Below are 57,671 nucleotides of genomic sequence, written 5' to 3' on the forward strand. Positions count from 1 at the left end.
TATTAGTAGTTATATAATTTAGCCGCGCATCAGCTTATTAAGGAACTTCCAGATCAAAAACATCCAAGATTTAAGGTGCATCAGTTTCTTAGAATTTAACTATACTCAGAAGTTATTTATACTGCTGCACCTTAACAAAACACCGATTTCAGATAATTTATTCATATCAAGTTTTAAGACAGTAATCGCTGCTGGAATTGCAAAGCTTTTTGAGCATCAGGAATTTCATCCGATACAATTTTAATAAATTCGGCACGAGAGGTTGTTGCACTAGCAGATTTCTTTGCTTTTTGAATCAGAAAAATAGCAATTGGGCCAATTAAGTCTAGTAATTCCCGTTCACACTCACGTACCAAAGTATCACTAATACCAGAGTTTGTAGTTGGTTGGTTTTTTTCTGGTACATTCTTAGAGATATTCTCGTATTGAATGGTTGGTTGCTCAAGGAGGGGTTTTACTTTTTTCTTAAACTCAGTTTGTTGATTGGCTGTTAAATGTAAAGCCAAACTATCGATCAATTCTTGATAACTAGAAGCTGATGCTGTCCTTCGTAATAACGTTGGTGCTATGGGGCCGACGAAAGTTGTGAGTATATTTTCTAGATAGTTATACTGTTCTACAGAAAGAATAGAACTATTGCTGCTATGTAACCCCAATCTTTGCTGTTGGGATAGAGTAAGCTGAGGCTGTTGTGTCAATGTTGATGGTGCAACAGTTATTTGAGTTTCTGCTTGAAGATGAAAATTTTGTTGTAGCGCCTCTAAAACTTCTGTAGCCGATTGGTAGCGGAGTTTAAAGTTATTTAGCACCATTTTAGATAACACAGATGCTAACACAGGGCTAACTTTTGCTCGATTTTGCCAGAGAATTTCTCCCGATAAGGGATCTTCTGCTAGTTCTCTGGGATGTACTCCTGTTAATGCTTGAATACAAACTATACCTAGAGAATAAATATCACTGTTGAGATGGGGTTTACCTCGGAACTGTTCTACAGACATATATCCTGGTGTGCCTATAGCAACAGTCATTTCTGTTTGTCCGCTAATTGCGCTTATTTGCGTTTGGACTTCTTTAACTGCTCCAAAATCTATCAGCACTAACTTACCATCATGTAGCCTTCTGAGTATATTTTCCGGCTTGATATCTCGATGAATCACTTTGTGAAGATGAATGAATTGCAAGATATCTAAGGCTTGCTGTAGAAGTGTTATGACTTTTTTTTCTGTCCAAGGTTGATTAGGTGGCATTTCTGCTTTTAATGAATGCCCATCAATAAATTCTTGTACCAAAAAAAATTCTTGATGCTCTTCAAAGTATGCTAAAAGACGAGGAATTTGATCATGATGCCCCAGTCTTTCTAGTGTTTCTGCTTCGCTGGTGAATAGCCGTCTGGCCGTTTCCATAAACTCTGGGTTATGAGTTACAGGTTGAAAGTGCTTGACTACACATTTAGGTTGACCAGGGCGTTGAGTATCAAGTGCGATATAAGTTTTACCAAATCCACCCCCGCCTAACATTTGACGGATTAGATAACGACCGACTAGTAAAGTGCCTAACATTGCATGACTTTTTTAAGTCTTACATTCATCTTGACATAATTAGGGCTTACGTAGCCAGGTTGTCTGTTGAGACCGGGTGTAAAGGTATAGGGGTGTAAGGATTTCAAACATTTATACCCTTGCTTATACCCTTACACTCTTGTCCAAACCCTTGGTCTTTCGTTTTCATGAGTAAGTCCTAATAATTACTAATACTAGCGAATAAAATCTCATGAAGGAGTTAGGTAACTATTTTAACTTATAAATATTTGTTACGTAAGGGCTGGTTAATCTTGTCTACGCAGGGAACGTAGACAATAATCGCACAAAAATTCGATATGGCAGACTAAGTTTTACTTAGTCTGTGAATCTAAGCTGACAAATACTATTGAAGCTAACCTTCTTGAACTCGGTGTTCAAATTCCTCACGGGTTTTTTCAACTATGACCAGAGAAGAAGCATATATTTCTTGGTGTTCCTGTTTCAACCAATTTAAAAGACGGGACAGTTGGGCATTTCTTAAATCTAGGTCTGTTTGAAAAATAACGGAAGTTGCCATTGATTGAGCATATTGGACTGGATGACCTTGATTGATGAAATGAGCAATTAAACCTGCGAAGGCTTCTTGGCGTACTGGATCAGAAGTAGCTTCCATAGACATTGTTTTTGTTCCAAGATAATTATTGAAGATATCCTATGTTATTTCCTAAAGGCTTAAGTAATAGCAATACTACCTAATTTAAAAAACAGATTTAAAAAAAACGACTGTGTATTTACTGATTCAATTACCCATTAAAAGGAGGTGACACTACTAACTGCTATTTTTCCGGAAAAAAATTGTAAAGACTGACTAATTTTTAAAGTTTACATTAAAGTATACAAAGCAAACAATGTTGTAATTTAAAACTTACATTTGCATAAAAACCCATGCAAAGCAAACATATAATCAACATCAAAGCTCTCATTTATTGTTAAAATGTTTTCATCTTTACATTTCTTAAAACTTTTTATACCTGCAAAGTATTTACATCCGAAAAACCTGTGTCTAATATTAATTCAGTAGCGAGTAAAGCGAACGCCGAGCTTAATACTAAAAAATCAACAATGAGTTAAGGTCTAAAAACATGGCAGTCGAAAAAACTAATTCTTCTTCAAGCTTGGCAGAAGTTATTGACCGTATCTTAGATAAAGGTATCGTTGTAGATGCTTGGGTACGTGTTTCTCTAGTTGGTATTGAACTACTTGCAATCGAAGCTCGTATCGTGGTTGCTTCTGTTGAAACTTACCTGAAATATGCAGAAGCTGTAGGTCTAACACAATCCGCCGCTATGCCTGCTTAATTATTAAGTAGATTCTAGAATATCTTAATTCCTAATAGGAAGTTAAGATATTCTACTCCCGACTAGATAAATGTAAACACAACTATAGCTTAAGGTACAAAATCATGGCAGTCGAAAAAACCAATTCTTCTTCAAGCTTGGCAGAAGTTATTGACCGTATCTTAGATAAAGGTATCGTCGTAGATGCTTGGGTACGCGTTTCCCTAGTTGGTATTGAACTACTTGCAATCGAAGCTCGTATCGTAATTGCTTCCGTTGAAACCTACCTGAAATATGCAGAAGCTGTAGGTCTAACACAATCCGCCGCTATGCCTGCTTAATTATTAAGTAGGTGTAATAAAATCAGAATTATTGCTTAAATAATTCTGATTTGTAATCTGTTTTTGTGAAGTAGTTTGATACTTTTCAGTCAGATTTATCAAGGGACAAAGCGTAAGCATAAGTATTGTTTTAGCTACATTTATTGGATATCAATTATCCAGTAAATGTAGTTAATTGACGATTGTCATAATATTGCGGAGAACCTCATGACGGCTTTAATGGTAAGAATCCGGCAAGAGCATCGGTCGATAGCTGAGGAAGTAACTCAACTATTTAAAGAGACTCATGAATTCTTGTCCGCTACAACAGCACACAGACAAGAGCAAGCCAAAAAGCAGGCGCAACAGCTACATCAGTTCCACTACAACCTGGAGCAAACAACCCACGAGTTTTTAACAGAAACCACAAAACAAAGGGTTGCTCAAGCTGAAGCACAGGCAAAGTTTTTGCATAAGTTTCACCAAAATCTAGAGCAGTCTACCCACGAGTTTCTAGCAGAAACAGCAAAAAACAGAACTGAGCAAGCCAAAGCACAAAGTCAATATCTGCAACAATTTCGTAAGGATTTGTTTGCTAGTATTTTTGGCACATTTTAGTCCTGAGTCCAACCTCTTAACTAAAGGAGTTAACACCTTTTCTCTAAATTAAGTCTACAAATCAGTTTCTCCTGCTCCGTGCTGCCTATTTGTAGATATATTTTCGAGAATTGGTAATCTGTCGGCAAACTAGACTAAATAGTAAACCCCCCTAATCTTATAGTTAGACAACTAGTTAGAAAAGGGGGTAAATTCAACAATGAGTTTTAGTATAAAACTTTAGATATCTTAAGCTATCTATTAATTTATTGCAAGCAGGTTATCGAGAACTGAAGTTGTTTTTTGGGTTTACTTTTGTTATTGATAACCGATGAACCCATCGTAGCATATTAAAGTTACGAATTGCAATATTAAGGATCTAATTTTTTTGTCTGGCAAAGTAATTGTTCATCATCGTAATTTATGACTCTCACTGCAAATAACAAGAAAAGAGCTGTTCTCCGCGTCCGTCCCGGTCAATTTGTCGTTACACCTGCGATTGAGCAGGTAGCAATTCGGGCGTTACGTTATCTCACATCAGGATTTGCTGTTCACTTACGGGGGCCAGCAGGTACAGGGAAAACAACTTTAGCCATGCACTTGGCTAACTGTTTAGATAGACCAATCATGTTGATTTTTGGAGATGATGAATTTAAAAGTTCTGATTTGATTGGTAGTGAATCCGGTTATACCCATAAGAAGTTACTGGACAATTACATTCACAGTGTTCTCAAAGTCGAAGACGAATTTAAACAAAATTGGGTCGATTCTAGACTAACTCTAGCTTGTAGAGAAGGCTTCACTTTGGTCTACGACGAATTTAACCGTTCTCGACCGGAAGTGAATAACGTCTTGCTCTCAGCTTTAGAAGAAAAAATTCTGACTCTTCCTCCTAGTAGTAATCAGCCAGAATACTTGCACGTTAATCCCCAATTTCGGGCTATTTTTACCTCTAATCCAGAAGAGTACTGCGGAGTCCACTCAACTCAGGATGCTTTAATGGATCGGTTGGTAACTATTAATATGCCAGAGCCGGATGAGCTAACTCAAACTGAGATATTAGCTCAGAAAACCGAACTCAATAGAGCAGATGCTTTGTTAATTGTGCGATTAGTGAAAGCATTTCGCTCACGTACAGGTGGGGAGAAGACTTCTGGCTTGCGGTCTTGTTTGATGATTGCTAAGGTATGTGCCGAACACAATATTTTAGTTGCGCCAGAAAGCTCTGATTTTCGAGAAATCTGTGCAGATGTGCTGTTCAACCGGACGAATTGGTCTGCTAGCGAAGCCACGACGATCTTCCTTGAATTGCTAAACCATCTGGACTTACAGCAAATAGAGGAGTTCAAGAATAGTATTACACCAGAGGATACAGATGCGATCGCAGACGATGATCAAAATTCGATCAACGAAAGCGGGTTTCCTACAATCATCGATTCTCAGTTTGGCACTCTTGATTCTGAAGTTACCGAACAACCAGGTGTAGAAGATTCTATTCCATTTGAGCAGGAAATTTATCTCTACTTACAACAGTACAAAAGTGCAGCCTTAGCTCTAGTTCAACAGGAATTTGAACTCAGTCGGACTGTAGCCACCAATGCTCTCAACTCTTTAGAGCAGAAAGGCTTAGTAAGCAAGAACAATCATGTGTATACCATTGAAGAGCCGAATCAATCGTGACTACCACCCCAATACACCCAACACGTCCTCAGACTAACTCAAATCGAGTAATTCCCACTTCTACACAAGGTTCTACCTTAGCGGATATTCTCGAAAGAGTTTTGGATAAAGGCATTGTGATTGCTGGCGATATTTCTGTATCTATCGCTTCAACTGAACTCATACATATTAGGATTCGCCTGTTAATTTCTTCAGTTGATAAAGCTCGTGAGATGGGTATCAATTGGTGGGAAAATGACCCCTATCTCAGTAGCAAATCGCAACGCTTAGTTGAAGAAAATCAACAACTGCAACAACGGCTAGAAAGTCTAGAAAAACAACTACGTTTACTCACGTCTGCTGTGCAAGAAGAAACGACATTAACAGCTAACAATCCAGAAGATTTACAACCAATGTACGAAGTAAATAGTCAAGAGGGTGATAAATCCCACCTTGATGCTTAGTCAGATTCTGGAAATCCCTAAGCAACCCAGGTTAAATTTATAGCAATTTTATTGATTGTGAATTGGTATTAGCCTGGATTGAATCGAATTCAAAAAATTTAGAAAAGGTAGATAGCATCATGACAATGGTTTGTAATCCAGTTGAAAAGTCTCCTAATTTGCTACCTACCACTTCTAAAGCTAACAGCAAAGCAGGTTTAGCTCCTTTACTTTTGACTGTAGTGGAACTAATACGCCAGCTGATGGAGGCACAAGTAATTCGGCGCATGGAACAGGACTGTCTTAGCGAATCTGAGTTAGAACAAGCAAGTGAAAGTTTGCAAAAACTAGAAGAACAAGTTCTGAATCTGTGCCATATTTTTGAGATTGAACCCACAGACTTAAATATAAATTTAGGTGATGTGGGTACTCTTTTACCTTCCCCAGGATCTTATTATCCGGGTGAGATAGGAAATAAACCTTCTGTGCTGGAACTGCTAGACCGTCTATTAAACACAGGAATTGTTGTAGATGGTGAAATAGATTTAGGTCTAGCTCAACTCAATCTCATTCATGCTAAATTGCGCTTAGTTTTAACCTCAAGACCGTTGTAATTATAAGTGAAAGACAACAGAGGAAATTAAGTAATTAAAGTGGGTATTACCCACCTTAATCTACGCATCACGGGCAATTCTCACCCTAATTGAATTTTGAATTTTATGAGTTCTGGTCTTTATCTATACGGTATTTTTCCCGACCCAATCCCAGAAACAGTTACTCTTCAAGGATTGGATTCTCAACTTGTCTATAGTCAAGTTATTGATGGATTTACGTTTTTATATTCAGAAGCACAACAAGAAAAATATTTAGCATCTCGGCGGAATTTAATCAGCCACGAAAAAGTGTTAGAACAAGCGATGCACGCTGGATTTAGAACTTTGCTACCCTTGCGTTTTGGATTAGTTGTCAAAAATTGGGAAACGGTAGTTACACAACTACTTCAACCATATAAAGCACAATTACGAGAGCTATTCCAGAAATTAGCTGGGAGACGGGAAGTTAGCGTGAAGATTTTTTGGGATAGCAAGGCTGAATTACAAGCAATGATGGATTCTCATCAAGACTTAAAGCAGAAGCGAGACCAAATGGAAGGAAAGGCATTAAGTATGGAGGAAGTAATACAAATTGGACAATTAATTGAAAGTAATTTACTAAGTCGCAAAGAATCTATAATTCAAGCCTTTTTTGATGAGCTAAAACCCTTAGCAGATGAGGTTATTGAAAGTGACCCAATGACAGAAGATATGATTTATAATGCGGCATTTTTAATTCCTTGGGAAAACGAATCTATATTTAGCCAACAAGTCGAAGCTATTGATCAAAAATTCGATGAACGTTTACGCATTCGCTACAACAACTTTACAGCACCTTATACATTTGCTCAAATTTCTTGATAGGAGTCATACAATGCTAGGTAAAATCTTGTTATTGCCTGTTATGGGGCCAATTAATGGACTTATGTGGATTGGAGAACAAATTCAAGAACGTACCAATACTGAATTTGACGCTCAAGAAAATCTACATAAACAATTATTGAGTTTGCAATTAAAATTTGATATGGGCGAAATTTCTGAAGAAGAATTTGATATCCAAGAAGAAGAAATTCTCTTGAAAATTCAAGCTCTAGAAGCAGAAGAGAGCCTCAATAAAGAGTCTGAAGATGGTGATGATTTAGAGGTACAACCTCTTTTTATATTAGCATCTGAAGAAAATCAAGTTTATCAAGAGCCATCTAGATTTAGCGAGGAATACCAAGATAATGAGGATTTAGTTTTATCACCTTGATCAAGTGTTAGTTTAGACTTGAAACGCTCAGGGACAAGTTTTTACTACAAATTTCATTTATATACATCGAGCCACATAATCAGTTTAATTAAACTATTAAAAACCCGCAAAAGCGGGTTAATAGTTTAATATTCGATATCAAATGCTTGGTAGTTATTGGTTTCACGGAATATTTTGGGAAGTGCTATCCGAGAAGGTTTTAGCTCGGCATGACGTAAATGACTAATACTTCTTTCTGTCCCTTCTATCTGAGTTTTAAGTGTGGATAATCGTTGCTTAAGTAGTACTGTTCTCTGTTCAATAAAAGCCAACTCTTGTTTAATTCTCTGCTGTTCTGTTACTAATTTGTAAAGTTCTAATTGACTGGAAGCCTCAGATTTATTTCTAGGCATTGTGGTGATTTTAGGTCTGATTATGCCCCGATTACGTACTTTTGTCATTGGAAATACCTGAATAATTGATAGCATTATAACTAAGATTTTAAAGATGTAAATAGTTTAATGAAATTCAGATGTTTTTCTATTTCTGTGACAAGATATTTGTTCTGACACCAATAAAACAGAATACTTAAGTTTTTTTACCTGGGTGGAATAATGCGATCGCCAAATTTTTATACTTATGCTTTTCTAAATACTCCTGATATTCCTTTATATCTACCATCTGGCAATCTGGGTCAATTACTCCTGATTCATGGCCATAAGCTCTCAGCCGTCGTGGAACCGGGAATATCCTTAGAATCTAGTCAAAATAATGATGAAGAAGTCATCAAAATGGTTTTAGCTCATGACCGCGTCATTTGTGAGCTATCTCAGCAGACAACAGTTTTACCTCTGCGTTTTGGCACTTATTTCAATTCCGAAGAGACATTGCTAAATCATATAGAGTCTCATGCTCAGGAATATCAAGAGAAACTCGATCATATTCAAGGAAAAACTGAATATACTTTAAAGCTCATTCCTCGTAAATTTGAAGAACTTGCTAAGGTTTCAGGGGGAAATGGCAGAGATTACTTTTTGGCGAAAAAACTACATTATGAGCATCAAAAAAGTTTTATTGGTGATCAAAATAGGGAGAAAAATCATCTGATCAATTTAATAATGGATGTTTATCGCTCATCTGCGATTATTCAAGATTATGTAGAAGAAGTACGGCTTCATCTTTTAGTTGATCGCCATGATAAAACTTTACTCTTCAAACAAGTGTTAACGCTACAAGAAAAATGCCCTCATTGGAATTTAATTTTGGGAGAACCTCTACCACCCTATCACTTTGTTTAATTTCTACTAATAAATTTATCAAGGAATTTTTAATTTCATGATGGACTACTATGATTCATTGCATCTAGTTATGTTTAGTGGCAAAGGTGGGGTTGGTAAAACTACCATATCTTGCAGCTTTGCACGTTATTGGGCCAGAAAATTTCCTCAAGAAAAAATTCTGTTAATTTCTACAGATCCTGCACATTCTTTAGGTGATGTGTTGCAATCAGAAGTTAAAGATATTGCATTAGCAGTAACAGACTTACCTAACTTGAGGGTTCAAGCGTTGGATGCTCAAAAACTGTTGTTGGAATTTAAAGCAAAATATAGTTACTTTTTAGAAATACTTGTGGAGAGAGGTAGTTTAGCTGATGGAGGTGATTTAGCACCAGTATGGGATTTAAACTGGCCTGGCTTGAATGAATTAATGGGTTTGCTAGAAATTCAGCGTTTACTAACTGAAAATGAGGCGGATCGTGTAGTTATAGACATGGCTCCTTCTGGTCATACCTTGAGTTTATTACGCCTCAAAGATTTTTTAGATGTTATTTTAAATTCTCTAGAACTGTTTCAGGAAAAACATCGGGTAATTACCCAAAGTTTTAAAGGTAGTTATACGGCTGATGAAGTCGATAACTTTTTAGTGGAAATGAAACATCAATTAGCAGAAGGGAGACGCTTACTGCAAGATGAAAAGTTTACTGGTTGTTTGGTGGTGGGTATTTCTGAACCCATGTGTTTTTCTGAAACTGAGCGATTTTTAAATAGCCTAGAAACTTTAGATGTTCCCTATGCTGGATTATTTATTAATCACATTTTACTAAATTCGGAGTTAGAGCTAGACCGTTACGCTGAACAGCAAAATTTACTTACTAAGTACTTAAATCTTAATACTAATCAGCCTGTTTTTATCGTACCACAACAAAGAGTAGAACCCTTAGGTGGGGTGGCATTAGATTCTCTAGCATCTCAAATTCAAAAAATTTCTAGTGTTGAACTTGTTCCACCACCACTTATTCAATGGCCTGCTCAAGTTTTACCTAGCTTTCATGATTTTATCAACGAAGGATGCAAATTAATTATTATTGGCGGTAAAGGAGGTGTAGGGAAAACGACGGTAGCCGCCGCCATAGCTTGGGCTTCTGCTCAACAACATCCAGATAAAAAGATTCAGGTAATTTCTATAGATCCAGCACATTCTTTAGGAGATGCTTTTGGCAAAGATTTAGGACATGAACCTATATCTTTAACCTCGAATTTAAGTGGGCAAGAAATTGATGCTAACAGAGTTTTAGAACAATTCCGTGGAGATTATCTTTGGGAATTAGCAGATATGATTAGTGGCGAAGGTTCACAAGCAGATACAACAGTGAATGTTGCCTATGTGCCGGAGGCATGGCGGCAGATTATGTCTCAAGCTTTACCGGGTATTGATGAGATGCTATCTCTAATTACTGTGATGGATTTGTTAGATAGTAACCAGCAAGATTTAATTATTTTAGATACTGCGCCAACAGGTCATCTGCTGCGATTTTTAGAAATGCCATCGGCTTTAGGTGATTGGTTATCTTGGATATTTAAACTGTGGCTGAAATATCAAGATGTTTTGGGTAGGGTAGACTTCATTGGACGTTTGCGAAATTTACGTCAACAAGTTGTAAAAGCACAAAAGAAGTTAAAGAATTCTCAACATACTCAATTTGTTGGGGTAATTCAGTCAGAACTAGCCATCATCTCTGAACATATACGCTTAACAGAGTCTTTAAAAAATATGGGGGTTAATCAGCGTTATATAGTTCAGAATCGCTATAGTCCAGAAATGGAAATTGATCATAGTTTATTTCCAGCACAAACTATGATTCGCCTACCTGGATTACCCCGTTCTGTGGAGGCTATAGACCGAGTTAAAGGTGCGGCTAGTCTTTTATTTGAAGTCGAAGAATTAACTGCTAATAAAAGATAAACACAGGAAAAGTAAGATTTTTGAGATTTTTGGAGCGAGGCTATGAGTGATTTATTCAAGGGATTTGAACAGTTAATTGAATTAGTCAAAACTTTAGAAGAAAAAGCCGAGAAAGGAGAAATTAAAACAGATTTCCAGATTAACTCTCGTTCTATGAGCAGTATTCCTCGGACTGGAAATATCCCGCGTCCTAATAATATGGCTAACGATATTGGTACAAGCCGTATTCGTACCCAACCCTCGCCTAATTCTGATTCAGGGAATGGTGACGCTTCTGATGTTGTTGTTCCACCGGATGCGCCTTCTGGTAATTCTTTGAAAGATGTTGGCGGACTGGGTGAGGTTGTTAAAGAACTTAAAGAATTAATCGCTATTCCCTTAAAACGTCCTGACCTCCTGGCAAAATTGGGGTTGGAACCTACACGGGGTGTACTTTTAGTTGGGCCTCCTGGCACTGGTAAAACTCTGACTGCTCGTGGTTTAGCTGAGGAACTTGGTGTTAACTATATTGCGCTGGTGGGGCCGGAAGTTATCAGCAAATATTATGGTGAAGCCGAGCAAAGACTGCGGGGCATTTTTGAAAAGGCTGCTAAGAATGCTCCTTGTATTATTTTCATTGATGAAATCGATAGTCTAGCTCCAGACCGGAGTGCAGTAGAAGGCGAAGTAGAAAAACGTCTTGTAGCCCAACTGTTAAGCCTGATGGATGGTTTTTCCCATAGTCAAGGTGTGATTGTACTGGCTGCGACTAACCGTCCTGACCATCTTGACCCAGCTTTGCGCCGTCCGGGGCGATTTGACCGGGAAGTCCAGTTTCGGGTTCCAGATGTGAAAGGACGCAGAGATATTCTGCAAATTCTCACCCGTGCTATGCCTTTGGAAGAAACGGTTGACCTGGATGCGATCGCCGAACGATCTGTGGGATTTGTGGGGGCTGACTTAAAAGCCCTCTGTCAAAAGGCCGCGTATACTGCTCTGCGCCGTCAAATGCCTTCGGTTGAAAGTGCGGTTCCAGAGAATATGACGGTTAGCCAAGCTGACTTTTTGCAAGCACTCAAAGAAATTAAACCAGCCGTACTGCGGAGCGTGGAAGTCGAAGTTCCTCATATCGCCTGGGACGATATTGGTGGTTTGGATACGATTAAGCAAACCCTGCGGGAATCGGTGGAAGGAGCGCTGTTATATCCAGAATTGTATTTGCAAACCAAAGCACTAGCACCAAAAGGCATCTTACTGTGGGGGCCACCAGGGACAGGAAAAACTTTATTAGCTAAAGCCGTTGCTTCTCAAGCCAGAGCTAATTTTATTGGTGTCAATGGCCCAGAATTACTCAGCCGTTGGGTGGGTGCGAGTGAACAAGCAGTACGGGAGTTATTTGCCAAGGCGCGTCAAGCAGAGCCTTGTGTGGTATTTATTGATGAAATCGATACCTTAGCTCCAGCAAGGGGTAGTTTTAGTGGTGATTCGGGAGTGAGCGATCGCGTAGTTGGACAATTGCTCACAGAGTTGGATGGCATAGAAGTAGGTAGTACTATCTTAGTAATTGGGGCGACAAATCGACCTGATGCCCTTGATCCAGCTTTGTTACGCGCTGGACGCTTAGATTTACAGATGAAGGTAGATTTACCAGATTTAGCTAGTCGTCTGGCAATTCTCCAAGTCCATAGTCAAGGACGACCCTTGGAAGGTGTAGATTTCAACTATTGGGCAGAGATGACTAAAGATTGGAATGGTGCAGATTTAACTTTACTATGCAATCAAGCGGCGGTAGAAGCAATTCGTCGTTTTCGCTCCCAAGGATTGACAGACCCTTCTGAAATCAAGATTACTACCGATGATTTCAACTATGCTTATAAAGTTCTCACAGAACAGCGTCCAGATTAAATTTTGAACGTTGTCTCGGCAACTACCTTAAGACACTCCTGAATGAGTACCAATTTCGTAAGTTTATGATTTAGATATAGCTCAAGTAACAGTGTCATATTTACGTTACTTGAGCCTTTTTAATATTTCCAACATTCTCTAAAACTCCCATAACAGCGCATAGGCATAAAGCAATATTTTGTTGATTTTATAGCTGTAGCCAGATAGACTAGTAGTTCACCAACCCAAAATTACTGGGCTAGGGCAAGCAGGGGAAGCAGAGGGAGCAGGGGGAGAAAGAGATTTTTTTGCTGCTATTAACCTTGCAAAGTTCTCTTGGCAGACTACTAGAACGTCGAGCTAAGATAAAAACCCCACGAAACAAAGCTTTCAAGCCTGTCAACTGTCAACCGTCAACCGTCAACAGCATTTAGCGTGGTTATTTCCGTTTGTTCTGGAGGTAAAATCAAAGCTTCTTGAATAATTTCTGTTAAATTGGGAGTAACATTACTAGCGGTGTTAAAGCAATATACTAATAAGTTGTTTGCCTCCCAGTATTTTTGAATCAAATGCAATTGTTTCTCACTAAATTGCCAACTGCAATCCATTTGGCGATGTATTTTGATTAATTCCTTTAATTGTGTCGTCCAAGATTGCCCATTTGATTGCCACCATGCTTTTAGTATCTCTCCATCTTGTTGTGAACTGGGCAGTTCTTGTTTAAGGTTTTTTAGAGATTCATCTAAAGATGAATTTGCTTGTAGTAAATAATCAATATCAAGAGCTAGTTTGAGTGCAGATATACGCTTATAAAAAAGCTCTGGAGTCAGAGAGACACTAACTGCAAAAATATGACTTAAAGCTAAATCCAACGCTAAATCATCAGCTAGTTTTCCTGTTAGATGACTATCTATAGCTGTAGCTAAAGTTTGGTTACGTGATAAAGCATAATCCGGAGGTAAGACGAGGGTAAAGTAAAAAGCACGTACAGCAGATGAATGATAATTGGAAATAACTGTTGAGGACTTGTTCATTACCCAAGTGAGAAAAAGTCTTACTGTCTCATCTGCGACCGCTAATTTATCAATTTGTTGCTTGATTAAATAGAATAGTTCATCAAAAGATTTGATAATTTCTGATGTAAGCAAGATAACTTCACGCCATCGCTTATCAATCACATAATCAGCAATTTGTTGTAATTTTTTCTGTCCGCTATTAGCAAGAAATCTAGCAGTGAAATATTCATGAAATGTTAAATGAGAAAAAGAATAAATCCCCCTCGCTTGTTCAATTAATAATCCATGCTGTAACTCCATTGCTTTAAGCACAGCTTTGCTATCTACTTGTAAATCTTCTATATCATTTGGTGCATTTGGTAACAGATATAAAAAGTCAGCTATTAATTGACAAATGATATTCTCTTCAAAAAAGTAATCACCTTTTTCAAAAAAAGTGACAGCGATATAACTCAGCAGTTTAATCTTCTGGGCTAAGGTTAAATTAGCATAAACTTCATCTCTTTTTATCCCTTTTGCTTCGTCCCAACGTACTAGTAATAATTCTAATCCTTGCTGATAAATTTCAGAACGCTTAGTAGGGAAATCGCCTAGATATTGAAATACTAAACAGGTGAGATTTAATAAAATAGGTGTGGATGCTAAATTTTGAATTAGTCGATTCTCAGGAAGCGTTATTTTATCAATAAATTTTGATGCTAATGTTTTCCTTAACCGTGTATTCTTTTTAGCAAAAGCCGTAAACCATTTATTAGCAAAATCTGATATTTGTGATTTTGTAAATTTGGATATTTGTACTTCAGCAAAACCTTTAAATTTCTGATGTCTAAATGCAATTCGGCAACTGATAATTACTACATTTTTATAAAAAATATCTAAAAAAATACTGATTGCCTTATTAATTTTTTCCGTATATTTTTCTGCAACTTCATCTAAGCCATCTAGTAAAATCAAAGCTTTACCTTGATGAAATAACTCTTCTACTTCCTGTTGAGCTATTTTACAAATACTTAATTCTTCAATTATATAGCTTAACAAAGGGTTTTTATCTTCATGGTTTATATTTTCAGCAAAATCTTTCAGGCTAATAAAAATAGGAACACGTTGAGGCTGAAATTTACCTTGATTACAAAGAGTAGCGATGGATTGTAAAAAAGTAGTTTTTCCTGCGCCTGGATTGCCAAAGACAAAAAGTTTAGAAAATTTATCAATAGCTTGTAATCCTGTAATTTTTTTAGTAGTAACTTCCTCTAATGAAAATTCGTTTAAAGCTTTATTATCAGACTTTTGTAACTCTGCTATATGCAGCCATCTTTGATTAGTAATTTCTTCTAATACATTGACATCAATAAATAATTCATCTAATTCTACGGTACGTGCAACATCTAACAATCGGATAGTACCACATTGATTTTGAATTTTTTCTGAGTGGGCGGCACGTATTTTAACCACTAAAGATTCAATGACGGTAGAGTCTTGACCTTCTATTATCTGCTGTGCTTCTAAGCGTTCATCTGGTTCAAATTCTAGTGTTTGAACAATCTCTTCTGGATTTAGGGATAGGCTAAAGCAAATTTCATGGAAGATATGGCGGGCTACGGGTTTGCCGGAAAAAAACTTCCAAATTGGTTGGCGACTATCCAGTCCAACTTGACTGGCTAGATATTCTTGTGTCCAACCTTTATGATTAAAAGCTCGTTTGGCCTTCCTAATACCTTCATCCGAGGCTTGGAGCGATCGTTTAGCCATGCTTATATCAAAAATTAATTCAATTACATCATGAATTTCTACCAATTATATTTAGTTTTTAAATTAGCGGCAAGTTAATTACTTATAATATCAATCTTTCTCAAAAATAAAAGCTCTTAGTCAGTAATTAGCCGGAATTATTAGCTATATCTGTAAAAGATAATGTCCTAACTTACCTAGAGAAGGAAAATCTGCAAATATATGATTAACTTTTTATAGATTACGGTAATATTAATAATTTCAAAATAAGTCGGCTTTTAGTTAATTTTTATTAAGTCTATGAATCTCATTTAATTCTTGTAAAATGCTTAGTAGCTTGAAAACAACCTTATTTATTCTTGCTCTTACCTGTTTAAGCTAGTAATTTCAGGGCTAAAATCAAATTGCTATGGATAGATGATTGCAAATTTGACAATATACTCCATCAAATTGAAAAGCGCTATTGTTATCACAATTAACCCGATATTGAATTTACTTTCAATGGTAGTTTAACTAGGAAACTAGTTCCTTGACCTAAGGTACTATCAATAGATATGGTACCCTGATGCAGATCGACACATTGCTTAACAATTGCTAGTCCTAATCCTGTACCGGGAATGGTGGCAACATTGGCAGCACGTTGAAAAGGTTCAAACAGTTTAGCTTGAAATTCTGGGGGAATACCTACGCCTTGGTCTTTAATTTGAAAATACACACTACTTTCATCGCAAGTCAGCCGCAGCAAAATAGTACTACCTCTGGGTGAGTATTTGACTGCGTTAGAAAGTAAGTTATTTAGTAAATGCCATAGCAGCTGTTCATCTAAGCAGGCAAGACAACTTTTAGTATCTGTGACAAAACTAATTTCATACTGTTCTTTCAATGTCAACCGTAAAGACTCGACTATTTCTTCACAGAAACTTACTACCTCTATTAGCGTGGAGTTCAGTACAAAATTGTTAGCTTCGGCTCTGCCAAGTGTGAGTATATTTTCTAGCAGATTGGTCAAGCTATCAGTGGCAGATTCAATGCGATAGAGATGTTTTTGTTTTTTTTCCTCTGACATCTGCTCGCCATAGGTATTCAACATTTCGGCACTAAGCTTAATTGTCGTCAAAGGGTTACGAAATTCATGTGCTGCCATGTAGAGGTGTTGTGATTTCATTTGGTTTTTGGATTCAGCGATTTGCTGACTATTTTTGGCAGCAATTAGTGCTTGTTTTACTTCAACTTCTGTTTGATGTCGGGCAATCGCAATCTCAATTGTGGTAGCTAATATTCTTTCATCGAAGGGTTTTAAAATATAACCAAAAGGATGGGAAGCCTTAGCTCGCTCTAGTGTTGCACGATCAGCGTTGGCAGTTAGGTAAACTACAGGTAAATCAAAGCGAGACTGGATAGCAAAAGAGGCTTCTATGCCATCGATTTTACCCTCTAGTCTGATGTCCATCAGCACTAAGTCAGGTCGCAAAGCTTCTGCCATGAGAATAGCTTCTTCTCCAGAAGCCACTAAGGCAGGTACACTGTATCCCAAATATTCTAGAGTTTCTCTCAGGTCGTCAGCCACTAATTGCTCGTCTTCAACTATCAAAATTTGGATGGGACTCATATTTAATTTTCTAGTGGATTATATTTATAGCTTATTCAGATTTCTATCCTGACAATTTTTGCTTAAGTTATAAATTTCTTTGATGATCTTTAAAATTTCCTCTCGATTCATAAATTCATATTCATTTATGAGCTTCTCTGATATTGATGTAATGTAATTAAGGGGGTTATTTAAATCATTTCTAATTGTCGATGCCAGATAACTATAAGATGTATTAATTCTTTTTTGTGTTTGTCTATTAATTATTTCTTGTTTCTCTAATCTAGCTGTTATTGCTCCTAGTAATTCTGCTCTTGTAAATGGCTTTATTAGGTAATCATCCGCACCTAATTCTATACCTTGACGAATATCATTCTGAGAAGCTTTAGCTGTAAGAAATATAAAAGGAATCGCTTCAGTTTCTGGATTTTCCCGTGACCAAGTAACAACTTCGTATCCATCCATTTTAGGCATGGCAATATCACAGATAACCAAATCGGGAATTTCTTTTTGGAGAATTGTAATCCCGACTTGTCCGTTTTCTGCGTCTATAACGTAGAAATTTTCCGCAGTTAGCATTTCTACAATAATGCTACGAATATCTTCTTGGTCTTCAATTACTAAAACTTTTGTCATTATCGGAGATATATTTAGTATTTTATTATGTTAAACACTACGTGAAATTTAATTATTTCTTGACAAATGTGATTTTTTTAAAAATCAGTAAATGATTATTATATTTTAGATAAATTAGCTCCTGTGTCCATAAAATTACATACAAAAATATTTAAATTAAAAACTTCAAACTAGAAGCATATTTAAGAGATTTTTGCGCCTGAATCGAGCATAATAATCTGCTTGAATGCAGGAAATTAATTTGGGTAGTTAGAAATCAATAAAAAACCCTTGTTTATAGGTGTTTATTTTTTGAAGCAATAAAGCCGGATACTGCACCAAATTTTACTTGATTTTTCAATGTATGTTAAAGTTTTGTTGATAATATTTACATTTTGACCCAGAAGTGCAAAATTAGTTTACAACTGGAGAGAGGCTTTTGTAACTATTAATATTGTTAGGGATTTTACTGGCTCTGTTTTTACTAATCTATTTTAGATATAGCTCGACTTAAGAATAACTTTTGATTCAGCAAATAGAGAATTGCAATTTTTTCATGCAAGACGATCGCCTTTTTGTATATAGCTTATGAATCAACGCTCCCCTCTAACCATCTTGCTGATTGATGATTGCGCCGAAGATCGGGAGATATATCGTTTGTTTTTGCAGCAGGATAGATTACATACCTACGAGATTTTTCAATTTGAGACAGCACAAGAGGCAATGACATGGTGTGAGCAACAAACACCGGATGTGATTTTGTTGGATTATTTACTGCCCGATCACGATGGATTAGAGTTTTTGCAAGAACTAAGGGAACACCTGAATAATAGCCAATCTGCTGTGATCATGCTCACAGGACAAGGGGACGCAAGTGTCGCTGTCTGTGCCATGAAAAATGGCGCTCAAGATTATTTGATGAAAAATTCTCTGACACCGGAAACATTACAAAGTACGATTCATTATGCTGTAGAACGGATGCTGCTGACAAGACAGTTAGAACAAAGTCGGCAACAGCAACAACTAATGGTGGCGATCGCTTTAAGAATTAGGCAATCCCTGAAGCTAGAAGATATTTTGAGTGTCACGGTCGCGGAAGTGCGTCAGTTCTTGCAAGCAGACCGGGTACTAATTTATCAATTTCAACCTGATATGAGTGGAATTGTAGTCGCAGAGTCGGTACTTCCCGGTTGGATAGCCACGAAAGGAGCGCAAATCGAAGATACGTGCTTTCAAGATAGTGTAGGACATAACCATCAAGTAAAAAAAAGAGCGATCAATGATGTTTATCAGGCAGGCTTAACGAACTGTTATTTAGAACTATTGGAGCAGTTTCGAGTTAAAGCCACTCTGATAGTACCCATTATGGTGACAAATGAATCATGGGGATTATTAATTGCTCACCAATGCGCTGCACCCCATCAATGGCAGTCATTTGAACTGGACTTATTAGAGCAGCTGGCGGTACAGATAGCGATCGCAATTCAGCAAGCCAGTGCCTATGAGCAAATACAGACAGAACTACAAGAACGAAAACGAGTAGAAGCAACTCTGCGCGAGAGCGAACAACGTTTTCGCCAGATGGCCGATACGGCTCCCGTACTGATTTGGATGTCGGGACTTGATAAACTTTGCTACTACTTTAATAAAACTTGGTTAGATTTTACTGGCAAAACCCTAGAACAAGAAGTCGGTGATGGTTGGATTCAAGGAGTACATCCCGATGACTTAAAAGATTGCTTAGACACTTATGTCAATGCCTTTGATGCCCACCAAACTTTTCAAATGGAATATCGGCTCAAACGCTTTGACGGCGAATATTGTTGGATTTTGGATACAGGCACTCCCCGTTTCACCAATGAAGGAGAGTTTCTTGGTTATATCGGCTCCTGTGTAGATATTAGCGAACGGAAGCAAGCAGAAGCTGCTTTGCAGCAGAACGAAGAGCGATTAATTATGGCTCTAGACGCAGCGTGTATGGGTAACTGGGAATGGAATATTCAAACAGGTGAAATTCACTGGTCGGAGAATTTAGAAAAACTATTTGGTATGGTTCCTGGGAGTTTCAATGGTCATTTTGAAACGATTGTGTCGATGATACACCCAGATGATCGGCAGAGGGTTTTACAATCCATTAATTGTGCTGTCTATAACAGAGAAGATTACAACATCGAATTTCGGTTTATTAAACTCGATGGCACGCCACGTTGGGCGCTCAGTAGAGGTAAAGTGTTCTACGACCAAAACGGTAACCCCCTGCGAATGGGTGGTATAGATTTTGATATCACGGAACGCAAACAGTCGGAGTCTGCCCTGCAAGAGAGTGAAGCACGGTTTCAGGCTTTTATGAATAACAGCCCTTCAGCTTCCTGGATTACCGATGACCACGGCCGAATGCTTTATCTAAGTCAGACTTATATACGTACTTTTCAACTGCCATTTGACAAAGTAGAGGATGTCGTGGGCAAAACAGTTTTTGAGCTTTATGTCCCAGAAATAGCCCAGCAGTTTTTAGATAATATTCAGCAGGTGGCACAGACGCAACAAATCCTCGAAATCATCGAAAAGGCTCCTAGACCAGATGGTACTTTGGGGGATTTTTTAGTCTATAAATTCCCTTTACCTGGAGCTACAGGGGAATTACTGATTGGTGGTGTAGCAGTTGACATTAGTGATAAAATCCGCGCAGAGCAGGCATTACAACAACTTAATCAAGAACTTGAAGCGAGGGTGGCAGAACGCACTGCCGCTTTAAGGGAAAGTGAAGAACGCTGGCATTTAGCGCTAAGAGGCAGCAATGATGGAATTTGGGACAGAAACATCATCACTAATGAAGTGTTCTTCTCAATGCGTTGGGAAGAAATGTTGGGCTTTAGCAGTCAGGAACTGAGCCGAAATCGAGAATTATGGTTAAACCGGATTCATCCTGATGATCATGATCGCATTATGAAGGCGATCGCCGACCATTTAGCCCAAAAGACACCCTTTTTCCAAGAAGAATATCGGTTACAGCGCAAAGATGGCTCCTATATATGGATATTAGATCGGGGTCAGGCTTTATGGGATGAATCAGGCAATGCTATTCGCATGAGCGGCTCGGCAACAGATATTACTAAACGCAAGGAAACAGAGGCTCAGTTATTAACCATTTCTGAATTGCAACAAGCGATTCTTTCAAGCATCGATTATGCAGTCATTTCTACCAATTCCGAGGGCATAATTCAAACTTTTAACCTTGCTGCTCAAAAGATGTTGGGTTACACAGCCGATGAGGTGATTGGTAAGTTAACACCAAACATTTTTCATGAGCCAGAGGAACTCAGACAACGGATGAATGAACTCAAACAAGAGGTGGATAGAGAAGTTACCCCTGAGGATTTCCTGGTCAAAACCCAGCAAAATAATGATGAATTAGAATGGACTTTTATTCGTAAAGATGGTTCGCGTTTCCCTGTTGCTCTCTCGGTTAAACCCATGTTTAATCAAGAAGGAAAGCCTATTGGTGGTGTGGGAATTGCCAAAAATATTACTCAACAAAAACAGATAGAAGCTCAACTTCGCAAAAATACCTCTACTCTTGCTGCGGCACAACGGATAGCTCATCTGGGGAGTTGGGAACTAGACTTGTCAACGCAAAACTTAATCTGGTCACAAGAGGTTTTTCGCATATTTGGCCGCCCTCCTGAGTCCGGGACACCAAGTTACGACGAAATGCTTGGTTGTATTCATCCGGATGATCGCAACTACCATGATGTTGTCTTACATCAAGCTATTACACAAAGACAAGCTTATGAACTAGAGTATCGTTTTTATCGCGCTGACGGCAGTTTGGGTTATTTACTATCACGAGGCGAAGTCATATTAAACACTCACGGGCAACCATACCAGTTAATCAGCACCATCTTAGACATTACTGAGCGTAAACAAACAGAAGAAAAACTACGTAACCTTTCAGATCGATTGACCTTGGCAGTCAGCTCAGCCAATCTCGGTATTTGGGACTGGGATATGATACAGGAAGCGGAATGGGATAACCGAATGTATGAACTATATGATTTGCAACGGTTTGAGAATAAGGTAAAGTCCCAAGATTGGATAGATAGGCTCCATCCAGATGATCGAGATGAAGCAATGATGGCCTTTGAAGATGCCATCAAGGGAGTCAGAGAATTTGATACAGAATTTCGGATTGTTCTGGGAAATGGCAGTATCCGCTTTATCAAAGCCTCCGCTTTAGTTCAACGCAATGAGTGGGGTGAACCACTACGCATGGTTGGGATTAACTATGATATTACCGAGCGCAAACAAGTAGAAGCCGCCTTACGGGAAAGTGAAAAGCGCTACGCTACATTGACAGAAGCTGCTCCCGTTGCTATCTTTCGGCTTGATGCTGCTAGTAATTGTATTTACGTCAACGAACGTTGGAGTTTAATGACCGGTAGACCAACACAAGCAGCATTGCAGAAAGGATGGTTAGAAAATATCCATGAAGAAGATCGCTATCACCTGGTGGTAGATTGTTCTGGCCCCTGCGGAAAACAATGTAGTTCATTTGAAACTTGTCGGCGAGAGGTAAGATACATACGTCCAGACGGCAGCATCACCTGGTTCTACATCCAGATAGTACCGGAAACCGACCTGAATGGAAATATCCTTGGTTATATAGGTAGCTTGACAGATATTACCGCCCGCAAAAAAATCGAGTCGGAAGTTATTCACCATCGTGATTTGCGAGAAGCAATTTTTAATGAATCAGCCGATGCCCTTTTTCTAGTAGACATAGACACGCAATTGATTTTTGATTGTAATGCCCGTGCGGTTGATTTGTTTGAAGTGGACAATAAGGAAGAATTACTCAATATTCAAGGTAATACACTACAACGTTACCAATTTACTCCCGAACAATTGGATGAAATTACCCAGGAACTGAATCAAAAATCTTGGTGGAGTCGAGAAATTGAATATGCCACCCGCAAAGGTAATTTCTTCTGGGGTAATTTAGCCGCTAAACAAATTACCGTAGCAGGCAAGGGGATTAATTTAGTACGATTGTCTGATATTAGCGAACAGCAAGCCGCACTTCGTGAACGCAAACAAGCGGTAGAACAAATACAGCGATCGCTAGATGAAAAAGAAACCTTACTCAAAGAAATTCATCATCGGGTAAAAAACAACCTGCAAATAATCTCTAGTTTGCTCAGAATGCAATCTAGACGTTCTTTTGATGAAAAAACTTTGTTGCTATTTACAGAATCTCAAAATCGTGTACAGTCGATGGCTTTGATTCACGAGCAACTTTATCAGTCAGCAGATCTTAATCAAATCAATTTTAGCGACTACATCAAAAATTTGACAGATAGCTTATTTCGTTGCTACGGTGTCAGTCACAAAAATATAAGAATTAATATAGAAACAAATAGCATTAAATTGGATCTAGATAATGCTATTCCCTGCGGATTAATCATTAATGAGTTAGTGTCTAATTGTTTGAAATACGCATTTCCTGAACAAAATCAAGGCAATAATATTACAATTTCCCTGGAAGCAGTTTCAGGCAATCAATTAACTCTCTTAGTTAAAGATAACGGTATTGGCATTCCCGAAACATTAGATTGGGAAAATGCCAACTCTTTAGGCTTAAGAATTGTAAAAAACTTAGTCAGACAACTCAAAGGCACGATTCTTTTAGATCGCGATCGCGGTACTGCTTTCTCCATTAGCTTTCCTCAATAAGGTGATACGCACCTAAATCAAATATCCTTGCTTCAGGGCTGTCCATAGTCAAGAGTCCAGAGTCAAAGGCTAGCTTGGACTGTGGACTTTGGACTTTGGACTTTTGACAACCTGAGTGCGAAATATACAATTTAAATGCGTAACAGCTTAATTACCAAGGCACCAAAGACTGAATTAAACTAGAATGAGGTGTGATTTTTCACAAAATATTTTCTAGGTAGTAGAGCGCGCCCCAAAAAACCAGATGGTTAAGGGACTTCCAGATCAAAAAATAATGAGAAATGTCAAAATAAGCCTGTATTGTTGCCGTAATAGTCCATATTAATCAGGTAGTGTATCTTATTGTTTGGTGCTATATACTGCCGACATGAACAAATCACTGCCAACGCATTTTCAAGAAAGCATTTATCAAGAACTACTACCTAGTTTACAAATTGAAAGTGTCAATCCGCGTAACCTGATTCAGGTTAATTATGTTCCACAACCTTGGCTGCTGCTAGGCAAAGGAAATTACGCAGCAGTGGTCTATCACCCTAATTACCCCGAATTTGTAGTCAAGATTTATGCTCCAAAACGGCCAGGCTATGAAGAGGAAGTAGAAGTTTATCATCGTTTAGGTTCTCATCCGGCATTTTCTGAGTGCTTGTATGCCCAAGATGGTTTTTTAGTCTTGAAACGTCTTTACGGAACAACACTCTACGATTGTATGCACTTGGGTTTACCGATTCCCAAACAAGTAATTAGGGATATTGATGATGCTCTTGAATATGCTCAAAGTCGTGGACTTTATCCTCATGATGTCCACGGTCGTAATGTCATAATGCACGAAGGTAGAGGATTAGTCGTAGACATTTCCGATTTCCTGCATCAAGAACCTTGTTCAAAATGGAAAAATCTCAAAAAGGCTTATTACTGGTTATATCTGCCCGTATTGCGCCCACTTCGACTGCGCGTCCCATACTCTGCTTTAGATTGGATTCGCAAATGTTACCGTTTAGGAACTTCATGCAAACAGTTATGTAGTCAACTAGCCTCGAAATTAAACTGTTTCAAATATTTCAGACGATCTAGGAAAAGTTTTTAGATTGAAAATTTTCTTCTGCACTGGGAGCTAAAACTGAAAATATCAGCATTGATTAAACAGCGATCGCTCAAGGGGCGGTTGGTTTAATATTGAGAGAATCAGCAACGAGTATGCCAGTTATCCCTACTTGTGAGGCGATCGCTGTTCCGACTACCTGTGCAAAAATAATCACAATAGAGTTAAGCTGATGCTTGTCTTGTAACTAAATTCCAGATTGTACACGCCACAAACTAGTATAAATTCCATCTTGGGCGATTAAATTTTCGTGTGTACCTTGCTCGACAATTTGACCATGCTCCATGACATATATGCAATGACTGTGACGAATGGTAGAAAGACGGTGAGCGATCGCAATGGTAGTCCGATTTACGGTAATCTTTTCTAAAGAACGCTAATTACTTACCGCTACGTTAAAGATTAGTTCTTCTAGGGTACTGAGCAATTCTTGCTCATTGTAAGGTTTAGAAAAATAAGCTCTAGCGCCTAGCTGCATGGCTAGTTGCCGATGTTTATTGCTACTACGAGAAGTGAGCATGGCTACTGGGATATTTTTTGTGTCCAAGTTGGAGTTAATCCGGTCTAAAAAGCCATAACCATCAAGGCGTGGCATTTCAATATCACAAATTACCGCTTTCACTTTTAAGCCACTCTCTAATTTTTCCCAAGCATCTTCACCATCTTTTGCTTGTTCTACTTGATATCCTCCTTTTTCTAAAGTTAATGCTAGGAAGCGACGCACATTAATGGAGTCATCGATGATTAAAATTGTGCCTTTGTTTTGAGTGGGGGGTGCTGGTAGTTTGGCACTATCAAAGAAGAGGAAGGGCGTTTTTAGTGTAGCTGATGATGATTGGAGATTTTTGGTGGGGTGTTGATTGGTGGCAATTTTATACAGGAGTTCGTTGGTATTAACTAATGCCACAACTCGACCATCACCTAAAATGGTGCAATTACTAAAGCCTTGGGGTAAGGGTATATTGCCCTCAACTTGGCGGATAGCAACTTCCTGTTCACCCCAGCAACGGTCTACCAATATGGCAACTGGTTGATTATTGCCTTTAACTATTAAGACGCTATGGGCGTTAATTGCTGGGGGCGTTTCTAGTTCTGGGCTATCGTAGCGGGGACAGTTAAATTCTAGGTGGCGACCAAGGCGAATGAGGGGAAGCATAGTCCCTTGCCAATTGAGGACTTCATTACCCGCCATTGGGAATACTTGCTCGTTTTGCAATAGGGAGATTTCCGAAACCACATCGGTAGGAAATGCTAACAGCATTTTGTTGGTTTCTATGAGCAAAACTCTGGCGATGGAAAGGGTAAATGGTACTGATAAGGTAAAGGTTGTACCAACGCCTAATTCTGTATCAACTGTAATATCGCCGCGCACTAATTTCAGGTTATTACGCACTACATCCATCCCCACACCACGACCAGATAAGGCGGTGACTTGTTCGGAGGTGGTAAAACCTGGTTCAAAAATTAGTGACAGGAGTTCTTCATCGGTGGCGTTGGCTAGTAAAGCTGCATCTATCCCCATTCCTTGGGCGCGGGTGCGAATTTTGTCTAAAGCAATGCCCCGACCATCATCGCGCATGGTGATGATAGTACGATTACTGCGGTGGGTGGCAGTAATTTCAATTAAGCCTTGTTCTGGTTTGCCTAATGCCTGACGGGTGGCAGATTCTTCGATACCATGATCAAAGGCATTCCTTAATAGGTGCATTAATGGCTCATTTAAGGCTTCTAAAATGCTGCGTTCAATTAAGGTGTTACCACCTGTAATTTTCAATTGAACATTTTTGCCGTATTCTACATTTAAATCGCGGATGGCTCTGGGGAAACGCTCAACTAAGTCCGACATGGGGCGCATTCGGATATGGTTGAGCTTGGTTTGCAGTTGTTTTGATGTTTTATTGAGTTTACGGGCGACGTGGTCTGTGTCGTCAACGCTGAGTTGAATATCTGTGGTGACTTCTTGGACTTGGACAATAGTTTCCACTACTGTTTGCGATCGCAAGTTTAACTCATTATAGCGATCCATCTCTAAGGCATCAAACTCGCTCTCTGGGTCTTGGGTCTGGGGATATTCTGCACCATGATGAGCATTTACCAAGTCTTTGGTAGTTTTTCGCTCATGAATTGTCCGCAATTCTTGATTTTCCCGTTCCAGGGTATGGACGCGCTGGTTTAAGTTGCGGACAAGTTTGCGTAATCTTTCAATTTGAGAGTTAAGCCCATTACGTTGGACAATTAATTCACCAAATAAATCATTTATTTCTTCTAATTGTTTACTAGGAACACGGACTGTATTTTCTGGATGTTCACGATCTTTATTGGTAAGTAATGTATAGTCTGTTGTTGTATTTTCTTTAGCAAATTCTGTCAGTATTTCGGGAAAATCAATAACGCTAAGGGGATTAGGATTATTCTTTTCTGATACTGTCAAATCTTCAGGGATAAAATCAGATTCTATAGATGTTTCTGATGATTTATCTGCCTGAATTTGTGGTAGAGATGGAGTGTATACGGGAATATGAACTAATTCACCAAATTGGAGTTCTGTTGGTAATTTATCACGTTGATTTGTTAAAACTAAAGCTTGCGATCGCCGCCATGTTTGTAAGGCTAATTGGGCAATTTCTGAGACATTACCGTTAGCATTTTCTATATGATATTTAATAGATTCACATAATTGGGTAAAAGCTGGTAACTGCAACATTTCCCCCAAACCGCCCAATTCCGCCGCCATGATGGCGACTTCTTCTTGTAAACAAGGCTGGTTTTGATCTGCCAATACCGACTCTAGACGCTGGAGACATCCTTCGATTTCTGATTCAAATAACAGAGGAATGATATCTTGCCCCTCCTCTGGTGATAGCATGGTTGCAGCATCTTCTGGAGTAGGATCACCAAGGCGATCGCGCAATTCATCAAAGACTGGATGACAAAATGTCCCTAACCAATCTTCTTCTACCGCATTTCCTTCTCCTAGTAACTGGACAATTTGCCGCAACCAATCAACAGCAGAAAGTAATAAACTTTGTAATTTGGTATCAATTTCTAGGGAATTTTTGCGAGTTTTTAAAACCTTAAAAGCATCTTCTAAGCGATGGGATAAATCACTTAAAGCGCGAAATCCCATCATCGCTGCCCCGCCCTTGATGGAATGAGCAGCGCGTAATGCACCGTTAATTTTTTCTAAGTCAATGCGGTGACTCGTATCGATTTCTAATAATACCCCTTCTAGAGTATTAATGTAATCTGTAGCTTCTTCCAGAAACTGCATCTGGATTTCTAATTCTTTATCTTTTGACATAGTTTTTGTCAGTGGTCAAACCCTTTGGGGAATTCAAAATTCAAAATTCAAAATTCAAAATAGCCTACGGCAAGGCTTACGCCAACAAAATTCAAAATTACAATCCCCATAAATTTATTTATGGGCTTGTATTCTTGTTATCTGCGGTCAACAGTTAACAGTTAACAGTTAACAGTTAACAGTCAACAACGAACTCTTAACTCACTTTAAAAGTACCCACAGTTTTTTGTAACTGATGAGAAATTTCTACAGTTTGTTTGAGGGATTGGGCTACGAGGCGGGAGGAATCGCTGCTGCGTTGTGAGACAGAGGCGATATCTTGCATGAGTCTGTTAACGGTTTGTGATGTTTCTACTTGAGATACTGTAGCGGTGGAAATTGATTGAATTAAAGAGTCAATTTGCCGGGATACATCTAATATTTGACCAAGGCTTTGTTTGGCTTCTTCCACAATTCTTGTCCCTTCTACCACTTGGGTAGTTCCTACTTCCATCGCCTTAACAACTTCGCTGGTTTCTCGTTGAATGTTCTCGACAATTTGCTCAATTTCTTGGGTGGCGATTGCACTTCTAGCGGCTAGTTCGCCGATTTCTTCAGCGACTACTCCAAAGCCTTCGCCTTCTTCTCCAGCGCGGGCGGCTTCGATACCTGCGTTGATGGCGAGGAGGTTGGTTTGGGTGGCGATTTGGTTAATGATGGAAACGACGCGGGAAATTTGTTGTGAAGATTCTCCCAGGCGTTTGACTTTTTTAGCCGTTTCGCCAACGGTGGTACGCAAGGACAAGATGTTTTGTACGGTCAAGTCCATTGCTTGTCCACTCTTGGCGGCGGTGAAGGCTGCATGATTAGCCACGGTTGCGGCTTGTTGGGCGCTGTCGGCTACGGCCTGCATGGAATGGGTCATCTTATCAACTGCGTCTAAGGTGCGGTTGATTTCGGTGGCTTGGGTGAGGGCTTCTTCTGCTAGTTGACGAATTGCGCCTTCGTTGGAACCAATAGCGGTGTTTAATTGACCAGCCGCTTGTTTAACTTGGGTGACGATATCCCGGAGATTTTCGACGATGGAGTTGAAAAAGTCCGCCACTGTACCGATTTCGCCAGCCGTCACGTCTGCACGGACTGTTAAGTCGCCTTTGGCGACACCTTCCACATTGCTGAGTAGTTCCAAGAGTTGTAATTGTAAAACATCTTGCGGTTGCCATTCCTGGTCAGGGTTGGTGACGACAAATCCTTTTTGCTTGACCACAATTTGCAGATGTTCGGCGACTTGGTTAATGTTGGTAGCCAATGCGCCTAACTCGTCTTCCCTTTCTACTTCTATACGGCTGGGGAATTCACCTTGACCGAGTTTTGCTAAGGTGGTGGTCGCATCGGATAGGGGTTGTATGGTACGGTTAGCTAACCAAGCTGCGATCGCTCCTACTGCACAAGCTGTAAATGCTGTACCCAAAAGAATTGTCCACAATAGTTGTCGTTGTGGTTGGAATAAAGCATCTGCATCGGTGGTCAAGAGAACTTGCCAGTTTAGGTCTGGTAGTCCCGCTAAGTTTTGCGGTGGTATGTAACTAAGTAATACGGGTTTTTTATTAACTTTGGGAGTGGTGAGGAAACTAGCAACTTTTTTCCCATCTAGACGTGCAGCTAAATCAGGATAATTGGCTTTGGCTTCTTTACCTAATAGTTCTTTTTCTGGGCTGAGGAAGATTATCCCTGAGGTATCAAGTAAATTATATGTATTGCCATTAGCTGCATAGTCTTTGATGACCGTTTCTAGGGATTTGATGGGCATTTTTGCTCTGACCACAGCGATAATTTGATCTGTGGTAATATCTTTGACTGGTGCAGTTATATAAATGCTTGACTTTTCTAATTGTTGAATGATGGGAGTTTCTTTTTGCAGAGTCTCCTGAAAATAAGTTTGGTCTTTTTGGTTATATAAAATTTCTCCTGTAGATTGGGCAATTACATCCCCTTGAATATCGAATACAGCTATACTGTCGTAATTTTGATAAATTTCGATAATGCTATCTAATACTAGTTGTTTTTCTTCCTTGCTTGTCCTACTAATAACTTGGGGATTGGCCAAAAATGGTAGGCGGGAAATAAACTGAATATCTGCATAACGTCCCAACATGAAGCGGTTAACGGTGTTGGTTAATTTGGTGGCTGCTGTTTGTTGAGCTTGAGACGTTTGTTGGATAATTGATTTGTTGAGTAAGTTGTAGGCGATCGCCCCAACGGTTAAGATAGGGAGTGTACCGAGTGCGATCGCTAAAATGACGGCTTTGGTTTTTAAGCTTAAGCGTTGGTAATAAACTCCTAAATTCTGCTGATTAACAAGATGATTCAGCTTATTGGAGATTTGTCCCATACCATTACTAGATTGTGTAGCAGAAATCAATGATGATTGATTTTGAGCATCATCACTCTTAGCCATGCCGGTTTTATTAATCATAATTGCAGTTAGGGAAAATAATTAACGAAAACAGAAAATATTTTATTGATAATTTTGATTACCAATAAGTACAGAAGAATTGACAATTGCTTGAGCATCTAATACTAGAAAGTTTTCTTCTTGTTGTGTCACACAACCACGTAGATAAGGAACTAAACTAGATGCCACCTGTCCAATAGGGGAACGAATCTCATCAGACATAAATTTAGTGATACCTTTAATCTCTTGTACTACTAAACCCAAGAGTGTTGATTCTACTTTAATCACAATGACACTATATTGATATACCCGGCTTTCTAATGATTCCAAATTGAGCATTTTTGGTAAATCAATCGCCCAAATTATCCGACTACGCCAATTCATTAAACCTAAGACACAAGGTGGCATATTGGGCATAGGCGTAATAGATTCAACAGGAATCAGAACTGCTTCTTGGGTATGGTTCATCGCTAAAATAGCAGCACTTTGCTGATTTAAGTAAAATTTTAGATAACCATCTGCTGATTTATTTTGATCTGACAAAGTAGCCATTAAAATTTGAGAGTTATTCATTGATTTAAATCACTACAGATTTAATAGTACGTAGCAAATTCTCGCGGGTATAGGGTTTGGTAATATAGGCATCTGCACCTTGTTTCATTGCCCACAAACGGTCTATTTCCTGATTCTTAGAACTGCAAATTACTATCGGGAGTTTTTCTGTAATTGGATGTTTTTTTAAGGAACGACATAACTCAAATCCACTCATTCCTGGCATGACAACATCTGTGACAATTAAATCAGGCTTTTCTAATAAAGCTTTCTCTATGGCTTCCTTTGCACCAGCAGCTTTAATTACGTCATAACCACTCTCTTGTAAATAACGACTCATCAGTTCTAGTTCACTAGGTGAGTCTTCAACAATCAAAATTTTGCCAACTAAGGTAATACTCACTTTTCCATCTCCCGATTTAAGTAATATGTTTAAACACCATTTTTAATAATTCCGACTGGTCAAAAGGCTTAGTTAAATAGCCTGAAGACCTGACCATTTTTGCTTTAGCTCTATCAACAAATCCTGTTCTACCAGTCACCATAATAATAGGCGTATTTTTAAAGGCTGAATGTCTCCGTAATAGGGAACATAATTCATATCCGTCTAAATTGGGCATTGTCACATCGAGTAAAATTAAGTCTGGTTTACTCCGCAGAACTTGCATTAAAGCTTTCACAGGATCATTAATAGTCACTACTGTAAATACATTCTCATCGAGAAAACTTCTGATGGAATTTAAGACGGTCTGACTATCATCAATACAAGCAATAGTATATAAAGTTTTTCTAACTAGTGATGGAGGAGTAGTTGACTGAGGATTTTCGCTATTATCAGGATGATTTTGTGGTGATGATGGAGATGCGGCAGGTCTGGTTGATGGCAAAACTTGCGAACCACCACCGGTATTTACAGATGGTGGTGTAGGCTGGCGTTGGCGTAATTGTTTTTGGCAATATTCAACTAATAAACGCAAATCTAAATAACAGAATTTTGGCATTTCTTCCCAAGTAAGATCAGGGAAAAACTCATAGCTTCCCTCCTTGATGACTAAAAATGTTTCTATTACTTCCTTTGCTAGTTCTTCTATCAAGATAGCGGCTTGTTTGGGGGTAATATGGTTCTGATCTACCAGCCAACAAATCGCCTGATAATCTGCATATAAGATGGATGTACTTTCACCCTTGGGTTCAAACATCAACCGCATTTGTATACGGGTAGCGCTGTTTAGGGTAGGTATTTTTTGACTTAAGCGCCGCAGTTGATTATCAAGACGCTCAAATAATTTATCTGAGTAGGAAGCGTAAGTAAGTTTACCTGCTTCTAAATTAATTGTCCAAGAATTAGTATCTGTAAATATACGTAAGCAGCCCGTAGCATGACGACTGGTAAGTTGAGCTAAGAGGGATAGGGGGTGTAGTTTATGATTTAACCTGTAGTTATTTATAGGAGTTGTACTCATTTTGCTTTTACTTTAGATAAATTCCATAGGTGTCAACTAAGTTGATGCAGAAGCTTCGCCACAAGTCCTATCATTAAATTGGTTAACTAACTAGGTGATAGAAAATACGAGAGTTATCAGAAAGGATTTGCCATAAACCACTTATACAGCCTATATTTTGTGATAATTCAATCCCTAATTAGGTGTAAAATCTAGTAAATTTATTAACTTTATTACATAGAGGAATACGGCTTGTGGAAGGTTTCATCAACAAAAAGTAAATACCAAAAAATTTATATTCCTCTGAGTAACTTTTAATTCATAAAAGCTAAATTAGCACTGTTAATTTAACAGAATTTAACTAAAGTCTTATCAGTATTTACACTTAAAAAAAATATGTTAGCTGAATTTAGCCTCATTTTGGCGCTTGATTCAGTATGGCTACGCAGCCTGTAGACAATTCAGCCATGACAATTACCTCAACTGCTACTAGTGTAATTGTCTATATAGTTCCCAACTTTTGACAGAATATTTATGAAGTTTGAGGAATCTGGTAATGGTTAATGGGTAATAGGTAATTGGGCTATTAAGCTAATGCGCGCCTAAATTGCATAACTACTAATAAGGACTGTTAACTGTTAACTGTTGACTGTTAACGGTCAACGGTCAACAGCCCTCATGATGGATTATGCAACTTAAAAGCAGAATAGCTTACCCATTACCAAATTTCTCATCCCCTTGGAGGCGAAGAATTTTATCCTAGAAATCCTTGTGAGTAAAAGGTTTGGCATTTTCCCCTGTGTAGGTGGCGACAATATGTCCTGTACCTGTCATTTGATATTTATATGTCACCAGTCCTTCTAAACCCACAGGGCCACGGGGAGGCATTTGTTGAGTGCTAATACCTACTTCTGCACCAAAGCCGTAGCGGAAACCGTCGGCGAAGCGAGTAGAACAGTTGTGAAAAACTCCGGCTGAATTGACTAAGCCAAAGAAGGTTTCAACGGCTGTCACATCTTCGGTAATAATGGCATCGGTATGACGAGAACCATATTGATTGATATGAGCGATCGCCTCTGTTAATGAGTCTACAATCTTAATTGACAAGATAAAATCGCTGTATTCTGTTTCCCAATCTATGGCTGTGGCCGCCCCAATCTCAGGTAATATCTGCAAAGTCCGTTCATCTCCTTTCAATTCCACCTGACGTTCAGCTAAGGCTTGGGCTACTTTTGGTAAAAATTCCGCCGCCACTGATTGGTGGACGAGTAAGGTTTCAATAGCGTTACAAGCAGCCGGATACTGCACCTTTGCATCGACGCTCACAGCAATTGCTTTTTCTATATCCGCAGCCTTATCTATATATACATGGCAAATGCCATCGGCGTGACCAAGTACGGGAATGCGCGTATTTTCTTGGACAAACCGTACAAAAGAGTTAGAACCTCTAGGAATAATTAAATCTACATATTTATCTAGGCGTAAAAGTTCTAAGGTTTCTTCTCTGGTGGTGAGTAACTGTACTACATCAGGATTGACATCTGTGGTTGATAATCCCTGTTTCACAGCTTTGACTATGGCTTCGCAAGAACGTACAGCTTCCTTCCCACATTTGAGAATCACACCATTACCGGACTTGATAGCTAAGGAGATAATTTGAATGGCTGCTTCTGGACGGGCTTCAAAAATAATCCCCAACACTCCCAACGGGCAAGTTATCCGCTTGAGAACTAAACCGGTATCCAGTTCGCGCTGAATCTGTACTTGTCCGATAGGATCTGCTAGTTTACCAACATCTCGCACCCCAGCGATCGCATCTCTTAATTTATGTTCATCCAACTGCAACCGCTTGTATAGTGGTTTGGCTATACCTCCAGCCGTAGCCGCTTCACAATCAGCAATATTGGCCTGTAATATATCCTCCTTTGCAGATTCTAAGGCTTGAGCGACAGCAGCGATCGCTTGATTTTTCGCCTCGGTAGACAACATCGCCAGTAAACTTGCAGCTTGGCGAGTTTGTTGAGCGATGTCATTCAGAGAAGAAGTAACTTGGAAAGTAGTCATATTATTAGTCATATTATTCGTTATTAGTTATTAGTCCATAGTCATTAGTCCATAGTCAACAGTCAAATAGGTTAACTGTTAACGGTCAACAGTCAAAAGTCAACAGACCTTACGATAGATTATGCAACTTAAAAGCAGAATAGCTTAACCTGTACTAGTAAGCTTTGTGGTGAAGTATATTGAGTTAAAGTTATTTAGGATCATACTTCTAGAATGCCTAAAAATATTGGAGGATATTGCTTCTAGAAACGCGTTACCCTGTAATGATAAATTGCAGGTTCATCTTAATCAGCTTGTATGGAATTATTTGTGTTGCTGAAGTACATAGCCTTACTCCTATGGCAGTGATACCTGCATCAAATTATACGCAAAGTTTTCTCATTTATCATCTTTTCTTTACGGCCTTTACCTGTTAAAACAATTAAAGCTAATTTATGATCCCTCTGGTCAAATATAGAAAAAATGTTGGACTTTTGAATAATATTTATACCCATAAAAAAGCACTTTCCTCTGTTCTTATCCCGACTAAGCTAATTCAAAAACCAAAACGCATTCCTATATTTTGCTTTTCTACTATTGGTTTCAATACTGATGTAGTTAGAATTACTCGACGTGGGTAAATTTTTAATTTGTCTGATGAATTTACTTTTTTAGGATCAAAAATCCCTCAGTATGGAGTATCAAGCATGACGACTATGACCGACCAAACTAACAGTAAAGTGCCTGAGAATCAACCAACACTCAAACAGGGTGATACAGGGGAGGTAGTCAAAGAACTGCAAAGGCTGTTAAGGAATTATTATTGTTATTCTGGGCCTATTGATGGGATTTTAGATTCAGAAACAGTTGGAGGAGTTATTTTATTTCAGCATCGGGTTTTTATTCCAGAAGATGGAATTGTTGACTATAAAACTTGGCAAGCTCTATATGAAGGGAGAGCAATTGATTTACCTATGCTGAAATATGGTAGCCAAGGTGAACTGGTTAAAGCCTTGCAGCAAAGACTCCAGAATACTGGATATTATACGGGATTGATTGATGGAGATTTTAGCTTAGTTACAGAAGCAGGTGTAAAATCTTTTCAACTACGAAATAACTTAAAAGTTGATGGTATTGTAGGTGATAGCACTTGGGCTATTCTCAGCAATACACCTATTTTTGATAGTTAAAAAATCTAAATTCTCGATCATCTAGATATGGAAAATTTATTCTTTGATAGCAATAGCCAAAATAGTTATCCCAATTCTTGATGAGGATGAGATTTCTGGGTATTTCTCATCGGGTGAATAGGAATTGCAATCATAAATTCCGCACCTTTTCCCAAAGAAGAAGTACATTCTAAAGACCCACCGTGTCTGTTAGTAATAATTTGGTAACTGATAGACAAACCCATCCCAATTCCCTTACCTACAGGTTTACTTGTATAGAAAGGGTCAAATATTTTTTGTCTTACGTCATCTGACATACCCACGCCATTATCTTTGATGCGGATAGTTATTTGTTGATAACTAGACATCTCTGTACAGATATGGATAGTAGGTGTTACTTGCTGATAGCTTTCTTGTTCGTATTTTTCGTCTAAAGCATCAATGGCATTGATTAAAATATTCATCAAGGCTTGGTTAAGTTGGGCAGCATAGCATTCAACTAAAGGCAAATTACCATATTCTCTTATGACTAAAATATCAGGTCGATTTTCCTGGGATTTCAATCGATGTTCTAAAATCATTAATGCGCTGTCAATGCCTTCATGTATATCACCAGCTTTTAAATCAGATTCATCAAGACGCGAAAATGTACGCAGAGAAGTAACAATCTGGCTGATGCGGGTTGCTCCCAGTGTCATCGAAGAATAAAGTTTTGGCAAGTCTGCGAGTAAAAATTCTAGGTCAATATGTTCAGCTTCTTTGGCAATCTCTAAGGCTGGTTCTGGGTAGTAATTTTGGTAAAGGTGAATCATTTTCAGGAGGTTTTGAGTATATTGATAGGCGTGTTGGAGATTAGCAAAAATAAAGTTAACCGGATTATTTATTTCGTGAGCGACACCTGCTACCAATTGACCTAGAGAAGACATTTTTTCGCTTTGAATAAGTTGCAGTTGGGTAAGTTGTAGTTGTTTTAATGCTTGTTCCAGTTCCTTTGCTTGCTTGCTGAGTTCAGCTTCTGCTTGTTTGCGAGCAGTAATATCATTGCGAATAGCCACATATTGCTGAGGTTTGCCCTGCTCATCTAACAAGGGGACAATAGTTGTATCTACCCAATAATATGTGCCATCTTTCGCCAAGTTTTTAACTTCGCCTTTCCAAACACTTCCTTGGCTGATAGTTAACCACATTTCTTGGAAAAATTCTTTTGAGTGATAAGCGGAATTGATGATTCTATGAGTTTTGCTAATTAATTCTTCTGGCTGATATTGAGATATTTGGCAAAACTTATCATTTACATATTCAATAATTCCTTGATGATTTGTTACGGCAACAATAGACGACTGGTCTAAGGCAAATTTGATATCTGCTATTTCTTTAAGGGATTGTTTTAAAGTTATTTCTGCTTGTTTGCGAGCAGTGATATCATTGCGAATAGCCACATATTGCTGAGGTTTGCCTTGTTCATCTAACAAGGGGACAATAGTTGTATCTACCCAATAATATGTGCCATCTTTAGCCAAGTTTTTAACTTCGCCTTTCCAAACACTTCCTTGGCTGATAGTTAACCACATTTCCTGGAAAAATTCTTTTGAGTGGTAACCGGAATTGATGATTCTATGAGTTTTGCCAATTAATTCTTCTGGCTGATATTGAGATATTTGGCAAAACTTATCATTTACATATTCAATAATTCCTTGATTATTTGTTACAGCAACAATCGATGACTGGTCTAAGGCAAATTTGATATCTGCTATTTCTTTGAGAGATTTTTTTAGAGCTATTTCTGCTTGCTTAGGAGCAGTGATATACGTATTTGTCCGCTTTGTAATGTCTTGAACTATTGACAAAATACCAGTAACATTGCCTCGAAAATCAGTTACAGGAGTGTGATGCCATTCGCAAGTAATAATTGTGCCATCTTTGTGGCAATTCTCATGAATGCAGCGAGTTCCTTGGTCTTGCTTGATTAACTCCGCTCTTAACTGTGTAATATTTTCCCTGGCAGTGTGGGGTACTATTAGTTCTACTGCATGACGGTTGAGTGCTTCTTGTTGACTGTAACCAAAGATATCTTTGGCCGCAGGGTTCCAGCTTGATACCTCAAAAGCTGTATTCCACTGAATTATTCCTAAAGGATGATGCTCAAGCAAGAAAGATAATTTGTCCTTGGTTTCTTTCAGTTCCTGTTGTGTCTTCTGTAAATCTACCATTAGGCGATCGCTCTGCTGGCAACCAGATTGCAATTCTTGGTACTGAAATTCAGAAAACATAGGGATTAATCTCCAAGCAAATTAACTCATCAGAAGCTTTTCTGCTATCACAATAGCTTCTGATGTTATTAGTATTAATGTTGCCCAAATTAGCCTTGATAGTTAATACCAACTTGAAAACAAGTATGCAGCCCTAAACGCTTGCCATCTCTTGATTCTTAATTTTCAATTTTGAATTGGTATAACCTTACCCCTGACATTTCTACCGCGAAAATATTACAACCAATTACCAATTAACACATAGGCAGACCAATAACTTGGGGCGCTGTAGTTGGGATGATGCAATAATTTTAGTTGGGCGCGGCGGAGGGCTTCGGCTTTAGTGATGTTGTTGTTTTTCAGTTCTCGATAAAAATCACCAACCAATAAAGCTGTTGATTCATCATCAATTTGCCACAAAGATGCTACCGTACTGCGTGCGCCGGCGCGGACTGCGGCTCCTGCTAGACCAAGAGCAGCGCGATTGTCGCCGGCGGCGGTTTGACAAGCACTTAAAACTAATAGTTCTACTGCACTGGGACGAATTTGTTCTCGACTGCGAAGCAAGGTATCAAATTGGGTAACGTTAATTGGCCCGTCTGCTGCCAAAATAAAAGTGTTTTCAGCGCGGGAACTAAATTGGCCGTGGGTGGCTAAATGAACTACGTTAAATGGTGCTGTGTTGACTTTTTTTTCTAATGCTTCGCGGGTAAATTGCTGGTCGAACAGACTAGTAATGGAAACTCCCGCGCTAGCAATTGAATCCATTTCCGACTTGATTGCAGGTAATGGGGCAAAGTTGGGGTAATTTGGCGGGGGTTGAGTGAGTCCAGCCGTTAATGCTCTCAGGTCTCCTCGTTGTAGGGGTTTGGGGTCGAGGAGTTGCAAGCCTACACTTAGAGCGATCGCATATTTTTCTATTAAGTATTGCTTGCCATCGTAGAGTGCGCCTAGCGGTAAATTGCGTAATAAACCATCGGGGACAAACACGAGAGTTTTTACCCCACTAGCTGCTAGTTCTGATTCAATAGGTTTGATGAGCCAGTCATAAATTTGTTTTGACTGAGTTTTGATGGTTTTGCTAGCCGTGGGACGAACAAGATTGTTGCGTAATTCGCTGAGAACTTTGTCAACTTCTGTTTGTTTAACATTGGTGCTGTAACGTTGCAAAGGTTTGTGGGGAATTTTGACGATTACCTGAATCTGGTTTGGCAAAATAATCGGGTAGAGAATCGCCGCCGTGGGGTTATCTTGGTCTACCACTTGATCGAGCAACACAACTTCACCTTGTAAACAAGCTTCCCGAAAGAAGTTATCTAATTCGGCCAATTGTAATGCTTCAATCCGTTGCCGGGCTTTATCAAGAATTTTTTCGTTAACTTTTTCTGGCTGGGATGACAACAATAACTCCACTGATTGCCGATAGATTGGTTCTACACTGTCGCGGAAGTTAAACTGCACATCTTGATTGACGGCTACTAAGTCAGTGCGGAGGGATTTTAGGCTTTCTACTGCTGCATCATAAGCGGCGATCGCCCCAGATATATCTTTTTGCTCCCACATCAACCGCCCCAATTGCCACTGCAAGCGATAGATAATGTCCGAGGCGTTGCTAGCCTGGGCTAAGATTAAGGCTTGTTGCGTGAGACTGTTGGCTTCTGACCACTGTTGGTTTTGTTCATACAAAGTCCCCAAACTCAATATTGCATAAGCTTCTGCCCGTTTATCATCCAAACTACGGGCTTGTTGAATAGTTGTTGCTAATAATTTGGCTACATCCTGAGTGCTTGGTGCTGATGGCACATTTTTATTCTGCCCTTGGTTCTCAGAACTTGTTAATTTCATGAGACTTTGAGCAAAGTTAATCTCGGCGTAGATAGCCGCACGACTAGGGGGGAATTGGTTGATTTGAGCTTGAATTGCTGGGATTAAAGCTGCCACTTCCGTGAATTTTTCGTTGTCCAGCAGCAAACTGAGGTGGTTAATTTGGGCTTGAATTTTCGTTAAGGGTGAGGGGGATGTGGCTACTGTTTGTTGATAGTAGTTGATTGCTTCTGATATTTGCAGTTTAGCGCGGGCATTGTTGCCCAAACTAAAGTAACTAGCTGCAACTTCCTCCGGTATCGCCAAGCGCTTTGCCACTTCTAGACTTTCTACTAAAGTAGTGCGGGAGTCCATTAAATTCCCTGCTACCATTAGGGCATCACCAAGCGATCGCAATCCTACGGCTTTTTCTAGGGAGTCTGGTTGTGATTGTAATTTTTGTCTAACTTCTAGTAAAACTTTCACCGCCCGACGATAAAATCCTTGTGTCCGCCATGCCTGGGCTTGATTAATTTGCGATCGCACTTCGCCATTAAAATTTTTAGTTTGTTGATATATCTTAGCTGTGCGCTGCCAAGTGCTTAAAGCTGCCTCTGGTTTACCCGTCGCCAGTTGCAGACGGCCTTGAATATCTAATGATTGGGCTAATACTTGCGGGTTCTGTTCTTTGCCCTCAAGTAAATTTAAGCTGTCTGTAATCGCCTGCTGTGCTTGTTGCCACGCACCTATTTGTTGATAGGCTAAAGACAAGTTACTAAGAGTCGCTGCTAATCTGAGATTTTCACCTTTTTGCTGATATTCTTGCGCCACCTGCTGTAATATCTGCACTGCTTCGGCAAACCTGCCCCTATCATATAAAGCTTTACCCTGTTCTACTAGGGAGATGGTAGAAGTGACTTGTGCGGTCTGAGTTGGGGTGACTACTCTTGCCAGCACTGGCGAATTTACCGTGCAGATCAACGCCAACAGAAAGCACAAAGCCAAACGTAAGGACTTGACCAGCTTACTTTTTATCTTCCGTATTCTACCTGTAACAAAATCAGGATAATAGAACCTAGTAGTTTTATTCATGAATATGGCAGATGGTGGACGAAAACCAGGGATGTTGATGATTCACAATAGGAACTGGAGCAACTAAGGTAATATTGCCATTGGTATCAATCACCCATCCCTGTGCTTCCACAATTTTAGGGGAATCAGGGTTATCCACAACATTAATGGGCGTAAAATTACTGATTGTTAACAAATGGTGAGGACTGGGGGAATTTTTTGTTTCCCTTTCTCCTGGAAAAGTTGCTTTCAGTCTTGGTTTTTTCCTACTATCTGGCCTACAAACCTGGGTTAGCCTGGATGTATTGATGGGATTTGTAGAGAACGCAGCAAATCTCTGACGAGAGTCTACATCCGGCTGGTTAGTTGTGACCATACTTGTGAAAGATGGGCTGGCCTGTGAGAAAGTCAGGATATCATTGGTGAGTATAAATCCTGAGTCAAGCTGATTTGGGTCGGTAGTCCCTAAAATTTGCTCAAGTTCGCCTCGATTACGCACAACTAAACCAAGAAATTTCTGAGTACTGATTGTCACCCTACCCCCTGCACCCCCGAACACATTGGCGGTGATGTCGTTATTTTCATTGGGAGTTGCCACAATGAAAGGGCTATTAATTTCGATGTTGCCACCATTACCGTCAGCAAATGTAGAAATTTGACTATTAAGGCGTAGTCGCAATATGGCGCTGAGATTGAGATTTATATTGCCACCATTACCGGAGGTAGTTTGAGCAATCAATTGACTTTGGTTATCTAGTTTAAGCGATCGCGCCTTGATAGATAAATTTCCCGACTCTCCAGCCACCGTAAGTTTTGCCCCATTTTGGACAATTAGGCGATCGCCTACAATATTTAAGTTATCTGCCGTTATCCTGGCTCCGTTTTCTACAGTCAGTAATCCAGTATTGATATTTAATGTGCTGTCATTGGTGGTAGTTCCTATTTGAGTTGCAGCAAAAATCCCACTACGAAAAATATCTAAAGATGAGGCTGTAGCAAATTGGGAAGCACCACTCACTTGCGTACCTTCTGAGGCATTAATCAAGACATCTCCCCCTTGACTTCCGTACCTAGAAACATTAGATATTTGTGCGCCACCTTGAATATTTAACCGTCTAGTTTGTAGGGTAATTGTGCCAGTATTGCCTGCATTTCCCGGAGCATCGGGGGAAACTTGCGCGAAAATTCCACTGGGAATATCACCATCAAAACTTTCTCCCCTCAAATCTATAGAATCTGTAGCTATAACTAAAATATTTCCCGTGTTTCCTGCACCAAATGTAGAAGCTTCTATTCCTGCACCATCTGTTAGTAAAAGTCGCCCGGTTTCAATGGTCAAATTGCCACCATTACCTGTCACATTGGCACAATTTCCACCTAAAGAACAGACTTGTGAACCAATGAATGATTCTTCCCTTAATTCTACCGAATCTTTAGCGGTAATCCAAATATCTCCCGCCTTACCTTCAGCTTGAGCAACAGTCAATATATTAGAAACACCACCTACTTTTAAAGATTCAGTAGCATTAACAACGAGGCTATTTCCTGTTTGCGAACCAGAGTTAACTGTAAAAACTAGTGAATCATCAATAGTGACATTTCTTCCTTGAATTTGAATTGCACCACCACTATCTTGCATGGTAATACTACCAGTATTAACTAAAGCTCCAGCCGCAAGATTGATATCTCCAAAATCTTGTACACCTGAATATCCAGCAACGTAAGCATCATCAATTTGGCTAAGGCTGACAAAGCCATTTCCACTAACGCTACCTAGCTCAACTCTGCCCCCTGGCGCTTCCAAAAGACTACTCTCTAATAATAAATTTCCACCGATTAATCCTAAAGTTCTGCCATTTCCTACTTGCAATCCCAAAGGTAAATCAGCAACAATCGGCTGTTCAATATTTCCCGGACTATCACCGAATTGTAGCCCTACAGGAACATTTACTGTTAATAAAGAGGTATGATTATTAGTAGTTGCATTAAATTCTATCCCATCAGCAAACTTGATACTATTTGCGGTAGTCGCCACAAAAGAACCGCCGATATTTAAACTAGCATTTGCCCCAAAAATTATGCCCTGAGGATTAATCAAAAACAGATTAGCTCTACTACCTGAGGCGGCTGTAATCAAGCCGTCAATATAACTAGGTGAGCCACCAGTAATTCTAGTAATAATGTTTCGTACTGCCAAATTGTGATTAAAAACAGCAACATTTCCTGTAACATTACTAGTTAAGGCAGAAAAAGAAAATTCCCTAAAGCTATGGAATAAATTTTCTCCCCTTTGAGTACCTCCCTCAATTACTCGGATATTCCCCACAGGTCTAACAGTAGAGTTATTAGGAAGTGTAGTATCGGGAATAATTTCCGCTTTTGCAGCAGCAAAGTTTAACAAACACAATAAAATACTGATATTACCGATTAAAAACTTAAATTTGACCATATTTTTCACAAAATCAAATAAGAATAATTACAACTAATATCTGATTTATGTGAAAAAAAACGGACTTTATTTTAGGGTTATTTATATTTTTTAAATCAATTTTCTATAAGTATCTGTAGGGCAACACCCAATACGGTTCGGTTAAGAGATTTCTTGGTTAAGGTAGGCAGGGGAAGTAAGGGGAGAACAGAAGCAGGGGAAGAGAAAAATTATGAAAATAACCTCCTTTCCTCCCCTGCCTCCTCTGCTTCCCCTGCTTATCCGAACCGTATTGGGGCAATACCCACCAAAACCTTGATAGGCATTGCCACCCTACTACCTAGCTGTCTTTAATTTTGAATTTTGAATTTTGAATTTTGAATTTTGAATTGGTATTCCCCCCACCTTCACCTTTTCGCTTTTTTCCGTGCTGCGTCGCGTACTTGTTGATTGAGTAGATAGCCAAAACCTGAAGCTTCAAGGCGGGAAACTAGTTCATCGCGGGTATGTCCCAAGGCTTTGGCTGTAGCATCGATATTCCAGTTATATTCGGCTAGTTGGCTGAGTAAGTACACTCGACGGGTTTGGGCGGCTGATAAACGGTAAGTTTTGAGATATTCTAACTCTCCGTTATCTCGAATAATCGCCTCACCGATATGGTTTTCTTCTTTGGGTTGCAGATGAGTAATGAACCGTTGCAGTTGGAATTGTCCAGCTGTGTACACTCTCTGGGATTGGAGTTGGCGCTGTAGCAATCCTTCCGCCATGAATCCTTGGAATGCAGCCCAATCTGATCGCATTTGGGCGATCGCTCCACTTAAATCTGTCAAACTATTAATCTGGGCATCATCTACAGATGTAGCCATTGGAAAAGTTGCACCATACATCAAGCTGTATTCGTAAATTAGTTCACCATAAAAATCTTCTAAAAGACTGGTATGCAAAGCGCGGTAGTCTTCAGGTGTGGGAACGACAAAAGCAGAGGCTAAAGCTTCAGCGACAAATACTAATACACCAACTTGTCTTTCGTGAATCTCAAACACCCGCAACGCATCTTCTAACCCAGCAATGTAACGCCCACTAAAAGATGATTCGTAGCGTGAACCCAGTCCGTGAGACAAAGCATATTTAGAATACTCACTCCAAGCAATGTCTGGCCCTGAGAAAAACAGCGATAAAAAACCTTCCATTGCTAAGTGCAAAGGTAAAAATCTCAGTTGATTCCTTGATTCTCGTTTCGCCATGCGGTGCATTAACCGCACACTTGCACAACAGGAATTAAAACTTTTACCATCAGGTTTGAGCATTTGTCCGCCAAAGCTAGCTACTGGACTACCGTCATCACTCCAAGACATGACCAAGCCATGAGGGACATAAGAATAGTATTTCATCCCCGGTTCGGTTATTTGACCCTCCAGGGAAACCACCGCAATATCTTCATCGTAAGAACGACGCAGCAAACGCAAATCACCCCGCACTTCTCGCCGCAGTAATGGCACGATACGCACTGCACCACGTATTTGGGAAGGGGCAATTTCCAATCCTTTGAGTGATATATCTGTTAATAAAGTTTTAGTTTTTGACATAGCAATTTTTGTTAAGCGATTACGCTTTTAAAATACATAGTCATTTGTATGATTTGTTAACAGTTGACGGTTGACTGTTAACGGTTAACAGTCAACCGTCAACAGTCAACACGAAAAGATGTGCAAGTTAAAGAAGATGCTGTTAAAAATTGCTCTACTCGTTGTGCTAGATATGTTTCTAATTCTGATAACGGTGCAGAACCTTCGGCAAAACGAGCAAAGTTGAGCATGGTTGGTAAATCTTCTGCGTCTCTTAGCCCTACGGTAGGGACGGCTGGGCTGAGGGTGCGTAAGGAAAAGTCGTCGGAGTTAAATACAGGGTTGCAATGGATGATAGAAGTTCGCCGCATGGGGTCTAATTTATTTCGGTAGACGCGTAAAACTTCGGCTGCTCCATTGGGTGGATCATTTTCGCAACCATCGGAAATAATAATGATTAACTCGGCTCCTGTTGCCAAAGCTGCTAACAGTGGTGTGGCTAAGTCAGTTTGTCCACGGGCATTTACTTGTAATGAATCTTCTACGGGTACTGTCCAAAAAGCTTGATATTCTTGCGCGGCGGCTTGTAATAAGTAATGTGCAGCCATAGCTATACCCAAGGGACGGCGGCGCTTTTCACTAGAGCCGGAACTGGAATAACTGCAATCCAAGACTGCTGCAACTTTTCCTAGTTTGAGGGGTGCTTTTTTTAACGCTAAACGTGCCGATCGCTCTAAGGCTTGATGTAAAATATCTCTTTGTTGTTGTCGTATATGCCAAGGTAAGGACAAGATATACAACGCCAACTTGGTTAAGGGAAGAAGACCAAAATCTACATTGATATCAGTTTCGTTACGTTCCGCCGCACCTTGCAAACGTAGCTTTTCTCCTAAAGTCATTTGCTGTTGAATCCGTGATAAGAAGACATCGCGGGGGACTTTGTGTTTAACTGCAAACCCTTCGGCGATGGTGAAAGGCAAATTGTAAATGGCTTCGGCGCTGTAATGTGCTTGGCGAAACTGTTCAAATAACTGGGTGGAGTAAGACTTTTGCTTCCAGTTGCGGAAAAGGAAAGTACCCAATTCACCTTGTAGTTTCAGGTGGGCATGGGTGGCGATCGCTCTCACTTTTGCGCGATACTTAACAGCATCAAAACTCATGTCACGCCGCATACTTAAATAATCGCGGGCGATCGCTCTACTTCGTCTATTATTAATTTTACGTTGTCGTAACTGTTGCAAAACTCCCCAAGCTCGTTGTGGCGGTAAAGAGTTGAGTGCATGAGCAATCAGTGCGCCTTCTTCTTGGCGATGTTCGGGGATTGTGTCTTTTCCTGTTGCCAGTAATTTTAAGATAATTTGGGCTTGGTTGAAATGGTTGATACCTGCGGCTAAAGTCCGGGCATAAAGTAAACGGTAATTGCCCAGAATATAATCATGTAAAAAGTCAATTGATACTCTTTGACCATAAGCATCATCATAAAATTCTTTTTGTCCAGTGCAGGCAAGACAAGCGTTAATAAACATTACTAAATCTTCTCGCGCTACCTGTTCGACGCGGTTGCTATTGAGGTTAGTCACGTCGCTTCGCTCCAATTAAAAATTCAAAATTCGTCTTGAAAAGTTTCCTACGGCGGGAAACCCCTCCGGGTTCACCAGTTGCCTACGCAGGGAAACCCTCCTACAGCACTGGATTCACCGCCTACAGAACTTTCCGCAAAATTCAAAATTAAAGAAAATGAGTGGAAGCTTGTAGTAGTTAGTAGGGTGCGTCAGTGTGAGAAAACCTAGCTGTACCAAGAAATTATTCATACTGACGCACCCTAAAATTTGGATATTTTTTTATCTGGAAGTCCTTTATATCAAGTTCGGGGAAAGAACGGTACGACTAGGTTAGACAACTTAAAAGGTTGGAACGGAAATCATACCAAAGTCCCGCGAACATTAAGACTTAAGCTAAAAATTTTTGAATCTTGTAGCGTTTGCGCTTCCCGTAGGGTATTTTGAATTGTTATGGGTGCTGTTCGGGGAAAGGCGGCACAACTAGCTAGGACAGTTTCACAGACTGGGTTCGGAAGTCATACCAGAGTCCCGCGAACAGCAAGACTGAATTACTGAGCGTGGCAGAGTTGCTGCCTTTGAGATAATTGTTGGAGTAATAATTCTACAGATGACATCAAATCTGTAACAAAAACCCCTGTTTCACTGTTTTCAGTTGATGTTATGTATATACCTTGGAGAGTAACTTCAAAGTATGAAGGATCACAAGGACAAAAATCTATCAAGTTGGCTTGGGCTAACTTTTCTAAAACAGCTAAGGGGGATGATTCGATAGGTAATAGAAAAGCCGCCGTGCTGGGTTCCATGTAGATATTTGTGCCAGTGCTGAGAGCCAAATTTACTCTTTGATTTACCCAGTTTTTTAAAGGTACGTCGATATAATCTAAACTAACGCTATTTTCGGTGTAAGTGAGTTTTAACATATTGATTAATGATAAGCTTCCCTTGCTGTAACTTGCACATCTTTTCGTGTTAGGTGCTGACTGTTGACAGTTAACCGTTAGCAGTCAACAAACTATACGAGTGACTATGTATTTTAAAAACGTAACAGTTCATCTCATTGATATATATTCAAGTGTTTGGTGGTGTGCTTCGGATAAAATCAGAATATTCTGGGGAACTGCCCTGAAGCTAAATGTGAACGTGCAACCGGAAATGCTTGTGAAATCGAGTTTAGATGGTTAGGGGAAGTTGCTAAACTTGGGGGAATCCCCGAACTTTGTTGAGTATGCGGCTACGATAATGGCAAGAGCGAGTTATGGCCCAGAAGCAAAAAAGCGATCGCGGCATTTATTACAGGTACTATTAGCCTATGCTAATGATGAGTTAGACTGCGATGAAGTGGCTTTAGATGCCCTGCGTCCCCAAATACAAACTCGTTGGCAAAGTGAAACACGCCTAGTTGTCAGAACTAAAGTCAGATTTTTGCAAGCTTTAACGGGTTTAACATCAGGTGAGTTAACATCTGAACAAATCAAAGAAGCCTTAAAACGGTTTGCAGATTTCTTAGAAATATTAGAAGATAATCGCCCATCTCGTAGTGGTTCCGAAACTTGGCACTTTACCCTCAATCTTTGGTACAAACGCCAAGATACAGCAGCCAACTTACAAAAATTTGATTCCCACTGGGAAAGTCGCCGTCCAGAAAAGTCCAAGGAAGTCACAGCAGCAAAAGCGGACAAACAAGCAAATCCCCTCACTCCCTATCCAAATTGGCAAGAACTATGTCGCGCCAACCTCAACAACCGCCTGACAACCAATCCCCTCACTAGTGCAGATGGTGTCACCTTTGAATTAAATCAAGTTTACGTACCTTTGGGCTTAGTACAGAGAAAACAGCGTTTACGTCATCGTGATGATGTCACTCCCCAAGAGGGGTCGCGTTTATATGAACCAGAGGACTTGGATATTACCCAAACCTTTGACCATAATGAATTTATTCAACAGGTACTAGGAAAAAAGCAAAGTCAGCGAATTGCCATTGTTGGCGAACCAGGTGCAGGGAAAACTACTTTTTTGCAGAGAATTGCTGCGTGGGTGTTGGAAAATACCGCAGATTTACCAGTTTGGATTTCCCTAGCAGATTTACAAAGTAAAACTCTGGAACAGTATTTAACTCAAGACTGGTTACCTTCAGCTATGCGTAAGTTTAGAGTTCCGCCAGAACTTGAAGACGCATTTTGTGAACAGTTCAACCAAGGAAGAGTTTGGTTACTGCTGGATGCAGTGGATGAAATGGCCATTGAATCTACCAGCGCCTTGGCGAAAATTGCTAGTTTCCTGAAAGGTTGGGTAGGCGATGCCACAATTATTCTTACCTGTCGGCTAAATGTTTGGGATGGGGGGAAGAATGCTTTAGAAAATTTTGACACTTACTGCAATCTACATTTTACCTACGGCCTGGATCAAACACAGGATCGGATAGGGCAATTTATTTGTCGATGGTTTCAGTACAATCCAGCTTTAGGCGCAAAACTGCGACACGAGTTAAACCAACCAGAAAGGCGACGAGTCAAAGATACGGTAAAAAATCCCTTACGTTTGGCTTTATTGTGTCGGATTTGGGGCATTACTCAGGGAGAATTACCTTATAGTAAGGCGATGCTTTATCAGCAGTTTGTGGAAGCAATCTATGAGTGGAAACAAGACATTTTCCCTACTACTTCCACTCAGAGACAGGAGTTAAATCGGGCGTTGGGAAAATTAGCGCTGTTGGCAATTGCCCAAACACAAACAAAGTTTCGCCTCAGACATCGTTTTGTCTGCCAAGTTTTAGGCGCTCCCGATGATGGGTTGTTCCAACTAGCACTCCAGTTAGGTTGGTTAAATCAAGTCGGTATTTCCGAAACTCAAGGGGAAAAAGTTTATGCTTTTTATCATCCCACATTTCAAGAATATTTTGCGGCTCAGGCTATTACAGATTGGGGAGTAGTAAAGGATTATCTGTTGTCAGAGGAAAGTAGTTACCGAATTTTTGAGCCGCAATGGCGAGAGGTCATACTATTGTGGCTGGGTAGGGATGATGTACCACAAGTAGAAAAAGAGGCGTTGATTAACGCGCTAATGCAATTTGAGGATGGATGCGGGGGATTCTATAATTATCAGGCTTCTTTTTTGGCAGCCCAGGGAATTGCTGAATTTAGTAATTGTCAGCAAGCTGAGGGGATTATTCAGCAGTTAATTAAGTGGCGTTTTGGCTACTTTGATTCACAAAAGCAAAAATGGTGTAGATATCCATCACCAATTGTAGAAGGTGCGCGGATAGCTTTACTCAAAACCGATCGCCTAAAAGCGATCGCCTGCTTAGAACAATTTATCACTTCCTGTGACAATGAGTTTGATAGTTGGAATGCAGCCTATAGTTTAGGTAAGATTTTCGACCCTGGAAACAAGATTGCGATCGCTTCTTTGGAAAATCTTGTTAAAATAGCTCGCCATGAGACTATTCGTTGGCAAGCAGCCTATAGCTTGGGCAGAGTCGATGCAGAAAATCCCACGGCTATGACTGCATTGCTGCAAATTATTGCAACTACTGATAATGAATCTACTCGTCGTAAAGCTGCTTATAGTTTAGGCAAACTTGATTCCCACAACGCCACAGCTATTACCACATTAGAAAAAATTGCCCAATCAGCCACAGATTCCTCCCAACGCCGCCAGGCCGCCGAGAATCTAGCAACTTTACGCGGTGAAGAAATTACACATAAATGGCAAGGTAAACGACAACAAAAACAAAAGGTACTTTACCCTGTACCTGAAAAAATCACAGCCTTAATCCGTGGTATCTCTTTATGTGAGGATGAAGACACCAAAAGACGTAGAGCCTACAAATTAGCACAACTTGACCCAGGTAATAAAATTGCCTTGACAACCTTACTACAATTGCTCAAGTCAACCCAGCGCGAATCGCTACGCAAACGCACAGCCGACAATTTAAAAGAAATCCTCATTGATGCACAGTTACCACAAGTAATTTTTTACCTCAAAGATTGCTTTTCTCCCACAGTTAGGGAACACGAGTTGGAATTACACCGAGATTGTTACAAATTGCTGTGGTACTGTGCCGAAAATCTGACTTATCAAGAGTTTTACCAGTGTTGGCATATTTTATGAGTTCGACAAATTTAAAAAACCCCTCTTCATAGAACAACCAAACGGTTCATCGAAATCGGGGAAAATTTAAGTGCTAGATGAAAGGGAGTAGGGAGTAGGGATTGGGGAGTAGGGAAACTAAGCCGCCCACGAGAGGCGGGGTTTCAACCTACCTTGCAATACAAGGATTTTATCGCCCACAAGGGGCGTTAGCGTAGCGGGACGCAAGTCCGGCTTTAAACCTTTTTCGGGGCTAATTTCTTCCCCTACTCCCTACTCCCAGCCCAAGATACTATCTTTGATTGCAACTTGGTATAAATTAGAAACGATACCTCCTATGGTACAGTTGGGTTTGAGTGTATAAGCGATCGCTCAATTATTAGATTTACCGCTAGAAGTATTACAGCAAGCAGTCCAACAGTCCAACCAATAAGCTGATGCGCCTTTGTACGCGAAAGCGATACGCTAGAGGCTAAAGCTCAAAAAAAGACCATGACACCTGACGTAATTGCCCAAACTCTGGCAGAATCATTTACTACAGCAGATGTACAAGCGATCGCACCTGGATCGTGGCAAGTAGATACATCTACATTTAGACTGTTGGTATTGCTGTCGGAAGATAACAGTTGGTTACGAGTTTTACTACCAATTGTCCCATTACAAGAAGCCCAAGCATTCTTAGCACAGTTTTTGGAAGCCAACTTTGATGACACTCAAGAAGTACGCTATGCCTTGTATGATGGCGTAATTTGGGCAGTCTATCAACACAATAGCAGCACTTTGACCAAAGATGACTTGAGTAGTGCGATCGCTAGACTTATTTCCTTATATGAAGCAGGTTTAAATGATGTCTTCAATCGCCTGATTGAAAGTCGCATCCGGCAAATTGTGCAAGCAGCAAAACAGCAAGGACAATCTCTGGAAGCCACAATGCAAAACCTAGAAAGATTTTACGCCGAAGGATTGTTAGGAGAAATTAACCAAACTGTAGAATCAAGAGAAGAAGTTTTAGCGGCTTGGAAGCGTCAGTTAGAAAGATTGTGGAATGAAGTAAATAGCTAGATAATTGGTAATTGGTAAATGAAAATTATTGAAATTCTTAAGCAAGACTATCAGCGATTTCCCGTGAATCAAACTTATAGCATTTACGCAGAAGACGTTTATTTCCAAGACCCACTAAATAAATTCCGTGGGATTACACGTTATAAACAAATGATTAATTTCATGCAAACTTGGTTTTTAAATATCAAAATGGATTTGCATGATATTCAACCTTTAGAAGACAAAATCAAAACCGAATGGACACTGAGTTGGAATACTCCCCTACCTTGGAAGCCACGTATTTCCATCTCCGGTTGGAGTGAATTAGGTCTTGACTCTGAAGGCTTGATTGTCTCTCATATTGATTATTGGCAATGTTCCCTCTTAGATGTCATCAAACAACACTTCTTTCAAGTAAATAATCAGTAAGACCGTTTCTTGATGTAGCTTGCCTGGCGTAGCCATATATGCACTTTATTCCATACTGTAGAGGCGTTGCATACAACGTCTCTACATCATTTATTTGGCGCAACTTCATAGAGAATTGGTATAAGATTTGCTTCCAATAAATAATTCATACCTATTACTCATTACTCACTACCAAGCCTTGATGAGCGCGAACATTTTCCGTAGGGTTTTGGTACTTCCCGTGAAAAGTCAGCCTCCCTTGTGGATGAGCTAAATTACCCATCACCCAATACGGTTCAGTTAAGAAAATAAATTAACTGCTACATATAAAACAGATCTATTTTTTGGAGGGGGCTTGGGGGACGCAACCGTCCCCCAATCGGGGGTTTGGGGGAGAATCCCCCAAGTCTTGGTTCTTCTGAAATCGATAAGCTGACAATGTTAACTGAACCGTATTGACCCATCACCCATGAATGCCCAATGATTTCTTGACAGTAAACCAACTCAAACTGCACTTATTCCCTGCAAACCATCGATAATAGAGATAACGTAAATAAATGTAAACAATTCTCAGGCAGGGCATAATCATCCATGCGAGTAATTTTGATGACAGGGAAAGGCGGCGTAGGTAAAACCTCGGTAGCTGCTGCAACTGGGCTGCGGTGTGCAGAATTAGGCTATCGGACACTAGTTTTAAGTACAGACCCCGCTCACTCATTAGCAGACAGTTTTGACATGGAACTAGGCCATGCACCAAAACAAATCCGTCCCAACTTGTGGGGTGCAGAACTAGATGCACTGCAAGAACTAGAAGGAAACTGGGGTGCGGTGAAGCGCTACATTACCCAAGTTTTGCAAGCTAGAGGTTTAGATGGAGTGCAAGCGGAAGAATTAGCCATTCTACCAGGCATGGATGAAATTTTTGGCTTAGTGAGAATGAAGCGCCACTATGATGAAGGTGACTTTGATGTCTTGATTATCGACTCTGCACCTACCGGTACAGCATTGCGTCTCTTGAGCCTACCAGAAGTGGGCGGCTGGTATATGCGGCGTTTTTACAAACCATTCCAAAATATCTCAGTTGCGCTGCGTCCGTTGGTTGAACCTATCTTTAAACCAATTGCTGGATTTTCTTTGCCAGATAGAGAAGTGATGGATGCACCTTATGAGTTTTATGAACAAATTGAAGCTCTGGAAAAAGTATTAACAGATAATACACAAACTTCTGTGCGTCTTGTTACAAACCCAGAGAAGATGGTTATTAAGGAATCCTTACGCGCTCACGCATATTTAAGCTTGTATAATGTTGCCACCGATTTAGTTGTGGCTAATCGCATTATCCCTGCCGAAGTGCAAGATCCATTCTTCCAACGTTGGAAACAAAATCAGGAAGAGTATCGTCAAGAAATCCATGAAAATTTCCACCCCTTACCAGTGAAAGAAGTGCCACTATTTTCAGAAGAAATGTGTGGTTTAGCGGCTTTAGAACGCTTAAAAGAAACCTTGTACAAAGATGAAGATCCCACTCAGGTATATTACAAAGAAACTACTGTAAGAGTGGTGCAAGAAAATAACCAATACAGTTTGGAATTGTATTTACCTGGGATTCCTAAAAACCAAGTTCAACTCAGTAAAACTGGAGATGAATTAAACATAACCATTGGTAATCATCGCCGCAATCTAGTACTACCACAGGCTTTGGCAGCTTTGCAACCATCGGGAGCAAAAATGGAAGATGATTATTTAAAAATCCGCTTCACTGATAACGTGAAAGTTTAATGGTTGAAGAAATACAAGCAACAAACATACTGTCAAAATCCTGAATTATGCCTGATAAAAGACACGTTTAATCGTGTCTTTTCTATTTTAAATTAAAATTAATATATAAAATATAGCTGTTGACGGTTGACGGTCGGGTGTTGACAGAATTGAAAGCCTTTTATTGTCAGGTTTTTATCTTAGCTTGATGTCATAATCTATCTGGCTACGGCTATAATTATTCAGCTTAAATTTGCTTTTATCTTTGTCTTATCTTAATAAACTATGTGAATTTCCCAGTATAAATATTTATATAAATAACAAGTAATTTTGCTAATAATATCCTCACCGTAATCTTACTGTAGACAATGTAATATTTAAAATTTAAAAATGTTTTTATATTTGTTAATAATATCGTAATTTTTCTGAACTCAATTTAAAGAAAAGCAATGTCACCGATCGCTCAACCAAATTCTCAGGTTAGTCTCAATCAAGAAAGTTTACTACGTCGCATTACGGCTCGGATTCGTCAATCCTTGGAGTTGGAGGACATTATCACAGCGACAACGGCAGAGGTACGCGCTTTATTGGGAACTGACCGAGTGATGATTTATGAATTCCATGCAGATGGAAGCGGTCAGGTTATTGCTGAGTCAATTTATGAAAATCGTCTACCCTCATTGCTGGGCTTGAATTTTCCGGCTGATGATATTCCACCCCAAGCCAGGGAACTTTTGATCAAGTCTAAAGTACGTTCTATAGTTAATGTTGCTACGGGGATGATTGGTCAAAGCCCTGTGCATGACTTAGAAACAGGGGAATTAATTTCAGAAGACATTTGTTACCGCCCCGTAGACCCTTGTCATGTGGAATACTTAACAGCGATGGGTGTGAAGTCTTCGGTAGTCGCGCCTATTTTTCACCAGGATGAACTTTGGGGGCTGTTGGTGTCTCATCATTCCGAAAACCGGACGGTTTCAGAAGATGAGTTGGAAGCGATGCAGATGATTGTAGATCAACTTGCTGTAGCGATCGCCCAAAGTTATCTCCTCACCCAAGCCAGAAAAAAAGCCCAGAAAGAAGCCATCATTAACCGCATTATTACCCTACTGCACTCATTACCCACAATTGTCTTACAGCCGGCTTTAGAAGCAGCTGTAGGGGCTTTTGCTGGTGTTGGTGGTAGGCTTTGTTTAAGAAATCAAGCTGTTGAGTCACAACAAGTTGCTTCTCGGAGTTTAGCAGAGTGTTTAATCCCAGGTAATGACTGTGTCCAACTTTATACCTGTGGACAACAGCCTATTACCCCAGAACAAACTATCTATCCACTGATTGAGCAGTATAGCGCCTGGCAGGAACACTACAAATCTCATCATGATATTTGGGCGATCGCAGATATTTATCAAGACCCTACCTTGCGTACTTTGCAAGCTGTTTTTCAACCAACTAAAATTCGCAGTATTTTAATCATTCCTTTAGAATATCGTCAGCAGTTACTAGGTTATTTAACTATTTTCCGCAATGAGATAGATACCGAAACTCTCTGGGCTGGACGCATTGATCAGGATCAAAGGCAAATGTTACCCCGTGTATCATTTAATTTATGGCGTGATGCCAAAAAGTCACAAGCTCAACAATGGACAAGGGAAGAGATTGAACTAGCAAAAGAAATCGGTCAACACTTTGCCTCAGCTATTCAGCAGTATGAACTATACCAACAAGTACAAGCCTTTAACGAAAATTTAGAAAAACAAGTCCAGAAACGTACTCTTGAACTACGCCATACATCAGAACAACAACAAGCTGTGTTTGGTGTAATTTCTAAGATTCGTGAATCGCTAGATACTAACAGCATTTTTCAAATAACTACTAAAGAAGTTTGCCAATTAATTAAAGCGGATCGGGTTTCTGTATATCGCTTCGATCATGAATGGGGTGGCGCATTTGTTGGTGATTTTGAAGCAACTAGCCCTCACTGGTCAAATGAATCAAAAATAAGTATTAATACTGTTTGGAACGATACTTACTTACAAAACACAGGAGGAGGACGCTATCGCTACAACGAGACATTTGCCGTAGATGACATTTATAAGAAGGGATTTACTCAATGTCATATTGAAAATCTAGAGCAATTTCAAATTTATGCTTTTGTCCTCGCTCCTATCTTTGTTGGTCAAAAACTCTGGGGTTTACTAGCAACTTATCAACATTCTGGCCCCCGTCAATGGGAATCTTCAGAAGTTAACTTCCTGACTCAAATTGCAGCCCAACTAGGAGTAGCAATACAACAAGCTGAACTACTCAACCAAACCCAGCAACAGGCTCAAAAGTTAACTCAAGCCCTGCACAATTTGCAACAAACCCAAACTCAACTCATCCAAACAGAAAAAATGTCTTCATTGGGTCAATTAGTAGCCGGTGTAGCCCATGAAATTAATAATCCAGTAAACTTTATTTATGGAAATCTCAGTCATGTGAGTGAATATGCTCATAATTTACTCACTATGCTGGAACTTTATCAGCAAGAATTACCCAACCCTAGTGTGGAAATTCTAGAACAGGCAGACGAAATCGATCTAGAGTTTTTAGCTGAAGATTTACCCAAAACTCTCGCCTCTATGCAAATTGGTGTCGAGCGCATCCGCCAAATTGTCATGTCTTTACGGACTTTCTCTCGCCTTGATGAAGCAGAAATGAAAGCCGTAAATATTAATGAGGGTATTGATAGTACCTTGTTGATTTTGCAACACCGCTTTAAAGCCAAGCCGGAAACTGCGGGAATTAAACTTACTAAAAAATACGCTGATATTCCCTTGGTAGAATGCTACGCCGGACAGATGAATCAAGTATTTATGAATGTTTTGAGTAACGCCATTGATGCGATAGAAGATTATCAGGAAGCACAATCAAAAACTCATCATGGTGAAATTATTATCTCTACTAGCTTTGGTCAAATCAGGGACAACATTCAAAGCATAGTCATTCGTATTGTGGATAATGGCCCTGGCATACCAGAAGATTTGAGACTCAGAATATGCGATCCATTCTTTACTACAAAGCCAGTGGGTAAGGGTACAGGTTTGGGTTTGTCAATTAGTTACAAAATTGTCGTAGAAAAGCATGGCGGGGTTTTTAAATGTGATTCTCAACTAGGCTCAGGTACAGAATTTTGGATTGAAATTCCGATTCGGCAGGTTAATGGTAATTGATGATTGGTCGATTTTTAAGTACGAATGACGAATTAGTCTCACTCCTGTGTTACTGGTAAAAGGATTTTGCAACTGTTATTATCTCTGCAATTTACGCTGATTGTGATGATTTGGGCATGGAATAAATTATCGCTATCCAAAACTGGACTATCACCAGAGTTCATTGCATAGGCTGGGTAGCAGGCTGCGCTCAAACTTAAACGCAAAGCATTACCTTTAGGGATGCGGATACAAGTTGTTTGTAGTTGAATCTTTCTGGTGGTGTGATTCATTCCATCTACGCAATGTAAATAACCTTGGGTGAAGTTGTATACTTTGCCATCGGGATAAACTTGTGACAGTACTGCACACAAATCATAACTGGGTTGATCAGCACTACACACAATTTCTACGATCGCATCTCCTAATAAATGTAAGTCTGCAATCAAGGGTGCGCTGGTGTATGTGAGGACATCTGAGCGGCAATCAATATGCGATCGCTCAAATACACCAGCCGGTATTGCTGCATGACCACCTACAGAGGGTACTGGTCGCCAAGGGTCGTGGACGAGAATGTCTGAGGGATTGGGAACTGAGGGATTGGGGATGAGGGTTCCAGAGTCTTCGCGGATGCTGGCTAATCCGGTGGTTGACAAGAAGTAAGTTTTCTGGTTTGATATATTTATTATGGGAATCCGTGTCCACATATTACTTCCCATTTCAAATAGACTTATAGGCAATTCATCTAACAACCCTGTATCGATGCCTTTGAGAAAGTAATCAAACCATCTGACCTGCACTTCATCAACGGGACTAACAGCATTAACACCAAAGTCAACTTCGCCTACTTTGCGACCCCAAGGTAAATGCGCCCAAGGCCCGACTAATAAATGTTGGGGTGTAGTCGCACGGGCTGCCATATCTTGATATAAATGCAGCGTACCGCGTAGGTAAGTATCGAACCAGCCGCCGATATGCAGCAT

The 57,671-nt window shown here is 39.7% G+C and carries 38 protein-coding genes and 1 pseudogene (1 of these 39 cut by a window edge); 19 read left to right on the top strand and 20 right to left on the bottom strand.

All coding sequences use genetic code 11. The features are described 5' to 3' along the window. Nucleotides 1–173: 173 nt before the first annotated feature. Both H6G14_RS00910 and H6G14_RS00915 read right to left on the bottom strand, forming a co-directional pair. Nucleotides 174–1,559 carry a serine/threonine-protein kinase gene (locus H6G14_RS00910; RefSeq protein ID WP_190565272.1) on the bottom strand — a complete coding sequence of 462 codons (1,386 nt, stop codon included), beginning with the start codon at nucleotides 1,557–1,559 and terminating at the stop codon, nucleotides 174–176. Nucleotides 1,560–1,932: 373 nt separating this feature from the next. Further along, complete coding sequence (locus H6G14_RS00915) at nucleotides 1,933–2,199, bottom strand: hypothetical protein (RefSeq protein WP_190565273.1); 267 nt, start codon at nucleotides 2,197–2,199, stop codon at nucleotides 1,933–1,935. 463 nt (nucleotides 2,200–2,662) lie between these two features. Here H6G14_RS00915 and gvpA (H6G14_RS00920) point away from each other — a divergent pair, with 463 nt between their 5' ends. The 8 genes from gvpA (H6G14_RS00920) to H6G14_RS00955 all read left to right on the top strand — a co-directional run bounded on the left by gvpA (H6G14_RS00920) (nucleotide 2,663) and on the right by H6G14_RS00955 (nucleotide 7,721). Further along, on the top strand, nucleotides 2,663–2,878 hold the full coding sequence (gvpA, locus tag H6G14_RS00920) for a gas vesicle structural protein GvpA (protein ID WP_011316976.1): 216 nt from the start codon (nucleotides 2,663–2,665) through the stop codon (nucleotides 2,876–2,878). 104 nt (nucleotides 2,879–2,982) lie between these two features. Beyond that, entirely contained in the window at nucleotides 2,983–3,198 is a 216-nt protein-coding gene (gene gvpA, locus H6G14_RS00925) for a gas vesicle structural protein GvpA (protein WP_010996411.1), read from the top strand. Nucleotides 3,199–3,405: 207 nt separating this feature from the next. Beyond that, complete coding sequence (gene gvpC, locus H6G14_RS00930; RefSeq protein ID WP_190565274.1) at nucleotides 3,406–3,795, top strand: gas vesicle protein GvpC; 390 nt, start codon at nucleotides 3,406–3,408, stop codon at nucleotides 3,793–3,795. Nucleotides 3,796–4,197: 402 nt separating this feature from the next. Then, complete coding sequence (gene gvpN, locus H6G14_RS00935) at nucleotides 4,198–5,454, top strand: gas vesicle protein GvpN (RefSeq protein WP_190565275.1); 1,257 nt, start codon at nucleotides 4,198–4,200, stop codon at nucleotides 5,452–5,454. Continuing rightward, nucleotides 5,451–5,897, top strand: a complete 447-nt coding sequence (locus H6G14_RS00940; protein WP_190565276.1) for a gas vesicle protein GvpJ — start codon at nucleotides 5,451–5,453, stop codon at nucleotides 5,895–5,897. Before gvpN ends, H6G14_RS00940 begins: the two co-directional genes overlap by 4 nt. 125 nt (nucleotides 5,898–6,022) lie before the next feature. After that, complete coding sequence (locus tag H6G14_RS00945) at nucleotides 6,023–6,490, top strand: gas vesicle protein K (protein ID WP_190565449.1); 468 nt, start codon at nucleotides 6,023–6,025, stop codon at nucleotides 6,488–6,490. Between the two features lie 105 nt (nucleotides 6,491–6,595). Next, nucleotides 6,596–7,330, top strand: a complete 735-nt coding sequence (gene gvpF, locus H6G14_RS00950) for a gas vesicle protein GvpF (protein ID WP_190565277.1) — start codon at nucleotides 6,596–6,598, stop codon at nucleotides 7,328–7,330. A 13-nt stretch (nucleotides 7,331–7,343) separates the two neighbouring features. Beyond that, nucleotides 7,344–7,721, top strand: coding sequence for a gas vesicle protein GvpG (locus tag H6G14_RS00955; RefSeq protein ID WP_190565278.1), 378 nt, complete (start codon nucleotides 7,344–7,346; stop codon nucleotides 7,719–7,721). Nucleotides 7,722–7,846: 125 nt separating this feature from the next. On the opposite strand, the gene H6G14_RS00960 is transcribed toward H6G14_RS00955, so the two are convergent. Next, nucleotides 7,847–8,161: a gas vesicle protein gene (locus H6G14_RS00960; RefSeq protein ID WP_242053318.1), complete on the bottom strand. Its 315-nt coding sequence runs from the start codon at nucleotides 8,159–8,161 to the stop codon at nucleotides 7,847–7,849. A 153-nt stretch (nucleotides 8,162–8,314) separates the two neighbouring features. Between H6G14_RS00960 and H6G14_RS00965 the strand changes: the two genes are divergently transcribed. The 3 genes from H6G14_RS00965 to H6G14_RS00975 are packed head-to-tail and all read left to right on the top strand — an operon-like array spanning nucleotide 8,315 to nucleotide 12,827. After that, nucleotides 8,315–8,998: a GvpL/GvpF family gas vesicle protein gene (locus H6G14_RS00965; RefSeq protein WP_190565280.1), complete on the top strand. Its 684-nt coding sequence runs from the start codon at nucleotides 8,315–8,317 to the stop codon at nucleotides 8,996–8,998. A gap of 37 nt (nucleotides 8,999–9,035) precedes the next feature. Continuing rightward, entirely contained in the window at nucleotides 9,036–10,943 is a 1,908-nt protein-coding gene (locus tag H6G14_RS00970; RefSeq protein ID WP_190565281.1) for an ArsA family ATPase, read from the top strand. Nucleotides 10,944–10,985: 42 nt separating this feature from the next. After that, nucleotides 10,986–12,827: an AAA family ATPase gene (locus H6G14_RS00975; RefSeq protein WP_190565282.1), complete on the top strand. Its 1,842-nt coding sequence runs from the start codon at nucleotides 10,986–10,988 to the stop codon at nucleotides 12,825–12,827. A 392-nt stretch (nucleotides 12,828–13,219) separates the two neighbouring features. Here the strand turns inward: H6G14_RS00975 and H6G14_RS00980 are convergent, their stop codons facing one another. The 3 genes from H6G14_RS00980 to H6G14_RS00990 form a co-directional block, all read right to left on the bottom strand. Then, the gene (locus H6G14_RS00980) at nucleotides 13,220–15,571 is read right to left on the bottom strand and encodes an NACHT domain-containing protein (protein ID WP_190565450.1); all 2,352 of its coding nucleotides are present in this window, start codon (nucleotides 15,569–15,571) and stop codon (nucleotides 13,220–13,222) included. 454 nt (nucleotides 15,572–16,025) lie between these two features. Continuing rightward, nucleotides 16,026–17,159 carry a hybrid sensor histidine kinase/response regulator gene (locus tag H6G14_RS00985; protein WP_190565283.1) on the bottom strand — a complete coding sequence of 378 codons (1,134 nt, stop codon included), beginning with the start codon at nucleotides 17,157–17,159 and terminating at the stop codon, nucleotides 16,026–16,028. A 24-nt stretch (nucleotides 17,160–17,183) separates the two neighbouring features. After that, a complete protein-coding gene (locus H6G14_RS00990) occupies nucleotides 17,184–17,774 on the bottom strand; it encodes a response regulator (RefSeq protein ID WP_190565284.1) in 591 nt (196 codons plus the stop codon). A 567-nt stretch (nucleotides 17,775–18,341) separates the two neighbouring features. Between H6G14_RS00990 and H6G14_RS00995 the strand changes: the two genes are divergently transcribed. Both H6G14_RS00995 and H6G14_RS01000 read left to right on the top strand, forming a co-directional pair. Then, nucleotides 18,342–23,486 carry a PAS domain S-box protein gene (locus H6G14_RS00995; RefSeq protein WP_190565285.1) on the top strand — a complete coding sequence of 1,715 codons (5,145 nt, stop codon included), beginning with the start codon at nucleotides 18,342–18,344 and terminating at the stop codon, nucleotides 23,484–23,486. 367 nt (nucleotides 23,487–23,853) lie between these two features. After that, nucleotides 23,854–24,570 carry a serine/threonine-protein kinase gene (locus tag H6G14_RS01000; protein WP_190565286.1) on the top strand — a complete coding sequence of 239 codons (717 nt, stop codon included), beginning with the start codon at nucleotides 23,854–23,856 and terminating at the stop codon, nucleotides 24,568–24,570. A gap of 202 nt (nucleotides 24,571–24,772) precedes the next feature. Here H6G14_RS01000 and H6G14_RS33430 read toward each other — a convergent pair. The 7 genes and pseudogenes from H6G14_RS33430 to H6G14_RS01030 form a co-directional block, all read right to left on the bottom strand. Further along, nucleotides 24,773–24,961 (bottom strand): annotated as a pseudogene (locus H6G14_RS33430) (ABC transporter); the annotation flags it as partial. Beyond that, entirely contained in the window at nucleotides 24,962–27,886 is a 2,925-nt protein-coding gene (locus H6G14_RS01005; protein ID WP_190565287.1) for a hybrid sensor histidine kinase/response regulator, read from the bottom strand. A 196-nt stretch (nucleotides 27,887–28,082) separates the two neighbouring features. Further along, a complete protein-coding gene (locus tag H6G14_RS01010; protein ID WP_190565288.1) occupies nucleotides 28,083–30,341 on the bottom strand; it encodes a methyl-accepting chemotaxis protein in 2,259 nt (752 codons plus the stop codon). 42 nt (nucleotides 30,342–30,383) lie between these two features. Then, nucleotides 30,384–30,893 carry a chemotaxis protein CheW gene (locus H6G14_RS01015; protein WP_190565289.1) on the bottom strand — a complete coding sequence of 170 codons (510 nt, stop codon included), beginning with the start codon at nucleotides 30,891–30,893 and terminating at the stop codon, nucleotides 30,384–30,386. 4 nt (nucleotides 30,894–30,897) lie between these two features. Further along, on the bottom strand, nucleotides 30,898–31,275 hold the full coding sequence (locus tag H6G14_RS01020) for a response regulator (RefSeq protein ID WP_190565290.1): 378 nt from the start codon (nucleotides 31,273–31,275) through the stop codon (nucleotides 30,898–30,900). Between the two features lie 16 nt (nucleotides 31,276–31,291). Then, complete coding sequence (locus H6G14_RS01025) at nucleotides 31,292–32,335, bottom strand: response regulator (protein ID WP_190565291.1); 1,044 nt, start codon at nucleotides 32,333–32,335, stop codon at nucleotides 31,292–31,294. Nucleotides 32,336–33,073: 738 nt separating this feature from the next. Further along, nucleotides 33,074–34,378, bottom strand: coding sequence for a glutamate-5-semialdehyde dehydrogenase (locus H6G14_RS01030; protein WP_190565451.1), 1,305 nt, complete (start codon nucleotides 34,376–34,378; stop codon nucleotides 33,074–33,076). A gap of 686 nt (nucleotides 34,379–35,064) precedes the next feature. Here H6G14_RS01030 and H6G14_RS01035 point away from each other — a divergent pair. Continuing rightward, entirely contained in the window at nucleotides 35,065–35,547 is a 483-nt protein-coding gene (locus tag H6G14_RS01035; protein ID WP_190565292.1) for a peptidoglycan-binding domain-containing protein, read from the top strand. A gap of 65 nt (nucleotides 35,548–35,612) precedes the next feature. Here H6G14_RS01035 and H6G14_RS01040 read toward each other — a convergent pair whose 3' ends face one another. The 6 genes from H6G14_RS01040 to H6G14_RS01065 form a co-directional block, all read right to left on the bottom strand. Then, the gene (locus H6G14_RS01040) at nucleotides 35,613–37,796 is read right to left on the bottom strand and encodes a PAS domain-containing sensor histidine kinase (RefSeq protein WP_190565293.1); all 2,184 of its coding nucleotides are present in this window, start codon (nucleotides 37,794–37,796) and stop codon (nucleotides 35,613–35,615) included. Nucleotides 37,797–38,012: 216 nt separating this feature from the next. Further along, on the bottom strand, nucleotides 38,013–40,670 hold the full coding sequence (locus tag H6G14_RS01045) for a CHAT domain-containing protein (protein WP_190565294.1): 2,658 nt from the start codon (nucleotides 40,668–40,670) through the stop codon (nucleotides 38,013–38,015). Then, nucleotides 40,663–43,098 (bottom strand): two-partner secretion domain-containing protein, encoded by a 2,436-nt coding sequence (locus H6G14_RS01050; protein ID WP_190565295.1) that lies wholly within the window; start codon nucleotides 43,096–43,098, stop codon nucleotides 40,663–40,665. The genes H6G14_RS01045 and H6G14_RS01050 overlap by 8 nt, the downstream gene beginning before the upstream one ends. A gap of 386 nt (nucleotides 43,099–43,484) precedes the next feature. Further along, nucleotides 43,485–44,663, bottom strand: a complete 1,179-nt coding sequence (locus H6G14_RS01055) for an ARPP-2 domain-containing protein (RefSeq protein ID WP_190565296.1) — start codon at nucleotides 44,661–44,663, stop codon at nucleotides 43,485–43,487. 98 nt (nucleotides 44,664–44,761) lie between these two features. Next, a complete protein-coding gene (locus H6G14_RS01060) occupies nucleotides 44,762–46,168 on the bottom strand; it encodes a hypothetical protein (RefSeq protein ID WP_199326003.1) in 1,407 nt (468 codons plus the stop codon). A 584-nt stretch (nucleotides 46,169–46,752) separates the two neighbouring features. Continuing rightward, nucleotides 46,753–47,124, bottom strand: coding sequence for an alr0857 family protein (locus H6G14_RS01065; RefSeq protein WP_190565298.1), 372 nt, complete (start codon nucleotides 47,122–47,124; stop codon nucleotides 46,753–46,755). 319 nt (nucleotides 47,125–47,443) lie between these two features. Here H6G14_RS01065 and H6G14_RS01070 point away from each other — a divergent pair, with 319 nt between their 5' ends. The 5 genes from H6G14_RS01070 (at nucleotide 47,444) to H6G14_RS01090 (ending at nucleotide 56,709) form a co-directional block, all read left to right on the top strand. Further along, complete coding sequence (locus H6G14_RS01070; protein ID WP_190565299.1) at nucleotides 47,444–50,314, top strand: NACHT domain-containing protein; 2,871 nt, start codon at nucleotides 47,444–47,446, stop codon at nucleotides 50,312–50,314. Nucleotides 50,315–50,785: 471 nt separating this feature from the next. Next, nucleotides 50,786–51,355, top strand: coding sequence for a hypothetical protein (locus H6G14_RS01075; protein WP_190565300.1), 570 nt, complete (start codon nucleotides 50,786–50,788; stop codon nucleotides 51,353–51,355). Nucleotides 51,356–51,373: 18 nt separating this feature from the next. Then, nucleotides 51,374–51,763: a C6orf136 family protein gene (locus H6G14_RS01080; RefSeq protein WP_190565301.1), complete on the top strand. Its 390-nt coding sequence runs from the start codon at nucleotides 51,374–51,376 to the stop codon at nucleotides 51,761–51,763. A 570-nt stretch (nucleotides 51,764–52,333) separates the two neighbouring features. Next, on the top strand, nucleotides 52,334–53,521 hold the full coding sequence (locus H6G14_RS01085) for a TRC40/GET3/ArsA family transport-energizing ATPase (protein ID WP_190565302.1): 1,188 nt from the start codon (nucleotides 52,334–52,336) through the stop codon (nucleotides 53,519–53,521). 428 nt (nucleotides 53,522–53,949) lie between these two features. Beyond that, nucleotides 53,950–56,709 carry a GAF domain-containing sensor histidine kinase gene (locus H6G14_RS01090; protein ID WP_190565303.1) on the top strand — a complete coding sequence of 920 codons (2,760 nt, stop codon included), beginning with the start codon at nucleotides 53,950–53,952 and terminating at the stop codon, nucleotides 56,707–56,709. 38 nt (nucleotides 56,710–56,747) lie between these two features. Here the strand turns inward: H6G14_RS01090 and H6G14_RS01095 are convergent, their stop codons facing one another. Beyond that, nucleotides 56,748–57,671 carry the 3' portion of a CocE/NonD family hydrolase gene (locus H6G14_RS01095; RefSeq protein WP_190565304.1) on the bottom strand. It continues 702 nt past the right edge of the window, so only the last 924 of its 1,626 coding nucleotides appear in the window; its start codon lies beyond the right edge, outside the window; its stop codon occupies nucleotides 56,748–56,750.

The organism is Nostoc parmelioides FACHB-3921 (assembly GCF_014696625.1).
GTDB lineage: Bacteria > Cyanobacteriota > Cyanobacteriia > Cyanobacteriales > Nostocaceae > Trichormus > Trichormus parmelioides.

Bases quoted from the DNA above. Each gene is read 5' to 3' on its own strand.
- H6G14_RS00910 (WP_190565272.1), bottom strand. From the start codon at position 1,559: ATGTTAGGCACTTTACTAGTCGGTCGTTATCTAATCCGTCAAATGTTA.
- H6G14_RS00915 (WP_190565273.1), bottom strand. From the start codon at position 2,199: ATGTCTATGGAAGCTACTTCTGATCCAGTACGCCAAGAAGCCTTCGCA.
- gvpA (WP_011316976.1), top strand. From the start codon at position 2,663: ATGGCAGTCGAAAAAACTAATTCTTCTTCAAGCTTGGCAGAAGTTATT.
- gvpA (WP_010996411.1), top strand. From the start codon at position 2,983: ATGGCAGTCGAAAAAACCAATTCTTCTTCAAGCTTGGCAGAAGTTATT.
- gvpC (WP_190565274.1), top strand. From the start codon at position 3,406: ATGACGGCTTTAATGGTAAGAATCCGGCAAGAGCATCGGTCGATAGCT.
- gvpN (WP_190565275.1), top strand. From the start codon at position 4,198: ATGACTCTCACTGCAAATAACAAGAAAAGAGCTGTTCTCCGCGTCCGT.
- H6G14_RS00945 (WP_190565449.1), top strand. From the start codon at position 6,023: ATGGTTTGTAATCCAGTTGAAAAGTCTCCTAATTTGCTACCTACCACT.
- gvpF (WP_190565277.1), top strand. From the start codon at position 6,596: ATGAGTTCTGGTCTTTATCTATACGGTATTTTTCCCGACCCAATCCCA.
- H6G14_RS00955 (WP_190565278.1), top strand. From the start codon at position 7,344: ATGCTAGGTAAAATCTTGTTATTGCCTGTTATGGGGCCAATTAATGGA.
- H6G14_RS00960 (WP_242053318.1), bottom strand. From the start codon at position 8,161: ATGACAAAAGTACGTAATCGGGGCATAATCAGACCTAAAATCACCACA.
- H6G14_RS00965 (WP_190565280.1), top strand. From the start codon at position 8,315: ATGCGATCGCCAAATTTTTATACTTATGCTTTTCTAAATACTCCTGAT.
- H6G14_RS00970 (WP_190565281.1), top strand. From the start codon at position 9,036: ATGATGGACTACTATGATTCATTGCATCTAGTTATGTTTAGTGGCAAA.
- H6G14_RS00975 (WP_190565282.1), top strand. From the start codon at position 10,986: ATGAGTGATTTATTCAAGGGATTTGAACAGTTAATTGAATTAGTCAAA.
- H6G14_RS00980 (WP_190565450.1), bottom strand. From the start codon at position 15,571: ATGGCTAAACGATCGCTCCAAGCCTCGGATGAAGGTATTAGGAAGGCC.
- H6G14_RS00985 (WP_190565283.1), bottom strand. From the start codon at position 17,159: ATGAGTCCCATCCAAATTTTGATAGTTGAAGACGAGCAATTAGTGGCT.
- H6G14_RS00990 (WP_190565284.1), bottom strand. From the start codon at position 17,774: ATGACAAAAGTTTTAGTAATTGAAGACCAAGAAGATATTCGTAGCATT.
- H6G14_RS00995 (WP_190565285.1), top strand. From the start codon at position 18,342: ATGAATCAACGCTCCCCTCTAACCATCTTGCTGATTGATGATTGCGCC.
- H6G14_RS01000 (WP_190565286.1), top strand. From the start codon at position 23,854: ATGAACAAATCACTGCCAACGCATTTTCAAGAAAGCATTTATCAAGAA.
- H6G14_RS01005 (WP_190565287.1), bottom strand. From the start codon at position 27,886: ATGTCAAAAGATAAAGAATTAGAAATCCAGATGCAGTTTCTGGAAGAA.
- H6G14_RS01010 (WP_190565288.1), bottom strand. From the start codon at position 30,341: ATGATTAATAAAACCGGCATGGCTAAGAGTGATGATGCTCAAAATCAA.
- H6G14_RS01015 (WP_190565289.1), bottom strand. From the start codon at position 30,893: ATGAATAACTCTCAAATTTTAATGGCTACTTTGTCAGATCAAAATAAA.
- H6G14_RS01025 (WP_190565291.1), bottom strand. From the start codon at position 32,335: ATGAGTACAACTCCTATAAATAACTACAGGTTAAATCATAAACTACAC.
- H6G14_RS01030 (WP_190565451.1), bottom strand. From the start codon at position 34,378: ATGACTACTTTCCAAGTTACTTCTTCTCTGAATGACATCGCTCAACAA.
- H6G14_RS01035 (WP_190565292.1), top strand. From the start codon at position 35,065: ATGACGACTATGACCGACCAAACTAACAGTAAAGTGCCTGAGAATCAA.
- H6G14_RS01040 (WP_190565293.1), bottom strand. From the start codon at position 37,796: ATGTTTTCTGAATTTCAGTACCAAGAATTGCAATCTGGTTGCCAGCAG.
- H6G14_RS01045 (WP_190565294.1), bottom strand. From the start codon at position 40,670: ATGAATAAAACTACTAGGTTCTATTATCCTGATTTTGTTACAGGTAGA.
- H6G14_RS01050 (WP_190565295.1), bottom strand. From the start codon at position 43,098: ATGGTCAAATTTAAGTTTTTAATCGGTAATATCAGTATTTTATTGTGT.
- H6G14_RS01055 (WP_190565296.1), bottom strand. From the start codon at position 44,663: ATGTCAAAAACTAAAACTTTATTAACAGATATATCACTCAAAGGATTG.
- H6G14_RS01060 (WP_199326003.1), bottom strand. From the start codon at position 46,168: ATGTTTATTAACGCTTGTCTTGCCTGCACTGGACAAAAAGAATTTTAT.
- H6G14_RS01065 (WP_190565298.1), bottom strand. From the start codon at position 47,124: ATGTTAAAACTCACTTACACCGAAAATAGCGTTAGTTTAGATTATATC.
- H6G14_RS01070 (WP_190565299.1), top strand. From the start codon at position 47,444: ATGGCAAGAGCGAGTTATGGCCCAGAAGCAAAAAAGCGATCGCGGCAT.
- H6G14_RS01075 (WP_190565300.1), top strand. From the start codon at position 50,786: ATGACACCTGACGTAATTGCCCAAACTCTGGCAGAATCATTTACTACA.
- H6G14_RS01080 (WP_190565301.1), top strand. From the start codon at position 51,374: ATGAAAATTATTGAAATTCTTAAGCAAGACTATCAGCGATTTCCCGTG.
- H6G14_RS01085 (WP_190565302.1), top strand. From the start codon at position 52,334: ATGCGAGTAATTTTGATGACAGGGAAAGGCGGCGTAGGTAAAACCTCG.
- H6G14_RS01090 (WP_190565303.1), top strand. From the start codon at position 53,950: ATGTCACCGATCGCTCAACCAAATTCTCAGGTTAGTCTCAATCAAGAA.